46 protein-coding genes and 3 pseudogenes are annotated in these 57671 nt (G+C 72.9%); 21 read left to right on the top strand and 28 right to left on the bottom strand.

The annotated features are described in order from the left end of the window. Positions 1–21 precede the first annotated feature (21 nt). The gene (locus tag AC07BS_RS23460) at positions 22–1488 is read left to right on the top strand and encodes a flavin-containing monooxygenase (RefSeq protein WP_478643667.1); all 1467 of its coding nucleotides are present in this window, start codon (positions 22–24) and stop codon (positions 1486–1488) included. 76 nt (positions 1489–1564) lie between these two features. On the opposite strand, the gene AC07BS_RS23455 is transcribed toward AC07BS_RS23460, so the two are convergent. The 3 genes from AC07BS_RS23455 to AC07BS_RS23445 form a co-directional block, all read right to left on the bottom strand. Beyond that, positions 1565–3136, bottom strand: a complete 1572-nt coding sequence (locus tag AC07BS_RS23455) for a long-chain-fatty-acid--CoA ligase (RefSeq protein WP_478934226.1) — start codon at positions 3134–3136, stop codon at positions 1565–1567. A 45-nt stretch (positions 3137–3181) separates the two neighbouring features. Continuing rightward, on the bottom strand, positions 3182–7822 hold the full coding sequence (locus AC07BS_RS23450; RefSeq protein ID WP_478934224.1) for a type I polyketide synthase: 4641 nt from the start codon (positions 7820–7822) through the stop codon (positions 3182–3184). Positions 7823–7886: 64 nt separating this feature from the next. Then, positions 7887–8177 (bottom strand): acyl carrier protein, encoded by a 291-nt coding sequence (locus tag AC07BS_RS23445; RefSeq protein ID WP_478934222.1) that lies wholly within the window; start codon positions 8175–8177, stop codon positions 7887–7889. 146 nt (positions 8178–8323) lie between these two features. Between AC07BS_RS23445 and AC07BS_RS23440 the strand changes: the two genes are divergently transcribed. Next, entirely contained in the window at positions 8324–9778 is a 1455-nt protein-coding gene (locus AC07BS_RS23440; protein ID WP_478934220.1) for a CoA transferase, read from the top strand. 85 nt (positions 9779–9863) lie between these two features. Further along, positions 9864–10424: a carboxymuconolactone decarboxylase family protein gene (locus tag AC07BS_RS23435; protein WP_478934218.1), complete on the top strand. Its 561-nt coding sequence runs from the start codon at positions 9864–9866 to the stop codon at positions 10422–10424. 83 nt (positions 10425–10507) lie between these two features. On the opposite strand, the gene AC07BS_RS23430 is transcribed toward AC07BS_RS23435, so the two are convergent. From AC07BS_RS23430 to AC07BS_RS23410, 5 genes are all read right to left on the bottom strand, one after another. Next, entirely contained in the window at positions 10508–11293 is a 786-nt protein-coding gene (locus AC07BS_RS23430) for a thioesterase II family protein (protein WP_478643679.1), read from the bottom strand. Between the two features lie 166 nt (positions 11294–11459). Next, entirely contained in the window at positions 11460–12386 is a 927-nt protein-coding gene (locus AC07BS_RS23425; protein WP_478934215.1) for an NAD-dependent epimerase/dehydratase family protein, read from the bottom strand. Then, positions 12383–13693 carry a radical SAM/SPASM domain-containing protein gene (locus AC07BS_RS23420; RefSeq protein WP_478934213.1) on the bottom strand — a complete coding sequence of 437 codons (1311 nt, stop codon included), beginning with the start codon at positions 13691–13693 and terminating at the stop codon, positions 12383–12385. The genes AC07BS_RS23425 and AC07BS_RS23420 overlap by 4 nt, the downstream gene beginning before the upstream one ends. 81 nt (positions 13694–13774) lie before the next feature. Further along, positions 13775–14968 carry a glycosyltransferase family 2 protein gene (locus tag AC07BS_RS23415; protein WP_478934211.1) on the bottom strand — a complete coding sequence of 398 codons (1194 nt, stop codon included), beginning with the start codon at positions 14966–14968 and terminating at the stop codon, positions 13775–13777. Positions 14969–15204: 236 nt separating this feature from the next. Beyond that, positions 15205–16056 (bottom strand): class I SAM-dependent methyltransferase, encoded by an 852-nt coding sequence (locus tag AC07BS_RS23410; RefSeq protein ID WP_478643687.1) that lies wholly within the window; start codon positions 16054–16056, stop codon positions 15205–15207. 235 nt (positions 16057–16291) lie between these two features. On the opposite strand from AC07BS_RS23410, the gene AC07BS_RS23405 reads away from it, so the two are divergent. Next, positions 16292–16618: a hypothetical protein gene (locus AC07BS_RS23405; RefSeq protein ID WP_478934209.1), complete on the top strand. Its 327-nt coding sequence runs from the start codon at positions 16292–16294 to the stop codon at positions 16616–16618. A gap of 8 nt (positions 16619–16626) precedes the next feature. Beyond that, positions 16627–17481, top strand: coding sequence for a hypothetical protein (locus AC07BS_RS23400; RefSeq protein WP_478643689.1), 855 nt, complete (start codon positions 16627–16629; stop codon positions 17479–17481). Between the two features lie 94 nt (positions 17482–17575). On the opposite strand, the gene AC07BS_RS23395 is transcribed toward AC07BS_RS23400, so the two are convergent. Together AC07BS_RS23395 and AC07BS_RS23390 are read right to left on the bottom strand one after the other, a co-directional pair. Continuing rightward, positions 17576–18145 carry a peptide deformylase gene (locus AC07BS_RS23395; protein ID WP_478934207.1) on the bottom strand — a complete coding sequence of 190 codons (570 nt, stop codon included), beginning with the start codon at positions 18143–18145 and terminating at the stop codon, positions 17576–17578. Then, on the bottom strand, positions 18142–19101 hold the full coding sequence (locus AC07BS_RS23390; protein WP_478934205.1) for a helix-turn-helix domain-containing protein: 960 nt from the start codon (positions 19099–19101) through the stop codon (positions 18142–18144). Before AC07BS_RS23390 ends, AC07BS_RS23395 begins: the two co-directional genes overlap by 4 nt. 167 nt (positions 19102–19268) lie before the next feature. Between AC07BS_RS23390 and AC07BS_RS23385 the strand changes: the two genes are divergently transcribed. The 5 genes from AC07BS_RS23385 to AC07BS_RS23365 are packed head-to-tail and all read left to right on the top strand — an operon-like array spanning position 19269 to position 23797. Continuing rightward, positions 19269–20423 (top strand): glycosyltransferase, encoded by a 1155-nt coding sequence (locus AC07BS_RS23385; protein ID WP_478934203.1) that lies wholly within the window; start codon positions 19269–19271, stop codon positions 20421–20423. Beyond that, the gene (locus AC07BS_RS23380) at positions 20420–21127 is read left to right on the top strand and encodes a hypothetical protein (protein ID WP_478934201.1); all 708 of its coding nucleotides are present in this window, start codon (positions 20420–20422) and stop codon (positions 21125–21127) included. The genes AC07BS_RS23385 and AC07BS_RS23380 overlap by 4 nt, the downstream gene beginning before the upstream one ends. Beyond that, positions 21124–22353: a glycosyltransferase family protein gene (locus AC07BS_RS23375; protein WP_478934199.1), complete on the top strand. Its 1230-nt coding sequence runs from the start codon at positions 21124–21126 to the stop codon at positions 22351–22353. The genes AC07BS_RS23380 and AC07BS_RS23375 overlap by 4 nt, the downstream gene beginning before the upstream one ends. Continuing rightward, positions 22350–23279: a glycosyltransferase family 2 protein gene (locus tag AC07BS_RS23370; RefSeq protein ID WP_478934197.1), complete on the top strand. Its 930-nt coding sequence runs from the start codon at positions 22350–22352 to the stop codon at positions 23277–23279. Before AC07BS_RS23375 ends, AC07BS_RS23370 begins: the two co-directional genes overlap by 4 nt. Further along, entirely contained in the window at positions 23276–23797 is a 522-nt protein-coding gene (locus AC07BS_RS23365; RefSeq protein WP_478643704.1) for a P-loop nucleotide/nucleoside kinase family protein, read from the top strand. The genes AC07BS_RS23370 and AC07BS_RS23365 overlap by 4 nt, the downstream gene beginning before the upstream one ends. Before the next feature lie 100 nt (positions 23798–23897). Here the strand turns inward: AC07BS_RS23365 and AC07BS_RS23360 are convergent, their stop codons facing one another. The 8 genes from AC07BS_RS23360 to AC07BS_RS23325 form a co-directional block, all read right to left on the bottom strand. Next, positions 23898–25505 (bottom strand): carbamoyltransferase C-terminal domain-containing protein, encoded by a 1608-nt coding sequence (locus AC07BS_RS23360; RefSeq protein ID WP_478934195.1) that lies wholly within the window; start codon positions 25503–25505, stop codon positions 23898–23900. Beyond that, complete coding sequence (locus AC07BS_RS23355) at positions 25502–26704, bottom strand: hypothetical protein (RefSeq protein ID WP_478934193.1); 1203 nt, start codon at positions 26702–26704, stop codon at positions 25502–25504. The genes AC07BS_RS23360 and AC07BS_RS23355 overlap by 4 nt, the downstream gene beginning before the upstream one ends. Then, positions 26694–28157 (bottom strand): B12-binding domain-containing radical SAM protein, encoded by a 1464-nt coding sequence (locus tag AC07BS_RS23350; protein ID WP_478934191.1) that lies wholly within the window; start codon positions 28155–28157, stop codon positions 26694–26696. Before AC07BS_RS23350 ends, AC07BS_RS23355 begins: the two co-directional genes overlap by 11 nt. A gap of 131 nt (positions 28158–28288) precedes the next feature. Beyond that, positions 28289–29128 (bottom strand): beta/alpha barrel domain-containing protein, encoded by an 840-nt coding sequence (locus tag AC07BS_RS23345; RefSeq protein WP_478643712.1) that lies wholly within the window; start codon positions 29126–29128, stop codon positions 28289–28291. Next, positions 29125–30684 (bottom strand): asparagine synthetase B family protein, encoded by a 1560-nt coding sequence (locus AC07BS_RS23340; protein ID WP_478934189.1) that lies wholly within the window; start codon positions 30682–30684, stop codon positions 29125–29127. The genes AC07BS_RS23345 and AC07BS_RS23340 overlap by 4 nt, the downstream gene beginning before the upstream one ends. After that, positions 30681–31958: a glycosyltransferase family protein gene (locus AC07BS_RS23335; RefSeq protein ID WP_478934187.1), complete on the bottom strand. Its 1278-nt coding sequence runs from the start codon at positions 31956–31958 to the stop codon at positions 30681–30683. The genes AC07BS_RS23340 and AC07BS_RS23335 overlap by 4 nt, the downstream gene beginning before the upstream one ends. Position 31959: 1 nt before the next feature. Continuing rightward, entirely contained in the window at positions 31960–33915 is a 1956-nt protein-coding gene (asnB, locus tag AC07BS_RS23330; protein WP_478934185.1) for an asparagine synthase (glutamine-hydrolyzing), read from the bottom strand. A 305-nt stretch (positions 33916–34220) separates the two neighbouring features. Beyond that, positions 34221–35492 (bottom strand): nucleotide sugar dehydrogenase, encoded by a 1272-nt coding sequence (locus AC07BS_RS23325; RefSeq protein WP_478643722.1) that lies wholly within the window; start codon positions 35490–35492, stop codon positions 34221–34223. Positions 35493–35716: 224 nt separating this feature from the next. Here AC07BS_RS23325 and AC07BS_RS23320 point away from each other — a divergent pair, with 224 nt between their 5' ends. Both AC07BS_RS23320 and AC07BS_RS23315 read left to right on the top strand, forming a co-directional pair. Then, on the top strand, positions 35717–36667 hold the full coding sequence (locus AC07BS_RS23320) for an ABC transporter ATP-binding protein (RefSeq protein WP_478934183.1): 951 nt from the start codon (positions 35717–35719) through the stop codon (positions 36665–36667). Further along, positions 36668–37369: a hypothetical protein gene (locus AC07BS_RS23315; protein WP_478934181.1), complete on the top strand. Its 702-nt coding sequence runs from the start codon at positions 36668–36670 to the stop codon at positions 37367–37369. 23 nt (positions 37370–37392) lie between these two features. On the opposite strand, the gene AC07BS_RS23310 is transcribed toward AC07BS_RS23315, so the two are convergent. Next, positions 37393–38421, bottom strand: coding sequence for an NAD-dependent epimerase/dehydratase family protein (locus AC07BS_RS23310; protein WP_478643729.1), 1029 nt, complete (start codon positions 38419–38421; stop codon positions 37393–37395). Positions 38422–38645: 224 nt separating this feature from the next. On the opposite strand from AC07BS_RS23310, the gene AC07BS_RS23305 reads away from it, so the two are divergent. Together AC07BS_RS23305 and AC07BS_RS23300 are read left to right on the top strand one after the other, a co-directional pair. After that, on the top strand, positions 38646–40400 hold the full coding sequence (locus AC07BS_RS23305; protein WP_478643732.1) for an ABC transporter ATP-binding protein: 1755 nt from the start codon (positions 38646–38648) through the stop codon (positions 40398–40400). Continuing rightward, on the top strand, positions 40397–42190 hold the full coding sequence (locus AC07BS_RS23300; protein ID WP_478934178.1) for an ATP-binding cassette domain-containing protein: 1794 nt from the start codon (positions 40397–40399) through the stop codon (positions 42188–42190). The genes AC07BS_RS23305 and AC07BS_RS23300 overlap by 4 nt, the downstream gene beginning before the upstream one ends. A 27-nt stretch (positions 42191–42217) precedes the next feature. On the opposite strand, the gene AC07BS_RS23295 is transcribed toward AC07BS_RS23300, so the two are convergent. Beyond that, positions 42218–43423, bottom strand: a complete 1206-nt coding sequence (locus AC07BS_RS23295; RefSeq protein ID WP_478643736.1) for a cytochrome P450 — start codon at positions 43421–43423, stop codon at positions 42218–42220. 290 nt (positions 43424–43713) lie between these two features. Here AC07BS_RS23295 and AC07BS_RS23290 point away from each other — a divergent pair, with 290 nt between their 5' ends. From AC07BS_RS23290 to AC07BS_RS23280, 3 genes are read left to right on the top strand one after another with little or no spacing between them, the layout of a single operon-like run. Continuing rightward, positions 43714–44877 (top strand): hypothetical protein, encoded by a 1164-nt coding sequence (locus AC07BS_RS23290; RefSeq protein ID WP_478934176.1) that lies wholly within the window; start codon positions 43714–43716, stop codon positions 44875–44877. Positions 44878–44913: 36 nt separating this feature from the next. After that, positions 44914–45942, top strand: coding sequence for a prenyltransferase/squalene oxidase repeat-containing protein (locus AC07BS_RS23285; RefSeq protein WP_478643741.1), 1029 nt, complete (start codon positions 44914–44916; stop codon positions 45940–45942). Then, positions 45939–46778, top strand: a complete 840-nt coding sequence (locus AC07BS_RS23280) for a Moenomycin biosynthesis protein MoeN5 (RefSeq protein WP_478643743.1) — start codon at positions 45939–45941, stop codon at positions 46776–46778. Before AC07BS_RS23285 ends, AC07BS_RS23280 begins: the two co-directional genes overlap by 4 nt. A 4-nt stretch (positions 46779–46782) precedes the next feature. On the opposite strand, the gene AC07BS_RS23275 is transcribed toward AC07BS_RS23280, so the two are convergent. Both AC07BS_RS23275 and AC07BS_RS23270 read right to left on the bottom strand, forming a co-directional pair. Continuing rightward, positions 46783–47175, bottom strand: coding sequence for a hypothetical protein (locus AC07BS_RS23275; protein ID WP_478643746.1), 393 nt, complete (start codon positions 47173–47175; stop codon positions 46783–46785). Positions 47176–47360: 185 nt separating this feature from the next. Continuing rightward, entirely contained in the window at positions 47361–48890 is a 1530-nt protein-coding gene (locus tag AC07BS_RS23270) for a HEAT repeat domain-containing protein (protein WP_478934173.1), read from the bottom strand. Positions 48891–49388: 498 nt separating this feature from the next. On the opposite strand from AC07BS_RS23270, the gene AC07BS_RS23265 reads away from it, so the two are divergent. After that, positions 49389–49961, top strand: coding sequence for a class I SAM-dependent methyltransferase (locus AC07BS_RS23265; protein WP_478934171.1), 573 nt, complete (start codon positions 49389–49391; stop codon positions 49959–49961). A 16-nt stretch (positions 49962–49977) separates the two neighbouring features. On the opposite strand, the gene AC07BS_RS23260 is transcribed toward AC07BS_RS23265, so the two are convergent. From AC07BS_RS23260 to AC07BS_RS23245, 4 genes are all read right to left on the bottom strand, one after another. Continuing rightward, positions 49978–50496 (bottom strand): hypothetical protein, encoded by a 519-nt coding sequence (locus tag AC07BS_RS23260; protein WP_478934169.1) that lies wholly within the window; start codon positions 50494–50496, stop codon positions 49978–49980. Further along, positions 50400–51578, bottom strand: coding sequence for a DUF4158 domain-containing protein (locus tag AC07BS_RS23255; protein ID WP_478934167.1), 1179 nt, complete (start codon positions 51576–51578; stop codon positions 50400–50402). The genes AC07BS_RS23260 and AC07BS_RS23255 overlap by 97 nt, the downstream gene beginning before the upstream one ends. A gap of 257 nt (positions 51579–51835) precedes the next feature. Further along, complete coding sequence (locus AC07BS_RS23250; protein ID WP_478934165.1) at positions 51836–52051, bottom strand: hypothetical protein; 216 nt, start codon at positions 52049–52051, stop codon at positions 51836–51838. A gap of 312 nt (positions 52052–52363) precedes the next feature. Then, a complete protein-coding gene (locus AC07BS_RS23245) occupies positions 52364–52645 on the bottom strand; it encodes a hypothetical protein (RefSeq protein WP_478934164.1) in 282 nt (93 codons plus the stop codon). Positions 52646–52753: 108 nt separating this feature from the next. On the opposite strand from AC07BS_RS23245, the gene AC07BS_RS23240 reads away from it, so the two are divergent. Next, positions 52754–53215, top strand: a complete 462-nt coding sequence (locus AC07BS_RS23240) for a hypothetical protein (protein ID WP_478934162.1) — start codon at positions 52754–52756, stop codon at positions 53213–53215. Between the two features lie 83 nt (positions 53216–53298). After that, positions 53299–54966, top strand: a pseudogene (locus AC07BS_RS23235) (ISAzo13 family transposase). Positions 54967–54977: 11 nt separating this feature from the next. Here AC07BS_RS23235 and AC07BS_RS23230 read toward each other — a convergent pair. Then, a pseudogene (locus AC07BS_RS23230) lies at positions 54978–55160 on the bottom strand (transposase); the annotation flags it as partial. 119 nt (positions 55161–55279) lie between these two features. Between AC07BS_RS23230 and AC07BS_RS23225 the strand changes: the two are divergent. Further along, positions 55280–56066, top strand: a pseudogene (locus tag AC07BS_RS23225) (replicative DNA helicase); the annotation flags it as partial. Between the two features lie 380 nt (positions 56067–56446). Here AC07BS_RS23225 and AC07BS_RS23220 read toward each other — a convergent pair. Next, positions 56447–57004, bottom strand: a complete 558-nt coding sequence (locus tag AC07BS_RS23220; protein ID WP_478934160.1) for a hypothetical protein — start codon at positions 57002–57004, stop codon at positions 56447–56449. Positions 57005–57671: the final 667 nt, after the last annotated feature.

Genomic DNA, 57671 nt, shown 5'->3' with positions numbered 1-57671 from the left:
ATCGAAGGCAAGGGGAGTTCATTGCACACCGAGTACAAAATCGCGATCATCGGCGCCGGCATGGCGGGCCTGGCCACCGCCGCACGCCTGAAGTCGGCCGGTGAGACCTCGTTCGTCGTCCTGGAGAAGGCCGACGCCATCGGGGGCACCTGGCGCGACAACACCTACCCCGGGGCGGCCTGCGACGTGCAGTCGCACCTGTACTGGTTCTCGTTCGGCGAGCAGCCCGACTGGAGCCGGCTCTACGCGGCCCAGCCGGAGATCCTGCGCAACCTCGAGCTCTTCGCCGGGCACTTCGCCCTGCACGAGTCGATCCGCTTCGGCACCGAGGTCACCACGGCCGCCTGGTCCGAGGCGGACCACCGGTGGGTGCTGCGCACCGCCGCGGGCGACGAGATCCGGGCCGAGGCGCTGGTGACCGCCTGGGGACAGCTCAACCAGCCTTCGTACGCGAACATACCGGGCCGGGAGACCTTCACGGGGCTGTCCGCGCACACCGCCCGCTGGCCCGAGGACCTGGACGTCACCGGCAAGCGCGTCGCGGTCGTCGGCAGCGGCGCCAGCGCCGTGCAGCTCGTCCCGGCGATCGCCGAGCGGACCGCGCACCTCACCGTCTTCCAGCGCTCGCCCAACTATCTGCTGCCCCGCATGGACCGTGCCCTCGACGACGAGGAGCGGCGCGGCCTGCTGGAGCGGCCGGGGGACTACGCCGCGCTGCGCGAATCGCTCTACCAGGAGCGCGACCGCCTGGCGGACGGGCTGGTCATGGACGGCAACGCCGTCCGCGAGGAGTGCATCAAGATCGCCTCGGACCATCTGGAGCAGCAGGTGACCGACCCGGAGCTGCGGGAGCGCCTGCGTCCCTCCTACGAGTTCGGCTGCAAACGGGTCCTCATCGCCGACGACTACTACCCCGCCCTGATGCGCGACGACGTCGACCTGGTGGACGACCCCGTCGAGCGGATCGAGGCGGACGGCGTGCGCACCCGGGACGGGCGGCTGCACGAGGTGGACGTGATCGTCTACGCCACCGGCTTCAGCTCCCTGGTGATGGCCGGCGGGGTGGAGATCACCGGGCGCGGGGGCCGTACGCTGCGCGACGCCTGGCAGGACGGGCCGCAGGCCTACCTGGGCACGACGGTCAGCGGCTTCCCCAACATGTTCATGCTCTACGGGCCCAACACCAACCTCGGCCACCACTCCATCCTCTTCATGGTCGAGGCCCAGCTCGACTACGCGCTCCGGGCGATCGAGGCGCTGCGGGAGCACTCCGCCGCGGCCTTCGACGTCCGCCCGGAGGTGATGGCCGAGTACAACGACCGGCTGCAGGAACGGCTGGCGCTGAGCGCGTTCGCCGGTGACTGCACCAGCTGGTACAAGACGGCCACGGGCAAGGTCGTCAACAACTGGGCCGGCAACATCGAGGACTTCCGGCAGGTGACCAAGGAGTTCACACCGGAGGACTACGAGGTGCTGCGCGCCCCGTAACCCCCGTACGGCCGAAGGCCCGGCCGCACCTCTCGGTGCGGCCGGGCCTTCGGGTGTGCGACGGGCCGGGAGGCCGTCAGGCGTTGGCGGCCGGCTGGGGGACGAGCTCCGCCCGGACGCCGCGGCGCAGGATCTTGCCGCTGGGGTTGCGCGGCAGCGCGTCGGCGAAGTCGAAGGTCGTCGGGATCTTGAAGTCCGCGATCTGGCCCCGGAGGAAGAGGAGCAGCTCCCGGACGGTCACCCGCTCCCCGGGCGCGACCACCAGCCGCGCGTGCACCGACTCGCCCCAGCGCTCGTGGGGCAGGCCGACCACGGCGGCCTCGGTGACGGCCGGATGGCGGGTGAGGGCGTTCTCGATCTCGGTCGGGTAGACGTTCTCCCCGGCCACGATGATCATGTCGTTGACGCGGTCGTTGACGTAGACGTAGCCGTCCTCGTCGAGGTGGCCGGCGTCGCCCATGTGGATCCAGCCGTCCACCACGGTCCGGGCCGTGGCCTCGGGCAGGCCCCAGTAGTCGACCATCCGGGCGGGCGTCCTGACACAGATCTCCCCGGTCTCGCCGACCGGCAGCCGCTTCCCGTCCCGGTCGACGATCTTCACCTCGATGCCGGGGTACGGCTTGCCCGCCGCCTTGAGCCGGGGGCTGCCCGGGACGTGGTCCTCCGGCGGCAGGCAGACCGCGAAGTTGCCCGTCTCGCTGCTGCCGTAGATCTGCAGGAAGTCGCAGTCCATCCGCTCCAGGCAGCGCGCGAGCAGGGTCTCGGTGATCGGCGAGCCGCCGTAGACCACCTTGCGCAGGGAGCCGAGCGCGCCGCGCGCCGAGGCCTGTTCGGCGAGCATCATCTGCAGCATGGCCGGGGCCACGATGGCGGTGGTGATGCCCAGACCCTCGATCAGGCGGACCGCGTCCGAGCTGATGAACATGGGCATCGAGACGATCGTGACACCGGCGTTGAGGGCCTGCATGCCGTAGGACAGCCCGCCGATGTGGAAGCCCGGCAGACCGATGAGGCTCTTGTCGCCCTCCTTCCAGTCGAGCCAGTCGAGGCCGTGGGAGTCCATGGCCTCGGCGACGTTGAAGAAGCTGCGGTGCGGCAGCACGACGCCCTTGGGCAGGCCGCTGGTACCGCTGGTGTAGATCTGGGCGACGGGGGTGTCGTCGCCGGACCCGGAGGGCCGGAGGTCGTCGTCGGGGAACTCCGCCTTGCGCGCCGTCAGCCCGCCGGGGGCGGTGCCGGCCGGGCCGACGGGCACCACGGCCTTCAGCCGGGGCAGCCGGTCGCGGACCTTCTCGGCGACCGGCAGGTGCTCCTCGTCGACCAGCAGGAGCTCGGTGGCCGAGTCGCGCAGGATGTGGTCGACCTCGTCGGGGGTGAGCCGCCAGTTGACGGGCACCATGACGGCGCCGGTCTTGGCGCAGGCGAAGACCGCCTCCCAGTACTCCTCGGACTCCTTGCCGAGGAACGCCACGCGCGAACCGTAGCCGACGCCGGCGGCGTTCAGGACGCGGGCCGTGCGGTTGCTCTCGCGGTGCAGCTGGTCGTAGGTGACGGTGCGGCCCTCGCAGACGACGGCCGGCTGTCCGGGCCGCGCCTTCGCCTGGTGGGCGATGATGCCGTCCAGGGTGTGCGGACGGGCTGGATCCATGGGCATGTCCTGTGTCCGTTCTGATTCGGTGGGGGTCCGGTCCCGTCAGGCCGCCTGCTCGGCTCCGGCGCCGAGCAGCCGGTCGATGAAGTCGGCCAGCAGGTTGACGCTGGGCTGGTCGAACGCGATCGACACGGGCAGGGTGACGCGGAAGCTGGCCTCCAGGGCGTTCCTCAGTTCCACCGCGTTGAGGGAGTCCAGGCCGAGGGCGGCGAGCTCGGAGTCGGGCTCCAGGTCCTCGGCGTCGAAGCGCAGCACGTCCGCGATGCGGGCGCGCACGATCCGGTTGATGGCGCCCAGCCGCTCCTGGTCCGGGGCGGTCAGCAGGGTGGCCAGGTCGGGCAGGGCCCCGCCGGCGGTCCCGGCGACGTCCGCCCGGAGTTCGGTGTAGAGGGCGTTCTCGGGGCGGCGGGCGATGAAGCGCTCCCAGTCGCAGGAGCCGGCCACGATGTGCGAGCCGGCGCGCTCCAGGAGGAGGGGCAGCGCGGCCATGGCCTCGGAGGGCTCCAGGAACCGGATGCCCTGGCCCTCCCAGCTCTTGATCAGCGAGGTGCTGAGCTTGCGCCGCGGGTCGGTGGCGGCCCAGGGACCCCAGCCGATGCTCACCGAGGGCAGGCCCCGGGCGTCGCGCCAGGCCATGAGGTGGTCGAGGAAGGCGTTGCCGGCGCAGGAGTTGGTCTGGGCCGTGGCACCCAGGACGGAGGCCGCGGTGGAGTAGCCGGCGTAGAACTCCAGCTCCGGCAGCGAGGCGGTGGCCTCGTGCAGCAGCCAGGTGCCGAAGACCTTGGTCCGGAAGACGGTCTCGACGCTCTCCCAGGTCTGGTCGGCGACGGGGATGTCGGCCACGGTGCCGGCGGCGTGGACGATGCCGGCCACGGGCTGGGGCAGCCCGGCCAGGTCGGCGGTGAGGCGGGCGACGTCCTCGGGCGAGCCGATGTCGCAGCGGGGCGCCGTCACCCGCACGTCCTCCCCCAGTTCCAGGGCGGCCAGTTCGGCGGCCGTGGCCCCGGTGCGGGTGGGGAGCACGAGGTGGCGGGCGCCGAGGGCGACGAGCCGCCGGGCCGTGGTCAGGCCGAGGGCGCCGAGGCCGCCGACCACCACGTAGGTGCGGTCGGGGCGGATCGTGACCGGCTTCTCGCGCCGCGGCCCGTCGGCCGGTCCGCAGCGGCGCAGCCGGCGGACCCAGCGCTCCCCACCGCGGTGGGCGAGCTGGCCCTCGGCGTCCTCGGCCGCCAGCCATTCCCCGGTGAGCTCGTCGTGGCCGGTGCCGTCGGCCGGCAGGTCGACGAGGGTGACCTGGTAGCCGGGGCATTCGACGGCGAGCGCCCGGCCGAAGCCCCAGAGGCTGGACGCGGCGGGCATCCGGTCGCCGGGCTCGTCGCCCGGCAGCGGCTGGGCGCCCTCGGTGACCAGCCACAGCCGCTGGTTGCGGCCGAAGCCCGTGTCGCTGAGCGTGCCGAGCGCCTCCAGCAGGTCGCGGTAGTTGGCCTCGCTCTCGGCCCGCAGCCGGTCGGCCGCCGTACCGTCCGGCCCGGTGGCGTCGCCGCGCCAGAACCAGCACAGGTCGGTGGGCGGCTCGTCCTCGAGGAGGGCGGGGAGTTCGGCGGCGGAGGCGGCGAAGGTCAGCTGGACGTCGCGGGCCGTGGCGCTCCGCAGGAGCGACGCCTGCCGCTCGGGCGGTACGCCCAGCACCAGCACGCGGCGCCCGGTGCGCCGGTCGTCCGGCAGCGGCTGCCGCTCCCAGTGGGCCTCGTAGAAGAGGTGCCGGTCCTGCTCGCGCGCGGCCTCCGGGGTGCGCTCGGCGCGCCATGCCTCCTCGGCCTCGCGCCGCTGGGGCGTCGGCAGCCAGTAGGGCTTGCGGTCGAAGGCGTACGTGGGCAGGTCGGCGCGCGCCGCGGCGGGCCGGCCGCCCTCGGTGCCGCCGCCGTGGTAGCCGGCCCAGGAGACGGGCAGGCCGGCGGTGTACACCTGGGCGAGCGAGCGGCGGACGCGCTCGGCGTCCTGGTCGCCCTTGTAGGTGCTGCTGAGCCATACGTGGCCCGGGTCCGCGGCGCAGTTCCGGGCGAGCGACGTGAGCGCGCCGGACGGGCCGACCTCGACGAAGACGTGGCGGCCGCGCCGTTCGACGGCGGCGACGCCGGCCTGGAAGTCGACCGGGGAGACGAGGTGGTTCACCCAGTAGTCGGGCGTGCCGATCTCGGCGGGCCGGGCGACCTGGCCGGTGACGTTGGAGACCAGCGTCATGGTGGGGGCGCGGAACTCGATGGTCTCCAGGACGGCCCGGAAGTCGTCGAGGACCTCGTTCAGGAGCGGCGAGTGGTAGGGCACGGCCGACGGCAGGACGGTGTACTTGACGCCCTTGCCGGCGAGCACCTCGCCGAGCGCCTCCAGGGCGGCACGGCCGCCGGAGACCAGGCACTGGGTGGGGCCGTTCCGCGCGCCGATGCCCAGGTCGGGGTAGTCCTCCAGGAGCGGGGCGATCTCGTCGGCCGGTGCGCCCACGGCCGCCATGCCGCCGGGGACGGACACGGACTGGCTCAGCCGGCCGCGTTCGGCCACGAGCCGGACGGCGTCCTCCAGGGAGAACAGCCCGGCGACGGTCGCCGCGGCGATCTCGCCGAGGCTGTGGCCGATGAGCACGGAGGGCCGCAGGCCCCACGAGAGCCACAGCCGGGACAGCGCGTACTCCAGGCTGAAGACCGCGGGCTGGGCGTAGCGGGCCTGGTCGATGAGGGTCGGACCGGTGGTGCCGTCGGCGGCGTCCTGATCGGTGCGCGCCCCGGCTCCCTCGCCGAGCATGAGGTCCTTGACGGAGAGACCGAGGAGCGGCGCGAAGAGCCGGTCGCACGTGTCGAGGGCGTCGCGGAAGACGGGGTACTGGCGGTACAGGGCGGCGCCCATGCCCGTGTACTGGGACCCCATGCCGGTGAACAGCAGGGCCACCTTGGGGACGCCCGTGGTGGGCGCGGTGTCCCCGCCCTCCGGCGCGCCGAGGTGCTTGTCGAGCAGGCGGAGGATGTCCTGGTGCTCGCGGACGGGTGCGGCGAGGCGGTACTTGAAGTGGGCGCGGCCGGTGTTGGCCGTACGGCACAGCTCGGCGACGGACCGGTCCCCCGGGGTGTTCTCCAGGTGCTCCTTGTAGCGTGCGGCCTGGGCGCGCAGCGACTTGCGGCTCTTGGCGGAGAGGGTGAAGACGCTGCCGTCGGGCCGCTGTCCGGCGGTCGCCGGGCCGGTGGTGGCGGACGGCTCCTCGGCGGCCGGCTCCTCGGCGGCCGGGGCGGGCTCGGGGGCCTGCTCGACGACGACGCTGGCCAGGGTGCCGGTCACTCCGAAGCCGTTGACCAGGGCGCGCCGGGTCGGTCCGGCGGGCCAGGGCCGGGCCTCGGTCGGGACGGTGACGGGCGAGCTGTTCCAGGCGATGCGCCGTGAGGGGGTGACGAAGTTGAGGTGGGGGAAGATCGTGCCCTCGCGGATCTGGAGGACGGCCTTGATGATCCCGCCGACGCCGGCGGCGCCCTCCATGTGACCGATGTTGGTCTTGAGCGAGCCGACGACGACGGGGTCGGCGGGGCTGTGCGAGCCGGCGAAGACGTCGCTGATGGCACCCATCTCGGTCGGGTCACCCAGGGCGGTGCCGGTGCCGTGGGCCTCGACGTACTGGATGTCCCCCGAGGTGAGGCGGGCGGCGGCCAGCGCGGCGCGCAGCACGGCCTCCTGGGCCTCGCCGTTGGGCGCGGCGAGGCCGGCGCTCTCGCCGTCCTGACCGATCGCCGAACCGGTGAGGACCGCGTGGACGGTGTCGCCGTCGCGCCGGGCGTCGGACAGCCGCTTGAGGACGAGCACGCCACAGCCCTCGGCACGGCCGTAGCCGTCCGCGCTGTCGTCGAAGGACTTGCACTGGCCGTCGGGGGCGAGCATGTTGCCCGCCTGGAGGACGCTGTGGCCCAGGGCGTTGTGGATGACGTTGACGCCGCCGCACAGGGCCAGGCCGCACTCGCCGTTGCGCAGCGCGCGGACGGCCAGGTGGGCGGCCGCCAGGGACGAGGAGCAGGTGGTGTCGACGGTGAGGCTGGGGCCGCGCAGGCCGAGGAAGTACGACAGCCGGCCGGAGACGCCGCTGTGGCTCAGGCCGGGCGCGAGGTAGCCGTCGACGTCGGCGGACTCGAGGTCGGTGGCCTCGAAGATGTAGTCGAGCGTGGTCACGCCCATGAACACGCCGCTGGTGCCGTGCCGCAGGGTGGCCGGGTCGATGCCGGCGTGTTCGAGGGCCTGCCAGGCCGTCTCCAGCGTCAGCCGCTGGTGGGGGTCGATGTAGGCGGCTTCCTTGGGGGAGATGTTGAAGAAGGCGGCGTCGAACCGGTCGATGCCGTCGAGGAATCCGCCGACGGGCCGGTCGTGGTCCTGGCCCGGGGCGGCACCGGGCCGCGGGTCGAGGTGGCGCCGGTCGTCGGGCAGCGGGCGGATGCCGGATTTCCCGGCGCGCAGGAATTCCGTGAAGCCGGCGACATCGGTGTTGCCGCCGGGAAAGCGCAAGCCCATCCCCACGACGGCGATGGGCTCGCACTTCTCCCGCATGAGCCGTTCGATGAGCTCGTCTTTCCTGCGCATCTCCTCGGCGACGTCCCCGAGCCTGTCCCCGAGCTCCTCACGGATCGCGCCGCTGGTCGGATCATTGGTGCTTGACACTATTGTTCTCCAGTCCTCGGACATTCTTCGCCGACGCTCCCGACGACTCGGTGCGGTCGTGGTATCAGGGGGTCTCGGCGAGGTACTCGATCAGCTGCGCGACGGTGGGCCGGCGGAAGAGGACGGCGATGTCGATCTCGCGTCCGAGCCGCGTCTCCAGGACCTGCTTGATGTCGCTCAGCCGCAGCGAGGTGAGACCCAGGTCGAAGAAGCCCACGTCGACCGGGAGCTCCTCGTCCTCGGCCAGGTACAGCGCGGACCTGAACTCGGCGGACACCCAGGCCTCGACGACCTTCCGGAATTCATGGTGGGGCATTTCCTTCAGTTCTTCGAGGGATACCTCGAGGTGCTCCATAAAAAACCGCCTCCACAAACAGAGATGAATCATTGGCCGGTAAATTCAATCACTCGTCACTGACAGCCGACTGACGGCTGACTGACGCCTCATCAATGATCATTCGCGGCATTTCAAGGTCATCGTTCGGGTGCTACCGTTGCCCCATGAATGAAGTTGACTTCAATCCTGTCGACGAACTCGACAGGACTCTGAAATTAATGGGACTTTCCCGCGATCCCGCGGTGAGCGAGCTGACCGTCACGGGCCGTGATCCGCTGCTTCCTTCGACGATCCGCATGGGATCCGCGATAGGAATCTCCCTGCTGTCGGTCGGCGTCGGCGCCGCGCAGATCTGGCACGAGCGGACCGGCCGCAGCCAGCGCGTCGGCATCGACCTGGGCCAGGCGCTGCACCAGATCACGCCCTACCTCGGCGGCGGCAACCGGCTGGGCGGTTACGGCTCCAACATGGGCTCGATCCTGGGCGGCGACGGACAGACCGGGCCCCTCGTCTGGGACTTCTACCGGACCGCGGACGACCGCTGGGTCATCATCATCGCCTGTTACCCCCGCACCCGCGACGAGATGCTGGACCTCCTCGGCACCCCGCACACCCGGGAGCGCATCGCCGAGGCCGTGGCGACCTGGAACTCCTGGGAACTGGAGGAGGCCGCGGCCGCCCGGGGCGTCCCGCTCGCCGTGGTGCGCACCCGCGAGGAGTTCCTCGCCCACCCGCAGGGCAAGGCGATCCTGTCCGAGCCCGTGGTGTCCGTCGAGCGCGTCGGCGACGCCCCGCCGCGGCCGCTGCCGTCCGGCCCCCGGCCGCTGTCCGGGCTGCGCTGTCTGCAGTTCACCCATATCTTCGCGGGCACCGCGGCGGGCCGGGCGCTCGCCGAGTACGGCGCCGACGCCCTCCATGTGTGCGAGCCCAACGCCTTCGACCACGACCTGTGCTGGAACGAGTGCGGCGTCGGCCTGCGCTCGGCCCGCCTCGACCTGAAGGACAGGGACGGGGGCCGGCGGGTCTTCGACGACCTGCTGCGCACCGCCGATGTCTTCCTGCACAACCACAGGGCGTCGAAGATGGCCCGGCTCGGCCTCACTCCCGAGGAGTGCATCGAGATGGCGCCGGGCCTCATCCACCTGTCCGTCAGCGCGTACGGGGAGAACGGGCCCTGGAGCGACCGGGGCGGGTTCGACCACCAGGGCCAGGCGCTGGTGGGCATCAACTGGAACGAGCGCGAGGGCGACGAGCCGAGGATGCCGCCCGGGCGGATGCTCAACGACTACCTCGCCGCCAACTTCGCGGCGGCCGGCGTCATGGCCGCGGCCGTCCGCCGGGCCCGCGAGGGCGGCAGCTACCGGGTGCGCGTCTCGCTGGCCGGAGTCGCCAACTGGGCCTGGGAACTGGGCGTGCTGTCCCGCGAGTCCATCGCGCACCTGGGCGCCGACACCCTCCCGCCCGAGCCCGAGTGGCTCGTCCACGACACCCCGATGGGCGAGTTCCGGCACGTCGCCCCGGCCGTACGGCTGAGCGAGACCCCCGCCGGCTGGGACGACACCGTCCTGGTGCCGCGCGGCTCCTCCCGGCCCGAGTGGCGGACCCCCCGCGCGGCCTGAGCCGCCCCGCACGCGTACGCCGTACCCACGCACCACGCACCACGCACCGCGATCCCGAACACCTCACCGTTTCCAAGGAGTCACGATGCCTCGCATGCCCTACAAGGACGCCGACGCCCTGCCCGAGTCGATGCGCGCCCTGAGCCAAGGCAGGATCATCAACGTCTACCGGATGCTGCTGCACTCCCCGCAGACCGTGGAGCAGGTGGCCCGGCTCGGTTCCGCCCTCTTCGCCACCGGCGCCTCGCTGAGCGCCGTCGACCGCGAGCTGCTCATCCTCAACTACGGCCTCCACTACGAGGCCGAGTACGAGTGGGCCCAGCACGTGTCCATCTCGGCGGCCGTCGGGGTCACCGACGAGCAGCGCGTCGCCCTGCGGCAGGGCGAGACCGACGCCGGCGTCTTCACCGGGGCGCAGCGGGCCCTGCTCGCCTTCGCGAGCGCGGCCGCGGACGGCCCCACGGTCAAGGACGACGTCTACGCCGCCGTGCGCGAGCACTACACCGAGGAGCAGATCGTCGAGACGCTGGTGCTGGCCGGCTTCTACTTCCTCCTCGGCCGCGTCTGCACGGTGCTGGACGTGGACATCGACGCGTCGGACGGCGCCGAGGTCGTCCAGCAGGCGCTGCGGCTCCAGGGGAAGTAGCCCGCGGCGCCACGCACCGCACCCCCGGGGGCCGGGAGGCGTTTCCGGCCTCCCGGCCCCCGGGTACGTACGCGCGCCGCCGCTCAGACCGCGCGGGCGGCGAGCCGCCGGCGCAGATGGCGCTCCAGGCTGTTCTGCACGGCCAGGGCGTGCTCGAACAGGTAGAAGTGGTCGCCCGGGAACTCGGTGGCGCCCAGGAACTCCGGCGCCACGGCCGCCCACGCGTCCAGGGCGCCGGGACCGCCCAGCGTGGGGTCGGACGTCCCGCCGTAGGCGGCCACGGGGCAGGACACGGTGGCGCCGTCCTCGACGTGGTCCGCCGCGACGAGGAAGTCGCCGCGCAGCGACGGCATCACCGTCGCCATCATCTCCCGGCTGGCCGGGACGTCGTCCGGGATCAGCCCGAACTCGGCGACCCGGGCGAGGATCTCCCGGTCCGACATCTCCGCGACACCGTCGAGCTCCCTGGAGGCCGCGAGCCCCGGTGCCCAGCCGGAGACGCCCAGCAGCTCCGGGCCCTGCCCGCCGCTCCGCTCGATCTCCACCGTCAGCCGGTAGGCGAGCAGCGCGCCGAAGCTGTGCCCGAACAGGACGTACGGCCGGCCGTCGAGCTCGGCCTCCAGCTCCTCCTGGAGCCGGGCGAGGAGCGGCTCCATCCGGGTGAACGGCGGTTCGTCCAACCGGTCCTGCCGACCGGGCAGCTGCAGCGCCCGGCACTCCAGCGCCGAGGACACGGTGGCCGCCCACGTCCGGTAGGTGAGGGCGGTGCCGCCCGCGTGCGGGAGGAGGAAAAGCTGCGCGTCGGCGTTCAGCGAGGGGTCGGGATACGAGAACCAGGGGGCCCGCCGCGGCCCCGTGCCCGTGGTCATGTGCTCTCCGTTCGGTCGATGGCGCGGCTCGCGGCGTGGCGCCCCGTGACCCGGTGCGACCGCGGCTGCCGCGGCCCCGCCGAGGGGGGCCGGCTCCCCGTGCCGCGCGCCTCCGGCCGATTCAAACAGCCCCCGCTGACGCGCCGCTGATCGCGGCGGCCCCCGGTCAGGGGTCCGGCAGCCCCGCCGCCAGGGTGTCGGCCAGGATGCGGCGGATGTCCGAGCGGCGCGGGTGCCAGCCGAGGTGGTCGCGGGCGCGCCGGATGTCGGCCCGGAGGACCGCCGGTTCCGTGCCCTCGCGGTGGACGAGCTGGACGGTGCGGCCCGTCAGTTCCTCGGCGGCCGCCACCACCTCGCGTATCGCGACGCCGGTGCCGCCGCTCACGTTGAACACCGCGTGCTCGCCGTCGCGGCAGGCGTCCAGCGCGGCCACGCACGCCCGTGCCACGTCGTCGACGTGCACGAACTCGCGGACCGCCGATCCGTCCCCGGTCACCGTCAGGGCCGGGACGCGCCCGGTGGCCGCCAGGAGCGTGCGGGGCACCAGCCGGGTGGGGTCCGGGTCGGGGCGGCCGTCCGCGCCCGCGACGTTCCCGCAGCGCAGGGTGACCGCGCCCAGCCCGCCCGCCGCCGCCCGGAAGCCGATGACCTCCTCGGCCGCCCGCTTCGACGCGGCGTACGGCGTGTCCGGGCCCAGCGGGTCGTCCTCGCGCGCCGGGCGGCCGTCGCCCGGCGCGTACACCGCGCACGTGGAGAGGAACACCAGCCGCCCCGGCGCGGGCAGGGCGGCCAGGACGTTCACCGTGCCCTGGACGTTGGTGGCGAAGTAGCCCAGCGGGTCGCGGCGGGACGCGGCCGGGCGGGTGAGCGCCGCGAGGTGGCAGACCGCGTCGACGCGCGCGGCGCGCACCACGGCCGCCAGCCCCTCGGCGTCCCGGACGTCACCGCGTACCGCGTGCACTCCGCCGGCCGGGCGGCGGGTCAGGCCCAGCACCTCGTGCCCCGCCTCGCGCAGTCGCCGGACGACGGACGTGCCGACGTAGCCGCCGGCCCCGGTGACGAGCACGCGCGAGGGCCGAGGCGTGCCGGTCACCGTCCGCCGTCGGCGGCGGGCCGGCCGTGCCGCGGGTCGTAGGCCCCGGCGGCGACCAGGTCCGTCACATCGCGTTCGAGGTGGTCCAGGCCGTGCTCGCGGACGATGCCGCGGGCGACCTGGAGCAGGGCGTTGGCGCGGTTCTTGAACGGGTCGCACACCTTGGGGCAGATGGCGGGCAGCTGGGACCGCAGCGCCATCCGCCGCTCGCCCTCCCAGACCTCCTGGAAGGAGGTCTCGACGGCGCTGCCGTACGACGCGCCGTTCGGCCGGGGGTGGTAGTTGCAGGGGTACAGGTGCCCGTCCGAGCCGATCGCGGCCATCATGTCGGTGATCGAGCAGTGCGAGAACCGCCGGGCGGACTCGCCGTGTTCGTCGAGCCGGTGCACCTCCACCAGCTGGAACGTTTCGTCTACCAGGTCGTCGCGGATGCCCGCGATGAGCCGGTTGGCGTGCTCGCGCTGGGCCGCGTCGAGCAGCCGGTCGCCGGAGATGTCGCGCTTGAGCCGCAGCCGGTCGGCCCCGATCTCCTTCACCAGCTCGGCCGCCTCGCGCACCTCGTGGTAGTTCTCGGGATAGAGGATGAAGGAGACGCTGATCTCGATGCCGGTGCCCAGCGCGCGGCGGCGCTCGACCAGCTTGCGCAGGTTCTCCACCGCCCGCTCGAACTTCACGGCCCCCGAGCGGTGTCCCTTGAACTTCAGCGCGCCGTAGGTCTCGGCCTTCCCCGCGTCGAGGCTGAGGTGGATGTAGGCGGTGTGCACCAGGACGTCGATCGCCCGGTCGTCCATCAGGACGCCGTTGGTGAACATGCCGACGCGTACGTCGTGGTCGGTCAGGTGCCGGATGGCGGGTATCAGTGCCGCGCGGGCGACGAGCGGTTCGCCGATGAGGCCGGAGAAGGAGACGTTGCGCACCCGGAACTCCGCCGTGTGCCGGGTGCCGCCCGACCGGTAGGACGCGGTCTTGCGGTAGCCGACGAGCTCCCGCGCGAGCTTCATCATCGCCTCGGGGTCGGCCAGTACGTCCGGCAGCCGGTCCGGCGCCTCCTTGGACGCGTCCAGCATCACCAGCCGCTCGCGGTCGTCGTCCCAGACCTCGACGGGCACGTGGTCGCCGATGCACCACTGGCAGCGCAGGTTGCAGCCGCTGGAGGGGTGGATCAGCACCTCGTACGGGGGCAGCACCTCGCCCTCGGTGTTGGCGGCGAACAGGGCCCACTGCCGGCGCAGGACGTCGAGTTCGTTGAACCTCCCGGACAGGTCGGTGCGGAAGTGCCCGTTCAGACTGGTGGGTTGTCGTGCCATGCTCTTCACCCCTCGGGTCGCTGCCATGGGGAACACGGGGAACCCGCGCGCACGGGGAGCCCGGGGCGCGGAGGAACTGGGCTATCTCACGGGTGCGGGCGGCCGCTCGGGGCTCAGGTAGTCGTTGGCGTCCGCCCACGGGGCCCGGCGGAGCGGCCGGCCCGCGCAGCCGCGGACCAGCAGCGCCGTCCCGGCGGCCGCGAACCAGGCGAAGTGTGTCGCCTTCACCGCCCACCGCACCGCGCCGGCGGCCGGCCCCCGGCGGCCGTCCCACGGGGCCAGCGGCCACAGCCCGTGGAAGAGCGTCTCGCGGAAGTACACCCGCGCCGTCGCCCAGGGGTAGTCGGCCATGTGCAGGAGGTGGCTGAAGAGGGTGGAGCGCAGCCGCCGTACGGTGGACCGGGGCGTCCCGCCGAGGACGAGCCGGCAGCGCGCGTCCGGCAGCACCTCCAGGGCGTGGAAGGGGTCGGGCGCCGCCGGGTCGAGCAGTTCGAAGAGGACGTACGCGTCGTCCGAGCCGGTGCGGTCGGGGATACCGCCGGCCACCACGCGGGCGTCGACGAGCATGCAGCAGCCGTGCGGGTACGTCCCGCGGGGCGCGGTGGCGCGGCCCAGCCGGCGCAGCAACCGGGAGGTACGGTCCGGGCCGGCCAGCGCGACCTTGGCCGCCCCCACCGCGCCGGTCCGCCCGCGTTCCTCGAAGCGGGCGACCAGCCGCTCGGCGCAACCGGGCTCCAGCCGGATGTCGTCGTCGAGCCAGAGCCAGGCCGCGGGCCGCAGCGGCGCGGCCGCCCGGATCGCCGCGTTCGTCGTACGCGTCTTGCCGGGCCCCGGCAGCGCCAGCCCCACGTACGCCAGGCCGGGCACCCGCCGCGCGGCCAGGTCGCCGACCAGGGTGAGCCGGCGTACGGCCTCCTCCTCTTCCGCGGCCCCGCGCGGTCCCGTACGCCACTGCATGCCCCACCAGAGGACGACCGGCAGGCCGGGGCGGGCGTGGCGCAGCTCCGCGAGCCGTTCGAGGACGTGGGCGGCGGTCGCGAGGTGCTCCCGTTCGTCGCAGCGGGCGACGTAGCTGGGGCAGAGCACGGCCAGGCCGTGCGGCGGTACGGCGGGCAGGGCGTGCGGCAGTTCGTGCGCGGAGAGCCGCTTCCACGGGCCGCCCGTGCCGTGCCGCACCAGGGCCGTGACGGGTGGGACCGGCTCGGGCGGGGGAGCGTATCCACGGGCCACCAGCCGTTGCGGCCAGCGCCGGAGGGTCTCGCCGCCGGGCGTCACCGGTCCTGGGGCCGGTCCGGGCCGGCCGCGGGCGTCACGAGTCGTGCGGGTCGAGTCATATCGCGCACCATGCTCTGCTCCCCGACGCGAGGATGGAGTCCGGCATCACGGAATTACTTGTACATGACCAGCATCGCTCCGCAGGACTCTACCCCAGCGGTCCGCACCGGGGAAGACGCCGAAGTCCGGTGAATTCCATAGGGGTTACGGTCCGGGCGGTACGGGGGCGCGTCGTCTCAGCGGGCCCGGCGCAGCGTCCACAGCAGGACGGCCGGCAGCCCGGTGAACGCGGCGCGTACGGCCTCCGGCACGAGCGCCGCGGCCGACGGGCTCACCCCGCACTCCTCGGTGAGGACCGGCTCGGCGCTGTCCACGACCTCCAGCCCGTGCGCGGCGAACGCCCGCAGATAGGCCGAGTGCGGATGGTGGTGGTTGCGGACGACGGCCTTGCGCCCGGGCCCGAGCGGTACGAAGGCGTGCCCGCCGAGCAGCACGAGCGTGGGGTGGATGTCGCACAGCACCGCGTGGCCGCCCGGCCGGAGCACCCGCCCCAGCTCGCCGACGGCCCGCCCCAGGCCGGCCTGGTGCGTCAGGCCCAGACAGCACGTCACCAGATCGAAGCCGCCGTCCGCGAACGGCAGCGCCGCCATGTCCGCGAGCGCGAAGCCGACGCCGGGCAGCCGGTGCCGGGCCCGCGCCAGCATGGCGGGCGAGGAGTCGGCGCCCACGACGCGGTGGCCCAGCGCCGCGAGCCGCTCGGTCTGCCGTCCCGTGCCGCAGGCCACGTCGAGCGCGCGCCCGGCCGGAAGACCGGACAGGGCGTCCGCGAGGGCCCGGTCGGCGAGGGCCGTGATCGCGTTGGGGGATTCGTCGTACGAGGCCGACCAGGCCGCGTAGCCGTCCCCGACGGGCCGCTCCTCGACGGTCACGCCGTCGGGCGCGTCCCGCGCGGACCACCGCCGGCACAGTTCGGCGGACTCCGCGATCCGCGCGGCGGAACTCTCCGCGTCACCGGTCAGCCAGGACCGCAGCAGCGCCAGACCCTCGACGCCGAGCAGATAGTGGACGAACGGGAAGGTCGTGGGCACCGCTGCCTCCCGAAAGGTCGAAGCGTCCGGCGCCGGGCGGAGCGGGCCGCGTCCGCCCGTGGCACCGGGGGCATGATGCCGCAGCGCCCCGCCCGGCGGCCACGGTGCCGCTCCCGCGGACAGTTCAGCCGAACGGCCCGCACGCTCCGCGCGGCACCGGGGGGATGGTCTTGAGAGGGCGCCGTCCGTCCGCACCCGGACGGCGCCGGTGTCCCGGCGTGCCGAGGAGGGCTCCATGGGAAGGACGGCAGGGCGTGCGGCGATCGCTGTGTGCGTGTGCGCCGCCGTGTGCCTGGGGCTCGCCTCCGGCTGCTCCTCCGACGAGGGACCGGAACCGGAGCACAGCACCGCCACGCCCACCGGGGCCTCCCCGTCCGTGTCGCCGTCGCCGGCCGCCCCGCACCGGGAGCCCGGCGACGGGACCCCCGCACCGCCCGGGAACGTGCCTCCGCCGCCACCCCCGCCGCCGCCCCCGGCGACCGGCCGCACCACCGGGCCGGGGGTCGTGCCCCCGGCACCGACCCTGACGCCGCCCGGCCCGCCCGAGCCCCGCGTCTCGTAGGAGCTCCGGTGGACGACGGGAGCGCCGCACCGGCCGGGACGCCGCCGCCGGCCGGCCCGGCGGCGCTCGCGAGGACACTGCTCGCCCAGGCGTCGTTCGTCGCGGCCCTGATGTTCTATCTGGGGGCGCTCTACTCCGTCGCCTACTACGGCTGGTTCCACGTGGCCCTGTCCGCCCTCGGGATGGGGTTCAGCGACCTCGTGCTGCGCAGCCTCGTCGTGCTGCGGACCCCGGTGATGGTGGTCCTCATCGTGGTCGTGCTCCTGGCCGGCCTGCCGCGCCTCACCGGGAGCCGGCTCCTGCCCGATCGTGTCACCCGGCCCCTGGACGCGGCGGTCCGCGCGCTGGCCCGCCACCACCTGGTGGTCGTCGCGGCCGGGCTGGTCCTGCTGATCGGCTACCGGTGGACGGGACGCCGCGTCTGGATCGTGCCCCTCGTGATCGCGGCCGGCCTCCTGCTCGGGCAGGTCCCGGACGCGGCGGGCCGCCGCCCGCACGGCACGCGCCGCAGGACGCTGCCCGTCCTCGCCGCGGGGATCTGCCTGTTCTGGGCCCTCACCCTCGTCACCGTGCAGCTCGGCGAACGGGACGCCGAACGCCACGCCGCCCGGCTCCCCGAGTGGACGGGCGTGCTGATCCTCAGCGGCCGCCGGCTGAGCCTGCCCCGGCCGGTACGGGAGGAGGACCTCGGCCCGGGCCTGCGCCACCGCTACCGCTACACCGACCTCCGGCTCCTGGTGGAGGGCCGCGACGGCTACTACGTCGTCCCCCTCGGCTGGCACCGGGAGACCGACCCCGTCTACGTGGTCCCGCGCGGCGAGGACACCTGGATCGGGCTGACCGCGGGGGTCCGGCCGGCGTGAACGGCCGAACCCGGCGCGGCACCCATGGGGCGCCCTCGACCCGGCGCCCAAACGATCGGGGTCAGGCTGTCGCCGTATGCCTCCTGGCTCATGGCTACTGGTCGTAAGCCCACGCACGGCCGGTCTGCCGGTATTCCTCCACCGGAATGGGTTCGACGCCGGGCCGCATGCGAGCGGTGTACAGCAATCCGCCGAGATGGTCGATCTCGTGGGCGACAAGGCGGGCCAGACCCCGCTCGTACGTCGTGGTGATCAGGGCGCCGTCCAGGGTGGTGGTCGACACCGTGATCGCCAAGGGCCGGGGCACCATGCCACGGACGTCGAAGAACGACAGGCACCCCTCGAACTGCTCGTCCATCTGGTCCGAGTGGGCGATAACGCGGGGGTTGAGCAGGACGATCGGCGCCGCACCGGGGTCGGCCGGCTGGACGACGGCCGCCGCTCGGCCGATGCCGATCTGCGGGGCCGCGATTCCCATCCCCTTGGCAAAGGGGTGCACGCGTGAGATGCGTTCCACCGAGGCGAACAGCGTCTCGACGGTCTGCTCGGTGGTGTCCTTCTCGGCGGGCAGGTCGAAGGGCCGGGCGACTTCGGCGAGGACGGGAGCGCCGTACTGCACGACACCGAGATCACGCATCTGCTTGCTGGGCCGCACCGTCGTCACGTCAGCTCCCTGTCGCTCGTCGTGGGTTCGGATCTGGCCCGGAACCGCCATTCGAGACGGTACCGGGCATGCAGGGCTGGTTGGGCGGTCGTCCAGGAGAACAGCCTGGTTCCGTCCTCGTCCCGCTGTACGGGGGCGGTCCGTAGTGGGGACGCCTCGGCGGTCATCGACGTCTCGGTACCCCACACCACCAGGTCGAGCGCAGCCGGGAAGGCGAGCTGGACCTCCAGGCGCTCGGTGGGAAGCCGTACGGCCCGCTGAAACCATCGGCCCCACTTTTCGTCCCCCACCGAGTAAGCGTATTCGATCCAGACCGACTCCCCGGGGTAGAGGGGGAAGCGGCCCTGTTCGTTCTCGAACAGCACCCAGACCTCCTTGAAGGCATCGCGGTCGTGCTTGGCCTCCCAGCGCATCGCTTCCCCGCGGCACGTCGCGCTCAGCTCCAGTTCGTCCCAGGTCAGCGGGTGCTGTCTGTAGTGCGCATTGGACCGCTCCGGCTCGCCCGGATACCGGTCGACGGAGATCCGGATCAGGTAACGGGTGACCGGCTCCGTACCGCTGTTCCGCAAGCGCCGGCGCATCGTCAACCGATACAGGCGGCCGTCGTAGTCGAGGCGGGCGGCATCGTGCTCGACGACGAGCGCGGAGCCGGTCGCATACGGCTGCTCGGTGACCGGCCGCGGAGCGGATAGGGGCACCGTCAATGTCCGCCCGGTGCGGGCCTTGGCCGTTTCGTAGTCGCACCACCGCTTCCAGATTGCCTTGCCTGCGCCCAGAGCTTCGTCAGCGCGGCGGGTGAAGTCCTCGGTGGGCTTGTGCCGCCCGGATTCCACGTGGCTGACGTACGACGGGTCGAAGCCCATCGCCGCCGCCAGTGCGCGCTTCGACAAGCCTCGCACCTCGCGCCAGTAGGCAGTCTCGGCCGCGAACGCCTCAGCCGCCTGCTCCGCGGTCACCGCGTCGTGTTGCTCTCCCATCAAGCCCCCGCCCCGGCCGCCTGGTTGATGACGAGGGTGAGTGAACCGTGAGTGAGGCCGATTCACCATCCCGTCACCGCTGTTGACCCCGGTTTCCTTCCCATGACCGGCCCGGACCGATCCGGGCCGGCGGAGGGAAAAACGCCATGCGACTGCTATACCTGCTGAACGTCTCCAACCCCGGACGGCTCTCGGCCGACTCCGGCTTCACCTTCGCCGACCTCCTCACCCCAGCCCTGGCCGATGCGGGCGTGGCCGTGATCGTGGCCGCCCCCACCCCTGCCGGGGACACCCGGGTGGGATTCGCGCCCGTCCTCTCACCGTCCACGAAGTACCGGGCCCGCCTCGACCCCGGCCTCGACGCCCTCGTGGCCCTGATCCGGCGGACAAAGCCCGAAGTGGTGGTGGCCAACCAGATCGAGGCCGCTCCCGCGATCCGCGCCGCCCTGCTCGAAGCCGGGAGCGACGCGCGGATCGCCGGGTATTGCCACTACCTCCCTTTCTCCTTCACCGACGACGGCGGCCTCGAGCTCGATCCGTCCCTGGACGACGGCGGACTCGGCCAGCCGGTGCTGCTGGCCTTCTCTGCCGGGCTCGCCGCTTGCGACCGCGTGCTCGTCCACTCCGCCACCGCCGCGGCCTGGACCACGGCGGCCGCCCACCGCGCCGACGTGGACCTCGCGCAAAAGCTGCACGTCGTACCGGCACCGCGCGACGAACGCCTGGTTCGCGACCCCGCCGAGGTCATGCCACCCGAAGGCCGCGCCGTAGCGGCTTACAACCACCGCCTGTACGCGCATTACGGCACCGCCCGCTTCACCGCCCTCGCCCGGCGCTTGGTGGCCGACGCTCCGGTGGATCTGACAGTGATGGACCTGTTCGGCACCCGCAGCCCCGAGCGCGTCCGTCTCGACCCCAGCCCCGAGCTGCACCGCGACGAGCTCGCCGCGCTCGACAGCGTCACCATCGCCTCCGACCGCGGCGACCGTGTTCGCTACCGCGGCCTGCTGGCCGGCGCCCACTTCGGCATCGCCCCGTTCCGCCCCGGGTGTCCGTGGTCCATGAGCGTGGTGGACTGCCAGGGCATGGGTCTGCCGGTCATCGCCCCGCGCACCGGATGGCTGGCCGAGCACATCGACGACGACCTCCTTTTCGACACCGACGACGAAGCCGTCCACATCGCCACCCGGCTGGCCACCGATGGCGAGTTCTACCGGGTGCACGCCAAGCGCGCCCACGCCTCCACCACCGAGTTCACACCGAAGGCCGTGGCCGTCCGCTACCTGGAGGCGATCACATGACCAGCGGCTTCGATGCCGTCCTACTCTCGTACGACGAGCCTATGGCCAACGCACTACATCGACGTCTGGGCCGGGTGCTGGGCGGCACGGTCAAGCGCTTGCACGGGGTGCGCGGGATGCGCCGCGCTTACCGGCTGTGTGCCGAGCTGGCGGACACCGAGCAGTTCTTCCTCGCGGACGGCGACTTCTCCATCGACACCCGGTTCCCGGCCGCCGACGTCCAGCCGCTGGCCGACCGGATCTCGATGCGGGTGTGGCGGGCCGTCAACCCGGTGAACGGGCTGGCCTACGGTTACGGGGGGCTGAAGCTGATCCGCCGCGACGCACTGCGGGAGATGGGCCAGGCCGTCGATGTCCTCGCCGCACTGCCCGGCCAGGTCGAATTCTACCTGGCCACGGCCGGGACAACCCGCTTCAACCAGAGCCCTTACCACGCTTGGAAGGCTGCTTTCCGCGAGTGCGCGATGCTCACGCGCGGCAGCGAGTACGGCATGCGGGACGCCGACACCCGGGCCCGGATCACTGCCTGGACAGCCAGCAGCACCGGCGACTTCGCCGCCTTCGCGGCGGCCGGTGCCCGCGACGGCATCGCCTTCGCCCGCGGTGCCGCTCACGACCCGCACCAGTTCGACCTGCTCAACGACCCGGCATGGCTGCGCGACCACTTCATGGCCGCACACGGCGAGCAGGCGGTCGCCGGATGACCGACGAACTGCCTCTGGTGCTGATCGAGCCCTACGCGCACCGTCTCGGTGGGCACCACCCACGCGCCCTAGCCGCTCTCGCAACCGCCCGGCCAGGCAGCCTGGTCATCGCCCCGTACGGCGCTGCCGACGCCGCACCGCTCCACCAGACCGGTACCCGGATCGTCACCGGTACCCGTGGGCCGGTCAGAGCCGTGCTGTTGGCCGCCGCCCACTGGGCCAGGGCCGTCTCGGTCGCCGGGCAGAAGGGGTTCGCTTCCCACCGGTGGCCGCTCGCGCTACGGCGGGCCCCGCACCAGGTGACACTGATCGCCCGGTGCCTGACAGAGGCCGCATGTTTGCGAACCGCCCGGCATCTGATCCGGGAGCCCGCGGTGACGGTGGTACTCAGCGCGAGCGAGGCACTGCACGGAGCCGCCGCCTTCCTTGGCGGTCAGGCGCACCTACGGTTCATCCACGAAGCGGTAACTACCGAGGACGCACCGGTGCGGCTGCTCGGGCGGCTCGCCCGGCGGAGCGAGCGGCGCGTGAGTGCGCTGTACCCGACGGCCGCCGTACGGGAGCAGCTCGCCGAAGCCTTCCCGTGCCTGGCGGGGATCGTGCGGGCGTTCGCGGTCGACGACGCCCGACGACTCACCGATATCGAGCGAAATGGCGCCCGCACTGCTTTCGAGATCCCCGCCGACGCGACGGCGGTGTGCCTGGTAGGCGGCTGGTGGCCCTACAAGGACATCGCCACCATCGGCACCGCCCTCGCCCGGCTCACTCGGCCACTGCACCTGATGGTCACCGGCACCCCGCTCGACGACGCAGTGCTGGCCCGGTGGCACGAGCTTCCGCAGGTCAGCCTTCACACCCTGCCGGGCCCGGTCGGCGAGCAAGCCCTCCGCCTCGTCTACGGCACCGCCGACGCGGCCCTCGTCGCCCGATGTCCGGGGGTGGGCAAGGAATCCGGGCTGGTCATGGACGCCGCCCGCCTCGGCGTCCCACTGCTCGTCTCCGACCACGATCCTGCCCTGACCGGCACTATCGCCGGACAGCCCTGGTCCCGGCTCTTCGCTGCCGGGGACCCGGGCGCCCTTGCGAAGGCCCTGGATGCTCTCTCATCCGCCCCGTTGGAGCGTCCCGGTCCCGGGGCACCGGCTGTGCTGGGCATGGTCACGGCGGCAGAGCAGGCCGCCTTCCTCACCACCACCTACACCCGCCTGGTCAAGGAGTGCGGATGACGCCCGTACCGCCCGTGCTGGTCGCGGTGATCGGCCCCGTGGAACCGGCCCTGCTGACCGCCTGGACCACCCACTATCGCGCACTCGGCATAGAGGACTTCCACCTGGCCTTCCACTTCCCCGACCACGTCCCCAGCCCATGGCAGCAGGAGCTGCTGACCACCGCCCACGAGCTCGGCATCGGCCCGGCTGCAGTCAGCACCGGGGCATGGCACGAGCACACCAACTCCGATCTCCGCGACGCCCTGCGGAAGCGGACTGGGCACGGCTGGCACCTGCTCGCCGACTCCGACGAACTCCACACCTACCCCGCTCCGCTGTCGGAGGTGATCGCCGCGGCAGAGGAGACAGGACAGGAGGTGGTGGGCGGGCTGATGCTCGACCGCGTCACCCCCGACGGCCGGTTCGCCCACTGGCGGCCGGAGACCGGGCTGGACCGCGCGTTCCCGCTCGGCGGCCACCTCACCCACCGCCTCCTCCGTGGCGACCCCCGCAAGATCGTCCTTGCACGGTCCGGGGTCGCCGTGGCCTCGGGCAATCACCGTGCCCCCGGGCACAAACCAGATCCCCGCGCCCTCGTCTGCGTGCACCACTTCAAGTGGCGCTCGGGCGTCCTGCAAGACCTGCGGCGCCGCGTGGAACGGTTCACCTCCGGCGCTTGGTCCGAGAGGACACCGGCTGTACGGGACGAGGCCCGTCGACTACTGGATCATATCGACCGGCACCACGGGCGGATCAACGTCGGCGATCCCCGCCTCGGCTTCCGCCGCGTCACCCTGGACAGCCTGCCGACGGACTGGGCGGCCGAGGCCCACGACATCGTCACCCGGTGGCGCCCGCCTGCCGCGGACGGCCACCGGTATCCGGGTCGGATCGGCGAGAATGGAGCCTCTGGGACCAGTCACCATGAGAGGGAGCGGACATGACCGAGCGCGCGCCGACCGCGGTGTTGCTGGTGGGCATCACCGGCTCCGGCAAGACCACCCTGGCTCAGCGCCTCGCCGACCGCGGCATGATCCGTCTTTCGGTCGATGAAGAAGTACACCGTCGTCATGGCCGCTACGGCGTCGACTACCCCGAGCACACCTATTTCGAGCGCGAACGCCCCGCCGTCGATGCCGTCCGCCGCCAGCTCGCCGAACACCTGGCGGCCGGCCACGACGTGGTTCTCGACCACGGTCTGTGGCTCCGCGAAGACCGTGACAGCTGGAAGAAACTGATCGAGACGGCGGGCGGCAGGTGGCGGCTGGTCTACCTGCCTGTCGAGAAGGACGAGCTGCTGCGGCGCCTGGCCGAACGCAACGAGCGCGAGGACGCCAACGCCCTCGTAGTCAGCCCTCAGGCCCTCGACGACTTCTACGCCCGCTTCGAGGCCCCGGACGAAGACGAGGAGGCCGTCGTCTACACCGGCGATCTCGGCATCGTGCTCATGCCCGCCGACTGACAGGGCCACGGGTGTCCCGGGCGGGGCATGGCGGTTCCCACCCGGGACACCGGCGTCAGCCGGCCCTCTCGTGCGTGTCCTCCCTCGGCCGGGCCCCCGACTACCGCCGCGGTCGCGCCCGTCCCCCGTTCCACGCCATCAGGTTCCCCAGGACGAACAGGTCGACGTCGCGTTCGCGGAAGTCGAGGAGGGCGTCGTGGGCGCGGTGGGCTATGGCTCTGCCGCGGGCGTTGAGGGAGGTGTTGATGAGGGCCGGGGTGCCGGTGGCGCGTTCGAAGCCTTCCAGGAGGTGGTGGAGGCGGGGGTTCTGGTCGCGGGTGACCGTCTGGAGCCGGCAGGTGCCGTCCACGTGGCGGGCCTCGGGGATCACGCCCTCGGGTACGTCGTAGTTGAAGAGCATGTACGGCGAGGGGTACGCGCCGGGGAACCGTTCCTCGAAGACCTCGGCGCGCATCACCGCTCCGAGCGGGCGGAACCACTCGCGTTCCTTGAGCCGTTCGCTGAGCCGCTCGCGCATGCCGGGGACGTCGGGGCTGCCCAGCAGGGAGCGGTTGCCGAGGGCCCGGGGGCCGCTCTCCGCCACGCCCTGCACCATCGCCACGACCCCGCCCCGGGCCAGTACGCCCACGACCGCGTCCGGGTCGTAGGGCAGCGGGTTGAGCGCGGCGGCCAGGATCGTCTCGCGGGTCTCGTCCTCGCTCTCCGCCTCGCCGTTGAGGTACACCCCGAACGGCTCGACGGGTATGTCGTGGAGGACCCGCTGCGCGTAGACGCCGGCGCCCAGTGAGTGGCCGGCGTCGCCGCAGGCCGGGGGGATGGCGATGTCCCGGGCGAAGCGGGTGCGCAGCTGGGCGTTGGCCACGACGTTCAGGGCGCAGCCGCCGCCCAGGGCGAGGGGGACGTCGTCCCGGCCGGCGGCGTCGATGTGCTTGGCCAGCAGCCCGTACACGCTCTCCGTGAACATCTGCTGGAGCGTGGCCACGCAGTCGGCCCGCTGGTCGAAGTCCTCGGTGAATCCGGGCCGGGCCAGCAGGTCGGCGCCGACGCGTTCGGCCAGGGCCCGGTCGGAGAGGATGCGGTCGTCGATGTCCTCCAGGAGGTCGCGGACGGCGGCGGACGGCTGTCCGTAGCCGCCCAGTGCCATCACCTTGCCGGCCACGCTGGGGCCCTTGCCGAAGTTGTAGAGGTAGCCGAAGGCGCTCCAGCCGAAGCCGGTGCCGTACCAGGGCAGCGGGTCGGTCTCGACCCATTCGAGCCGCCCGTCCGCGTACTGGAAGAGGGAGCTGTGCGAGATCTGCCCGCGGCCTTCGTTGGTCAGCACCAGGCAGCCGTCGGGGAAACCGGCGTACTGCAGCGCCAGCGCCGCGTGGGACACCTCGTGGGTGACGATGACGCAGTCGACGGTCCTGCCGAGCAGGTCGCAGGTGGTGCGGTGGTGCGGGGCGCCGCGGCCTACGACGGCCATGGCCCGGTCCAGGTCGGGTATGCGCAGGACGGAGTTGCGCACGGGCGAGCTGACGGCGACGAGGTCGATGGCGTCGGCGTCGATCCGTGCCCGCTCCAGGACGTGCCGGACGGCCAGGGCGATCCGGTGGTCGTGCTTCCAGCGGGTCAGCCGCTCGGTCTCGATCGAGTACACGAGGCGTCCGTCCTCGAAGTAGCTGACGCCGCTGTCGTGCCCGAGGGAGTGGAGGGACAACACCTTCATGGACCGGGTTTCCTCTCGTCGGCGGGGTGGGGCCGCGGCCGGCCGGCGGGCCGGGCGGCGACGGGGCCGGGGACGCTCGCGGTCCGGTAGCCGCTCCACGCGACCTCGCGCAGCGGCCGGCCGCACAGTCCGCGCACGTACAGTTCCGCCCCGACGGCCGCGAACCACAGGAAGTACGGCCATTTGACGGCCGCCTTCCGGCAGGCGGCGGCCGGGCCGTTCGACGGGTCCCAGGGGGCCAGCGGCCACAGCCCGAGGAAGAGGATCTCCCGGAAGTAGTGGCGCGCCGTCGGATAGGCCCAGTCGGCGAGGTAGATGTGGTGGTTGAGGAGGATCCTGCGGATCCTCCGGCGGGTGGTGCCGGCCGGTCCGGCCACCTGGTAGTGCACCCGGGCGCCGGGGATCAGGCGCAGGTCGTGCAGGGGGTCGGGGTGCGCGGGGTCGAGCAGCCGGAAGCACACGTAGCCGTCGTCGGAGACGTAGCGGTCGGGGATGCCGCCGGCCACGACGGAGGTGGCGACGAGGATGCAGCAGCCGTGCGGGTAGTTGGTCGCCGGGGCGGCGACGGCCTTGGCCCGGTGGAGCAGCCGGGAGGTGAGGTGCGCGCTCGCGTACGGGACCTTGGTGGCCCCGACGGCTCCCCGGCGGCCTCCGGCGCGGAAGGCGGTGACCAGCCGGGCCAGGCAGTCCTCCTCCATGCGTACGTCGTCGTCGATCCAGCCGATGCCGTCGAGCTCCAGCCGTTCGGCGACGCGGATGGCCGCGTTGAGCGTGCGGACCTTGAGCGGGCCGCGCAGCAGCAGGCCGGCGACGTCCGGGCCGCCGCCGGCCAGTCCGACCAGAGCCTCCAGCCGGCGGCGCGCCTCGGGCAGCTCGTCCGGGGTCTCCCACTGCATGCCGATCATCAGCAGCAGGCGTACGTCCGGGTGGGCGCGGCGGGCGGCGTCGACCTGCGCCAGCAGGGCGCGGAACATCGCGCGCTGGTCCTCGGGCGTGGCGCGGGCGGGCCGGGTGGGCACCACCAGGCCGATCCCGCCGGGCCGGGGGCCGGGCGGCGGGAAGCCGCCGGGCGCCACGTACTCCACCGGGGTGTCCCAGGTGGTGACCGGCCGGTACCCGCGGGCGACGCGGCGGCGGACGTGGGCGAGCAGCGCGGGCTCCCGTACGCGGGTGTGCCCGGCCGGCGGTTCAGAAGTCACGGACGGTGTTGGAGTCGGACCGCGCCAGGCTCAGCAGGCCGGAGGCGGTGTTGCGCCACTGCCCGGTGACGGCCATGTGGGTGACCAGGGGCCGGACCATCTCGCGGCGCAGGAAGAAGGAGCGGTACGCCTCGCGGGCCCGGGCCTCGGCGTCCCGGACGAGGTAGCCGATGCGGCGGGTGAACTCGCCCCGCACGAAGGAGTCCCAGTAGTCGCCGGGGATGGCGCCGTCCTCGACGCACTCGGTGTGCAGCGGGGTGCCGGGCAGCGGCGTGGCCGTGTAGAAGCTGGCGTAGTCCAGCGGGAGCCGGCAGGCGAGGTCGACGGTGCGCCGGTACTGCTCGCGGCTCTCGCGCAGCCAGCCCACGATGAAGTAGCCGAAGCCCTTGATGCCGGCGCGGTGGGCGGAGGTGACCGCCTTCTCGATCTTCTCCAGGTCGCTCTCCTTGCGCATGCGGCGCAGGATCTCGGGGTCGCCGTGCTCGATGCCGAAGCGCAGGCGTACGCAGCCGGCGCCGGCCATCGCGGTCAGCAGTTTGTCGGGCACCAGGTCGACGCGGGTGGGCGCCTCCCAGCGCACCTTCAGGCCCTTGTCGTGGATCTGCTCGCAGATCTCGAAGACCCGGCCGCGGTGGAGGGTGAAGACGTCGTCGTAGAACATGATCTCCTTCACCCCCCACCGCTCCTTCAGATAGGTCATCTCGCCGACCACGTCGTCGGGGCTGCGGTACATCGACCGCCGGTCGACGGCCTGTTTGAAGCAGAAGCTGCATTTGAAGGGGCAGCCGCGGCTGGAGATCATCGTGGCGAAGGGGCGCGGGGCCATGATGGAGAAGAAACGGTCCATCGGCACGCCCTCGCGCTCCGGCCAGCCCACGTCCTCCAGGTTCACCATGGGGGCCGCGCCGCCGTCGTAGGTGCGGGAGATCAGCCCCGGGATGTCCTCCGGCTCGTCGCCGTGCTCCAGGGCCTCGGCCAGCGCCGGCATGATGGTGACGCCCTCGCCGACGCCGACGTAGTCGACGCAGGAGTGGTGGAGGTTCTCCCGGTCGTAGACCTCGGTGTGCGGGCCGCCGAGGATGACGCGGGCGCCGGTGCTCTTCGCGGCCCGGCAGGCCTCGATGGCCCCGGGCAGGCCGGGGGTGGTGGTGGTCACGCCGACCAGGTCCGGCCGCCAGTCGGCCAGCAGCCGGCGCAGGCCCTCGCCGTCGAGCCCCATGGCGGGGGTGTCGATCTGTACGACGTTGGCGAAGCCGGCCTTCTTCAGGGCCGTGTGGATGTAGCCCAGGCCGAGGTGCGGGAGGACGCCCGCGCGGCGCTGGACGGCGTTGATCTGGCGGGTGTTGAGGCACAGGTCGTGGTGGCGGACGAGCGCGATGCGCAGCGTGCGCGAGCCGGCGGGCCGGGTGCGCAGCGGCGCGCTGCGGGGCGCGGGCGGTCCGAGGGCGTTCACGATCGGCAGCGTGGTGCGCGGCCTCGTCGTGCCCTTGCCCCGGTTCTGTGCCTGTGTCTGCCCCTGTGTCTGCCCCTGTGCCTGTCCCTGTGGCTGTCCCCGGCCCTGTCCCTGGGGCGGTGCCGTTCCGGTCATCGCGGTCCCCCTCCTGCTGCGTCGGTACGGCCGGCGGTGGCCGTGGAGGCGTCGCCGGCCGGGTCCGGCCGGCCGCACAGCCGCTCCAGCTCGGCCCGCCAGTCGGGCGTCTCCAGGGCCCCGGCGAACACGACGTAGTCCGCGCCCGCGCGGAGGTAGGCGTCGATGTGCCGGCGGGTCCGGATGCCGCCGCCGATGAAGATGAGCTGGTCGGGTCGCAGCCGCTGCCGGAAGTAGCGGCAGACCTCCTGCGACACGTCCTCGTAGCGCGAGTACAGGTACACCACGTCGAAGCCCAGCAGCCGGATCACCTGGAGGTGGAAGTCCAGGGCCCGCGGCGTACGGCCGACGGGGACGGTGCCCATGGCGTCGAACGACACGTCGTCCTCGCCGAAGGTGAGCGCCGCCTCCAGGAGCATCTCCGGCAGCCGGCGGGCGGGCCCCGGCCCGTCACCCCGCGCACGGCCGGGGCCGGCGGCCGTCTCCAGGATGCTCTTCCAGACGAAATAGTCGTCGCGGGAGCCGAGCAGCGCCGGGCAGAGCATCGCGTCGGCGCCGGGGGCCACCGGCAGCCCGGCGCCGGGCCGGGCCGGGAAGTGGGTGATGACGGGGATGTCCACCGCCGCCTTCACCCGGGCCACGTAGCCGGGCATCCGGGCGTCGAAGTCCTCGTAGTCGGTGCTGGCCAGGATGAGGAACGGCAGTCCCAGGCGCTCGACGGCGACGGCCTTCTCCACCGCCTCCTCGACCGCCACCTTGAACGGGTCCACGACGTGCACCGGGCCGGGCCTGCGGGCCCGGAGCAGGTCGAGCACCCCTCGTCCGGTACCGGTCATCCGTCCCCCTCCCGCCGGCCGCCCGTGCCGGCCGGGGTCCGCGCCAGGTCGTCGAGTTGCAGCAGGTGGACGGCGAAGGGCAGCAGCCGGTTCACGGCCCGGCCGCCGTATCCGTCGCCGTGGTGGCCCAGCAGCCGCGGCAGCATGCCGTCGCGGGCCTGCCACCAGTGCGGGGCGTGGCGCGCCACATGGGCGAGCGTGTCGGCCACGTACCGCACCCGGCCCCAGACGAACCGCGGCCCGTGCGGGGTCGGTTCGTCCGCGTACGGCAGGTGGGCCTGGCCCGGAAAGGCCCGCCGCAGGACGTCGGTGTGGAAGTCGCCGTCGAGCAGGACCTCCGGTGGCAGGGAGGCCAGCAGGTCGAAGAGGTCGGGGTCCAGGAAGGGCGTGTGCACCGGGAGCCGACCACCGCGGCCGAGCAGGGTGGTGGTGTGGGCGGCGACGGCGCGGCGGGTGCGGTTCCAGAAGACGAAGGACATCAGCGGGAAGGCGGCGTCCTGGTGCCGGCGGAGCTCGGCGGTGAGCCGCGCCGCCGCGCGGTCCACGCCCAGCCGGGCCAGCGCGGCCCCGTCGAGCAGGGCGGGCAGGTAGCGGTCCCGGCGCCCGGCGGTGAGCAGCCAGCGGGCCAGGTCGCGGGGGTCGTCGCCGGTGGCGGGGCGCTGCCGGGCCAGCCGCAGGAACGGGCCGTGGGACAGTCCGGCCGCGCCGAGGCCGTCGTAGGTGAGCGGGGTGCGGCCGGCGAGGAAGCGGGCGAGGGGCAGCACCCAGGCGCCTTCGGTGGTGCACAGCTGCTGGGCGCGGTTGGCGACGAGTTCGGCGCGCAGCTGCGACCGGGGCCGGGCGACGGTCCGGTGGGGCGTGCCGGTGGCCGCGGCGACGAGCCGGGCGACGCGGGCGTCGGCGTCGTGCTCGACGAACTCGGAGGTGGTGACGGCCAGCCGGGGCGGCGCCCCCTGCCGGATGAGCTCCAGCAGGAGGTGGCGCGAGGCCCGGTCGCCGCGCAGCGGCAGGTCGTACGCCCCGCCGGGCGCCCTGCGGGCGACCGCCTGCCGGAACAGCTCGACGCACGCGTCCACGGCCCGCGCCCGGTCGACGGTGCGCCGGTCCGCGGCGATCGGCGCGGACGTCAGCCGGAGCCGGCCGGGCGACCAGCGCAGGCGGGCGCCGGGCGGCAGCGCCCGGACGGCGGCGAAGGGCGTGTCCTCCCCGACGAGGAAGCCCATGCGCAGGAAGACCGCGAGGGCGGTGTCGTCGAGGTCGGCGGGGGCGCCGAGGGCGAGCAGGTCCGCGAGCCGGGTCGCGACGGCGATCCGGTCCCGCTCGGCCCAGTGGAACAACGGGACCATGCCGTAACGGTCGTTGGTCACGGTCAGGGCGTGGCCGTCCCACTCCCAGCCGGCCGTCGGGCCGGGCCCGCCCAGGCGGGCCGAGGGCGTGCCGAGGACGGTCACGCCGTCCCGGCCGGCGGTCAGCAGGAGGCGGGGGGCCGGGGGTGTGCCGGGGCCGGCCGCGCCGGTGGGGGCCGGTGCGGTCACGGGCTCCGCCGGCCGCGTCATGCCCGCTCCAGCAGGTCCCGCACGGCCTCGGCGATGCGGCGTCCGGCGGCGGCCTGGTCCAGGGCGCGGTCGGCGTAGGCGGTGGTGTGGGCCTTGCAGGCGGCGATGGCGGAGGGGTCGTCGAGCCAGGCGTCCAGTCCTTCGAGGAGGCCGTCGGCGGTACGGTGGCACTGGCCCAGCCGTTCACCGCGGATGAGGTGGGGGACCCAGGACTCCATGGGCAGCCCGGACTCCAGCATGAGCACCGGGATACCGAACCAGGCCGCCTCCAGGGTGGTGGCCGGGCCCGCCTTGGACACCAGGAAGGCGTGCGGGGCCTTGGCGGCGCGGGCGACGTACTCGAAGTACTCGGGCTGGGTGAGCCGTTGGTGGAACCGCCAGCGCAGGGCGTTGCCGCGGCGGGCGAGGTCGGCGGCCCGGCGGGTGGTGCGCGCGTCGCCGTAGCCGACGAAGACGAGATCGACGTCGGCGTCCCGCTCGGCGAGGTGCGCGACGATGCGCAGGTAGTCCTCGCCGCCCCGGTTGCAGAAGACGATCACCTTGGGGCGCTCGGGCGCGGCCGGGTCGCCCCATTCCACGGCGGCCCGCCCGGCGTCGGGTCCGGGGGCGTCCGGGCCGGCCGCGGCGGGTCCAGCGGCCACGGCGGGTTCGGCGGGTTCGGTGAGGAAGCCCTTCAGCTCGTGCTGGGCCACGAGGGGGCCGACGGTCCTGACCCGTCGGGGGTCGGCGCCCTCCTCCTCGATCAGCCGGTTCCTGGCCCACGCGAAGCCGACCAGGGTGAGGTCGGGGTGGCGGCTGCGGTGGACGGGCAGGTCCAGCAGCCCGGGGTTGGTGACGTGGTGGACGACGGGCGGGACGCGCCCGCCGGCGGCCCGGGCCGCCGCCAGGCACAGCCGGCTGATGAATCCCTTGGTGCCCACGACCAGGTCGGGGGAGGTCGAGCGGAAGTGGCCGACCAGGCCGTCGAGCATGTGCTCCCACGGGGCGCCGGCGGGCGGGGCCACCTCGAAGTCGCGCGGCCAGGCGGCCGCCAGCTCGCCCATCAGCGCCAGGTAGCGCCGGGTGCGCACGGCGGTGGCCGGGCTGGTGAGGGTGATGTCGCGGATGCGGGCGCCGATGTCGCCGACCCAGGGCAGAAACGATTCCGCCTCCCAGAGCGAGACCTCGGCGTCCAGGTGGTCCCGCAGCACCCGCGTGAAACGGGTCGCGGCCAGGTAGTTCCCGAACTCCCCCCAGGTGCGGGGCGAGACGACATGGATACGGGGCACAGGCATCTCAGACTCCCGACGACGGCGCCGCCGCCACCGGCGGGGCGGTGTGGACAGGCCGCAGGACCGCGTCGTGCCAGACCTGGAAGCACAGCAGCGCCCACAGCCGCGCCGCGTGGTCGCGGCGCTCGGCCAGGTGGTCGTCCACCAGGCACCGCACCGCGGCCGCGTCGAACAGACCGTGCCGGTCCAGGCGTTCCGGCGCCAGCGCCTCCAGCAGTACGGGCCGCAGCCGGCCGCCGAGCAGCGCCGCGACGGGGGCGCGGAAGCCCAGCTTGCGCCGCCGGACCGTGCCGGCCGGCAGGTGCCCGGCCGCCACGCGGCGCAGCAGGTGCTTGGCGGTGAGGCCGCGCAGCTTCAGCTCCGGCGGCAGCGACGCGCAGTAGGCCGCCAGGTCGCGGTCGAGGAAGGGCGCCCGCGCCTCCAGCGCGCTGCGCATGCTCCCCCGGTCGGTCTTGGCGAGGACGACGTCCCGCAGGAAGTGGGTGACGATGCCCAGCTGGCAGCGTTCCAGCGGCGGCAGGCCGGGGCCGGCGGCGGCCAGCACCCGGTCGAGCTCGTCGAACGGCCGGTGGGCGACGAGCTCCCGCCGCGCGGCGCCGGACAGCACTCCGGCCAGCTCGTGCGGGCGGAACGGCGCCGCCGCGGCGTAGAAGCGCCGCTCCGGTGGGGCACCGGCGCCCCGGCCGAGCCGGTGGAGGGCGGCCCGCCAGGGCAGGTTGCCCCGGACGGCCCCGCCCTGGTGCGCGGCGAGCCGGGCCAGCGCCGCCGGCAGCGGCGGTGGCAGGGCGCCGATCAGGCCGAGCACCTTCTCCGCCTGGAAGAAGCGGTAGCCGAGCAGCATCTCGTCGGCGCCGTCGCCGGTGAGCACGGAGCGCACCTCGCGGCGCGCGGCGCGGCAGACGAGCAGCGTGGGCAGCAGGGACGGGTCGGCCAGCGGCTCGTCGATGCCGGGGTAGTCCGTGGTGAACGCCTCGGCCAGGTCGTCCTCGGTGACACGCAGGACGTGGTGGTCCAGACCCAGGTGGCGGGCGACGGTGGTGGCGGCGGACGTCTCGTCGAAGGCGGGGTCGGCGAAGCCCGCCGTGAACGCGGGCACCGGCCGGTCCGCGGCCTCCTGGGCCAGCGCCGCGACGGTGCTCGAGTCCAGGCCGCCGCTCAGCAGCACCCCCAGCCGCCGCGGTGTGCTGCCGACCCGCCGCCCGACGGCCGCCCGGAGCAGGCCCTCGAACTCGGCGGCGGCCGTGCGCGGCGGGACGTCGCGCCGGACGGCCGGGAGCGCGGGCGTGAAGTACACCGTCTCGCGGAAGCCGTCCGGTCCGGCCCCCGGCCCCGCCTCGACGTAGGAGCCGGCCCGGACCTTGGCGACGCCGCGGACGGCGGACCGCGGCGCCGGGCAGGCCCGCAGGACGAGGTAGTCGGCCAGCGCCCGCACATCGGGTTCGCCGGTGCAGTCCGGGTGGCGCAGCAGCGGCGTCAGTTCGGAGGCGAAGGCCACGCCGGCCGGGGTGCGCAGGTAGTACAGGGGCTTCTCGCCGAACGGGTCCCGGGCGAGCACCAGGGTGCGGCGCGCCCTGTCGTACAGCGCGAACGCGAACATCCCGTCGACGCGGCGGAGGAAGTCCATGCCCTCGCGCTCGTAGAGTTCGGCGAGGAGCTCGGTGTCCCCCGCGGTGCGCAGCCGGGCCCCGTCGCGCAGCAGGCCGCGGCGCAGCTCGGCGTGGTTGTAGACCTCGCCGTTGAAGACGACGACGGTGCGGCCGCTCACCGAGCGCAGGGGCTGGCCGGGGCCGTGGACGTCGACGAAGCGCAGCGCGCGGTGGGCGAGGGTCAGCCCGGGTTCGTGCAGCGTGCCGGTGCCGTCGGGGCCGCGGTGGGCGACGCCGGCGAGCATGCGGGAGGCCAGGCGCAGGGCGGCGTCCCGGCCCCCGGCCGGGTCGGTGAAGCCAACGAAGCCGCACATGCCCTCTCCCTCGGGAGCGCTGGTGGGTCGGTGGTGCCGGGGCGCCGCGCGCGGGCCGCTCGTCGCGCGCTAGCGCCGGGCCGTGCCGTTCCGTCTGCGGGCGTCCGCCTCACCGGATCCGGCGGACCGCTCGTGCGCGCGGTGCATGGGCCCACTCCCGCATGCCTGGTCGACGTGGTGTCACAGAGCAACGTGCCAAGAGCATTGGCCAAGGCCAATCGTCGACTGTAGCCAGCACTCATCTCGGGCGCAATGGCCCCACAGCGGGCCGAGGGGTGGCGGGGGCGGCCGTCCGGAGGTGCCGGTCACAGCACCTCGACGGCGGGGCCGCGCAGCCGGCGCCGGCAGTCCAGGACGTAGCGCGCGTGCCGGAGCACCGCGTCGTAGTCGAACTCCGCGTGGTCGACGAGGAGTATCACGGCGTCGGCCGCGCGCAGTTCCTCCTCGGTGGGCTCCACGCGCACGACGCCCCGGGCCCCGGCGTCGTCGCTGCCCAGGTCCGGCGCGGCCACCTTGGGGTCGGCGGCCCGGACCCGGGCGCCCAGGCGCAGCAGCCGTTCGGCGACGCGTGCCGAGGGGGATTCGCGGTCGTCACCGGTGCCGGCCTTGTAGGCCAGCCCGAGCAGCAGCACCCGGGAGCCGTTCACCGCGCGGCCGCGCGCGTTGAGGCCCTCGGCCAGCCGCCGGACGACGTAGTCGGGCATGTGGCCGTTGATGTCGCGGGCCAGTTCCACGAAGCGGAAGCTCTGGCCGAGGGTGCGTTCGACCCGCCAGGAGAGGTACGAGGGGTCGATGGGCAGGCAGTGCCCGCCCACGCCGGGACCCGGGGTGAAGCGCTGGAAGCCGAAGGGCTTCGTCGCGGCGAGGTCGATGGCGTTCCACACGTCGATGCCCAGCTCGTGGGCGAACATGGCCAGTTCGTTGACCAGCGCGATGTTGACGTGCCGGAAGGTGTTCTCCAGCAGCTTGGCCAGCTCCGCCTCCTTGCAGCTGGCGGCCGGCACGACGGTGTCCACCAGCGAGGCGTAGAAGGCGTGGACGGCCTCCAGGGAGGCGGTGTCGATGCCGGACACGACCTTCGGGGTGTTCTCCAGGCGCCAGACGGGGTTGCCCGGGTCGATGCGCTCGGGGCTGTAGCCGAGGTGGAAGTCCCGGCCGGCGCTCAGCCCGGAGCCCTCCTCCAGCAGCGGCCCGAGCAGTTCCTCGGTGCTGCCCGGGTAGGTGGTCGACTCCAGGACGACCAGCGCGCCCGGGCGCAGCCGGCCGGCGAGCATCCGCCCGGACGCCTCGATGAAGGACAGGTCCGGCACCCCCTCGCGCAGCGGGGTGGGCACGCAGATGACGGCGACGCCGAAGCCGGCACAGTCCCCGGGGTCCATGGTGGGCCGGTAGGCGTCCGACGCGAGGACCCGGCGTAATCGCCCGGCGGGGACGTCCTCGACGTAGGACTCCCCCGCCACCAGTTGTTTGACGCGGTGTTCGTCGACGTCGTAGCCGACGACCCGGTGTCCGGCCTCCGCCGCCCGCACCGCCAGCGGCAACCCCGCGTATCCCTGCCCGATGACCACGACCCGCACGGCCCACCCACCCTTCTCGTGACCGCCGTCGGAACCGGCGGGACGCCGGGGGCGTCCTGAACCACCGGTGGCGTCATGGACGAGACGCCAGTGGCGCTATTGACATGTATCAGGCATTTGTCCCGCGTGCTAGGGTGTCCGGGCATTCGAGCGGCGCGGACACCACGGGCGCCGGGGGCGGCCCGGGGGGAGCCGACGAGATCCGGGAAGGAGCGGGACGCGTCGTGGCAGCGATCGAGGTCCGCGGCCTCAGCAAGCACTACGGGGACACGGCCGCGGTCGACGGCCTGTCGTTCACCGTCGAGTCCGGCTCGGTCGTCGGGTTCCTGGGGCCGAACGGCGCCGGGAAGACCACGACGCTGCGGATGCTCCTCGGTCTGGTGACCCCGACGTCCGGCACGGCCCTCATCCGCGGCCGCCCCTACCGCCGGCTCCCCCGCCCCGGCCGCCTCATCGGCGCCTCCCTGGACACCGGCGCGGCCCATCCGCGCCGCACCGCCCGCAACCACCTGCGCATGCTGGGCACGCCGCTGAGGACGCCCGACTCCCACATCCAGCACCTGCTGCGCACCGTCGGCCTGGAGCACGCGGGCGACCGTCACGTGGGCGACTTCTCGCTCGGCATGCGGCAGCGCCTCGCCCTGGCCGGCGCGCTCCTCGGCGATCCGGAGATCCTCGTCGTCGACGAACCGGCCAACGGCCTCGACCCGGAGGGCATCCTCTGGCTGCGCGGACTGCTGCGCGGACTGGCCGCCGAGGGCCGTGCCGTGCTCGTCTCCAGTCATCTGCTCGGCGAGATGCAGCAGACCGTCGACCGCGTGGTGGTCATCGACCACGGGCGACTCGTCACCGAGGGCACCGTCGCGGACCTCACCGCGCTGGGCCGGCGGACCGTCAGCGTCCAGTCCCCGCAGAGCGTCCGGCTGGGCGAGTTACTCCGCGCCGCCGGCGAACACGTCCTCGTCACCGGCCCGGACACCCTGGAGTTACCGGACGGCTGGGCGCGGACCGTGGGCGAGCTGGCGGCGCACCACGGCATCCCGCTGTACGAGCTGCACACGGCCGCCCCCACCCTCGAAGAGATCTTCTTCAGCCTGACCGGCGCCGGAGCCGCGAACGGGGCCCCCGGGTCCGGCGGCCACCGCCGGAGGACACACCGCCGGGGAGGCAGCTGAGTGACCGCGCTCGTCCGTACCGAACTGTTCAAACTCCGCAGTACCAGGGGCCCCTGGATCGCCTCGGCCGGCGTGGTCGCGGCCCAGCTCCTCCTCTCGCTCGTCATCGGCATGCAGGCCGAGCCGAAGCTCGTGCGCGACGGCCTCGGGCCCCGCGCGGGCCTGTGCGCCGGCTATCCGGTGCTGCTCCTCGGGATCACCGCGATCACCCAGGAATACCGCTACCGCACCATCGTCCCCGCCTTCCTCACCACCCCCGCCCGCTGGCGGGTCCTGACCGCCAAGGCCGCGGCCGTGGCCGCCCTGGGCGCCGTGCTGGCCGTCGTGAGCCAGTCGGTCTGGGTGGCCGCCGGGTTCGTCCGGCACGGCGCGCCCCTGATGCACCTGGACCGGCCCGCCGAGGCGGCCCGGCTCTACGGGGTCACGGTCCTCGGCGTGGCACTGCTCGGGGTGCTGGGCGTGGCCCTGGGGGCGATCCTGCGGAACTCCACGGCGGCCCTCGCCGCGCTGGTCGTCGGCACGGTCGTCGAGGGGGCGCTGGAGCAGTTCCGCTACAAGGGTCCCTTCACCAGCGGGCTCGGGCTCCTGACGGACCGTACGGACCAGGGTGTGCCGCCGGGGCTGGCCGCGCTGTGTCTGTGGCTCGCCCTGGCGCTGGGCGTCGCCGTCCTGGTCATGCGGCGCGACGAGACGGATTCCTGACCCTCCGGTCGCGGGCACGGCGGTCATCCCGCCCGGGGTGCGGAGGCGGTCGCCGAGGCGTCGGGGGCGGCGAGGGCCGCGAGCGAGCGCGCCTGCGCGGCCAGGCCGTCGGGGAGCGTCGTCGCGGGGCGGTAGCCCAGGGCGTCCGCCGCCGTCGTGAGGTCCGCGAGGGTCTGTGTCGCGTCGCCGGGGTGGGGGCTGCCGTACTCCACGCGCGGGAAGCTCCCCGTCACGTCCGCCACGAGCGCCAGCAGTTCGTTGATGCCGGTGTTCCGTCCGGTGCCGACGTTGTACGTGCCGCTGGGCACGCGCCGGGCGGCGGCCGCGAGGGTGGCCCCGACGACGTCGCCGACGAACGTGAAGTCCCGGCGCGCCGAGCCGTCGCCGAGCACCCGCAGCACCCGCCCCTCGCGTGCCGACCGCAGGGCCCGGGAGATGAGCATGTCGGGCCGCTGGCGCGGTCCGTAGACGGTGAAGTAGCGCAGCGCCACCACGTCCGGGGCGCCGGCGTCGCGCCGCGCGTACGCCATCCCCAGCCGCTCGGCGGCCAGTTTGGTCACCGCGTACGGGGAGGCGGGGCAGGGCGCGCGGTCCTCGCGCATCGGGGTGCCGTCCCCGTCGCCGTACACGCTGGAGGACGAGGCCATGACCACGCGCGGCACGCCGAGCCGGGCGCAGGCCGCCAGGAGGCGCTCGGTGACGAGGACGTTGTCGCGGAGGTAGTCCGGGAAGGAGTCCCAGGAGGGCCGCACCCCCGGGCGGCCCGCGAGGTGGAACACGACACGGGCGCCGCGCAGCAGCGGGTCCAGGTCGAGCGTGGCGAGGTCCCCGCCGGCACCCCAGGACGGTGGACGCGCCGCGGCGTCCCCGTTCCCGCCGCCCCACCGGCGGTCGACGCCCAGGACCGGGACCCCGTACCGCAGCAGGGCCCGCGCGAGGTGACCTCCGATGAAGCCGGCGGCGCCGGTCACGACCGCGGTGCCGCCGCGCAGTTCCTCGCGCACCCCGGGGTACGCGCCTTCCGGTAACCCTGACAACCCTGATCCGCTCATCCGGTCGACTCCTCGGGCAGGGAGCGGTGCGACGGTCGGAGCGCCCGACTCTAATCAGTGGCCATGACAACAAACAAGAGAGCCTGCCGGCACCGGCCGTCGCACGGATGATCGACCACGGGGACCGTTGTCCGAGCGGACCGGCGTTCCTATCCTGGGTGGGTTTTCCGCAGCGGGGCCGACGGCGGCCGTACGCCGGCCGGCCCGGAGGGGAGCGCGAGCCGGTGACGTCCGAGGGAGTCCGCGCCGCCGATCTCAAGGCCTATCTGCTGATCCTTCGGGAGCAACTCGCCCCCCAGCGCCGCAGGTTCACGCTCCTCGCCGTGCTGCTGCTGACCGAGATCATGCTCCAGGTCTCCCAGCCCCAGTTCCTGCGCCACTTCATCAACGGCGCCCTCGGCAGCGCCGCCGAGGGCACCCTGCTGGTGCTGGGCGGCTGCTACCTGGCCACCGCGCTCGCCGGGCAGGCCGCCGCCACGGCGGCGCAGCACTGCGGGGTGACGGTGGCGTGGCACAGCGGCGACCGGCTGCGCGCCCGCCTCGTGGACCAGTGCCTGCGGCTGGACGCCGACTACCACCGCCGCCACCCGCCCGGCGAACTCCTCGACCGCGTCGACGGCGACGTGACGAAGCTGGCCGACTTCCTGTCCCGGATGGTGCTCGACGTGCTGGCCCAGCTCCTGCTCATGGTCTGCGTGCTGGCCGCGCTGTGCGCCCTCGACTGGCGGCTGGGCCTGCTCTACGTCCCGCTGTGGGGGGCGAGCCTGCCCCTGCTGGCCCGCGGCTTCGGCCGCGCGACACCGGACCTGGAGGCCGGGCGGCAGGCCAACACCGCCCTGCTGGGGTGGCTGGAGGAACGCCTCTCGGCGACCGAGGACATCCGGGCGAACGGCGCGGTGCCGCACGTCCTGCGGGACCTCGGCGAACGGCTCGCCGCGTACTCCGCCGCCGCGACCCGCGCGGCGCGCGCCGCGGTCCGCTGGCCCATGTCCGTCCAGGCCCTGTCCCAGCTCAGCTTCGCCTCCGCCCTGTTCCTGGGCACCTGGCTGCACCAGCGCGGGGACCTCTCGGCCGGGGACGTGCTGGCGTCCCTGTCCTACGTCATGCTGCTGCGCCAGCCGCTGGTGCGCATCACCCAGCAGCTCGGCGCCTTCGAGGAGGCCGTGGTGAGCCTGCGCAGGGTCCGGCGGCTGCTGGAGCGGCGGCCCCGGCTGCCCGACGGCACCCGCGAACTGCCGGCCGGCCCGCCGCCGGTCGCGTTCGACCACGTGACGTTCGCCTACCCCGGCGGCGGCACCGTCCTGTCCGACCTGTCGTTCCACTTACCTCCCGGCCACCAGCTCGGCGTGGTGGGCCGCACCGGGTGCGGCAAGTCGACGCTCATACGCCTGCTGTTCCGCTTCCACGACCCGGACAAGGGCGCGGTGCTGCTGGCCGGCCACGACACCCGCGCGCTGCGCCTGGCCTCGCTGCGCGGCCGGGTCGCGCTGGTCACCCAGGAGGTCCACATCCTCGCCGGAACCCTGCGCGACAACCTGGTCCTCTTCGACTCCTCGGTCGGCGACGAGCGGGTGCTGCGCGCCCTGGACGAGGTCGGCCTGACGCCCTGGTTCGCGACGCTCCCGGAGGGCCTGGACACCCCGCTGGGCGGTACGGGCCTCGGGCTGTCGGCGGGCCAGGCCCAGCTGGTGGCGCTCGTCCGGGCCTGGGTGCGCGACCCCGGGCTGGTGCTGCTCGACGAGTTCTCCTCCCGCCTGGACCCGCACAGCGAACAGCTGTTGCAGTCGGCGCTGCGGCGGTTCCTGGCCGGCCGCACGGCCGTCATGGTGGCGCACCGGTTGCAGACCCTGCGGGAGGTCGACCAGGTGCTCGTCCTCGGCGAGGACGGACCGCTGGAGTACGGCCCCCGCGAGGAGCTGATGGCGGACCCAGCGTCGGAGCTCGGCAGACTGCTGCGGGCCGGCGAGGTGATCTGGTGAGCCCCGCCGGCAAGACGCCGGGCATCGGGAGCCCCGTCCGGCTGATGCTCCGGCTGATACGCCGGCAGGCGCCGCTCTACGGCGCGGTGACCGCCCTGTGGCTGCTGTGGCGTGTGGGCACCTTCGAGGTGGGGCTGCTGCTGCGCGACGTCTTCGACCTGCTCTCCTCCGGTTCCAGGGGATCGGCGGCGTGGGGCCTGGTGGCGGCCGTCGCGGCCATCGAGGCCGCGCGCATGACGCTGCAGTTCGGCGTGGTCCTCGGCCGGCTCGAACCCCGGCTGCTGAACAGCGCCTCGGCGTCCCTGCGGGCCGCCCTGATGCGCGGCGTCCTGGCCCGCCCCGGGGCGCGGGGACCGCGCGGCGGCACCGGCGAGGCCCTGACGACCCTGTCCGCCGACGTGGAGGACGTCGCCTCGTTCGTCTCCTGGTCGCCGGTGAACATCGGCCGCTGGGTCTTCGCGGTCGCGGCGGTCGCGCTGATGCTGCGCACGGACGCGCTCATCACCGTGGGCATGGTGGTGCCGCTGGTCCTGGCCACGGCCTGCGGACGGCTGGTGAACGCCCGCTTCCTCGCGTACCGCAAGGCGAGCCGGGAGGCCACGGCGGCGGCGGGCGGCGCGCTGCGCGACACCCTCGCCGCCGTCCAGACCGTCCAGGCCGCCCGCGCCGAGCGGGGCGTCGGCGACCATCTGTCCCGCCTCTACCGGCACCGCGGCGCCCTCGCCGCCCGCGAGGAGCTCTTCGGGAGCCTGCGCACCATGCTGATGACCAACGGCGGGGCGCTGAGCACCGGCCTGGTGCTGATCCTGGGCGCCGGGCGGATACGCGAGGGGTCCTTCGGCGTCGGCGACCTGGCGATGTTCACGTACTACCTCCAGTTCCTCAACGAGGCGGTGAGCACCTTCGGGATGTTCAGCGCCAAATACCACCGCGCCGTCGTGGCGGCGGAGCACATGGCGCCGGCGCTGGAGGACGCGCGGGGAACGGACACGGCCCCGACGGAGACCGCCCGGCCCGACCCGCCGGGGGCGGCCGCTCCCCCGGACGACTCCCTGCGCCGGCTCGCCGCCACCGGCCTGACCTACCGGTACCCGGGCAGCGGCCGCGGCGTCATCGGCGTGGACCTGTCGCTGGAACGCGGCACCCTGACGGTGGTCACCGGCCGGGTCGGCTCGGGCAAGACGACCCTCCTGCGGCTGCTGCTCGGACTGCTGCCCACCGACGACGGCGTGCTGTACTGGAACGGCCGGCCCGTACCGGACCCCGCGGCCTTCATGGTGCCGCCGCGCTGCGCCTACACCCCGCAGAACCCCCGGCTCTTCAGCGGCCCGATCCGGGACAACGTCCTGCTCGGCGCCGACGCGGACCCCGCCGCGCTCGCCGCGGCCGTCGAGGCCGCCGTCCTGGGCCCCGACCTCAAGGCCCTGCCCGGCGGCCGGGACACCGTCCTCGGCGCCGTCGGGGCCGGCCTCTCGGGCGGCCAGGTGCACCGGGTGGCCGCGGCTCGGATGCTCGTACGCCGGCCGGACCTGCTGGTGTGCGACGACCTGTCCAGCGCCCTCGACACCGACACCGAGCACCTGCTGTGGGAGCGCGTCCTCGGCGCCCCCGGCGGCCGGGACCGCACGGCCCTGGTCGTCACCCACCGCCCGGCGCTGCTGCGCCGCGCCGACCGCGTCCTGGTGCTGCGCGACGGCGCCGTCGTCGGCCAGGGGCCGCTGCCCGAACTGCTGGAGGGCTGCCCGGAGATGCGGCGGCTGTGGCACCGCGGGGATCCGCCGGAGAGCTGAACGCGGGGCATTCTCACGGCCACCGCGTCACCACGTCACCGGCAGCTCCTCCAGTTGCCGCACCAGCAGGCCGTCCGTCCACGGCAGGTCCTCGGGGGCGGCGGCCAGGGCGAGGCCGGGGAAGCGCTCGACGAGCATGCCGATCGCCGTGCGCAGCTCGATGCGGGCCAGGCTGGCGCCCAGGCAGTAGTGGGCGCCGTGCCCGAACGACAGATGGGCGTTGTCGGTACGGCCGACGTCGAAGCGGTCCGCGTCGGGGAATCGGCCCTCGTCGCGGTTGGCGGACACCGGCGGGGCCAGCACCACCTCCCCCTCGCGGACCGTGCCCGTGCTCAGGGGCACGTCCTCGTACGCCACGCGCGGCACTCCCGTGTCACCGGGCATGTGGTAGCGCAGGATCTCCTCGACGGCGCCGTCGATCAGTCCGGGATCCCGGCGCAGGCGGTCGAGCTCGCCGGGGTGGCGCAGGAGCAGCAGCACACCGCGGGCGATCATGTTGCTGCTGGCCTGGTGGCCCGCGGTGATCAGGCCGCGCACCATGCGCCGCAGGTCGTAGTCGGTCAGCCGCTCGTCGTCGTCCCGCACCCGGATCAGCGCGTCCAGCAGCCGGTCCTCCGGGGCGCGCCGGCGCCGCTCGATGAGCTCGGCCACGTACTCCTCGTAGGCGCGGTGGGCCGCGGCCACCTCGTCCTCGGAGTAGGCCGTGACCGACAGCCGGACGTTGGCCCAGCGGTGGAAGAGCTCCCGGTCGCTCTCGGGCACGCCGAGGAGTTCGCACACGACGGAGACGGGCACCGGGAAGGCGTACCGGCGCACCAGGTCGGCCGGCGGCCCGGCGGCCTCGATGGCGTCGAGGCAGCCCTCCACCGACCGCCGCACATGCTCCTCCCACAGCCGCGCCCGGCGGGGGCGCAGTGCCTCCTGCACGACCTCGCGCAGGCGCAGCCGGCCCGCGGAGCGCCCGTTCGCTTCTTCTCCCTCGGCGCCCCGGGCGTCGTGGGGGCCTGGGTCCTCGGCGGGGATCGGCATGAACAGGTAGCGGTCGTCGCGGGCGAAGCGCGCGTCCGAGGTGACGGTGACGACGTCGTCGTAGCGGGTGGCCAGCCACACCTCGTGGCCGGTGGGGAGGCGGACGCGGGTGAGCGGGTCCTCGGCGCGCAGCCGCGCGTACTCGGGCGGCGGGTCGCCCAACGGGCCCGGCGGGTAGGGCAGATCGGCCGGCGATGTACTCATGGTCCCCCCATCGATGCGGGTGGGTACGGGGCGGCGGGCCCGGTCGGGGCCGCCCCCAAGAGTGGGCCCGCGCCGGACGCGGCGACAAGGGGAGGGGCGGGCCCCCCTCCGGCTCGGATCCGCGACCTGTGGCCGGATCTGTCGCCCCGTCCGCCGTCGCGCCCGTGCCAGAATGGGCGCCCTCCGGCGGAGGCGACCCGCCGGACCTCGACTCCCCGATCGGTGATCAGCGCCACGCCCGCTCCGACAACAGCCGCGCCACCCCGGCGCACTGAGAGGAGTGCCTACGGATGCGCAGGCCAGAACTCCCCCCGCGGGCGGCGGACACGCCCGGCTCCCCGCCTGCCGTGCCCCGCCCCGGTGCGGCCGAGACCGAGCTGCTGGTCCGGGCCGTCGTCACCGCCACCGCGCCGCCCGAGGGGCCGGGCGACCTCCAGGACGTCCTGCTGCGCGCCCTGTGCCCTGTCATGACCGGACACCCATATCCCGCGAACCCCGGGGAACCGGTCACCCTCGCCGAGCTGAACCGCTCGCTCGACGCCCACGGCCGGGACACCGAGTTCCGCACCTGGGTCGCCCTGATGCTGATCGTCGACGAGGTCATCCTCGCGCCGCTCACCGACGACGTCGCCGCGCGGGTCGCCACCTGGGTCGAGGGCGTGGGCGCTCCCCCGGGCCTGGTGGAGCTGGCGCGCAGCCTCGCGGGCGGGGACCCCTGGAGGGCCCTGACGGACTTCGAACGCGCCCACGGCCACCGGCCGCTGCGCCGCGACCACGAGGGCCGCCCGCTGGACACCGCGGAGGCCCTCGCCGCCGCCTGGCGTCCCTCCTTCGACGACCCGGGGCTCGCGGCGCGCTGGGAGGCGCTCGCCGACTGCCCGCCCGGTTCGCTGGGCCGCGCCGTCCACCGCTACTTCCTGGCCCGCGGCTTCCCGTTCCCCGGCCGGCCCGGCAGCACGCCCGCGTACCTCACACAGCACGACTGGGTGCACGTCGTCACCGACTACGGCACCACCCTCACCACGGAGCTGGAGGTCTTCACCCTCGTCACCCGGGCTCTGCTCGACCGCCGCGGCTTCGAGCTCCTCGCCTGGGTCGTCGGGCTCCATCTCATCGGCTACACGGGCCTGGCCGCCGCCCAGTTCGCGGCGCGGGGCGGCACGGTGTCCCGGGACGCCATGGCCGTCCGGGTGCGCGACGCGCTGCGGCGCGGCGCGCTGGTGCGCACCGACCTGCTCAGCGTCGACTGGTTCGCGCTGGCGGACCAGCCGCTCGGCAAGGTCCGGGCCGAGCTGGGCGTGGTGCCGAAGTCGGCGGCGGCGCTGGCCGCCGGGGCGGCCGGGCCGTTCGATCCCGGCGGCATCGACGTGTACCAGGTGGCCGCCGGGCGGCGTACGGCGGAGGCCGCCGGGCGCCCCTACGACGCGTACGGGGCCGAGCCCGAGCCGGAGTGACGCGACGGCCGTACCGGACCGACTCAGGGAGAGCACATGGCGCAGTCCAGCGGAGTTCCCCCACGCGAGGGCACCGGCGCCCGGGAACGGGCGTGCGCCTTCCTGCTCCGCTCGCGCGGGGAGGACGGCTGGTGGCGGGACTTCGACGTCAACGGCCCCAGCAGCACCTGGCTCACCGCCTACGTGGGCGCCGCCCTCGCCGGCACCGGCCTGCCGCACGCGGAGGAGGCCGCCCACGACGCCTGGGCCCTGCTCTCCGCACCCGGCACGGCCGACGGCGGATGGGGCTACGGCCCCGGCGCTCCCCCGGACGCCGACACCACGGCCTGGGTGCTGCGCCTGGCCGAGGCCGTCGGCCGCCACGACGAGCCCGCCGCCGCGCGCGGCTACGCCTTCCTCGCCCGGCACATCGGGCCCGACGGCGGGGTCGCCACCTACTCCCGGGAGGAGGCGGGGTACTTCTTCGACCGCCACCCCGTACCGGGCGGCTGGGACGGCTGGTACGCCTCGCACCCCTGCGTCACGGCCGCGGCGGCCGGCCTGCGCGCCCTGCCCGAGCGGGCGGCGCTGCTGCGGTACCTCGTCGCGCGCCGGCGGCCCGACGGCAGCTGGCAGTCCTACTGGTGGACCGACCCGGAGTACGCCACCGCGTTCGCGTCCGAGGCCCTCGACGGCACGGGCCCGACGGCGGACGCGGCACGCGCCTGGGCGGCCGGGCGGATCGACCGCGACGGGGCGGTGCGCACGGCGCGGTACGACGGCGGCTCGGCCTTCGCCACGGCCCTCGCCGCCCGTACGCTGGGCCTGTCCCGCGCAGCCGCCGACACGGCGGCCGACCGGGCCCGGCGCTGGTTGCTGTGGAACCAGCTGCCGTCCGGGGGCTGGGCGGGTTCCGCCTGGGTCCGGCTGCCGCCGCCCGCCCTGACCGACCCCGACGCCCCGTACGCGTGGCGGTACGAGGGGCGCGGCGCACGGGTGGTGGGCACGATGACACGGGACGGGGCGGGCCTGTTCACGACGGCGACCGCGCTGCTCGCGCTGCGCACCCACCGGGACCGGCCGTGAACGGCCCGGCGCTCGCCCACCGTTCCGTCCCCGCGCCCGGGCTGCTCGCCGAGTGGGACGAGGTCCACGCCTGCGTACGGGAGCGCCTGGGACACCTGCTGGCGGGCTGGGACGCCTCCCGCGCCCTCACCGACTACCTCCTCGGCCTGCGCGGCTATCTGCGCTCCCCCTACCTGCTCACCGTCTGGGTCCCCGGGTATGCCGAGCGCCGCGAGCTCTCCTGGGAACTGACCCTCCACGGCCTGGGGATGAAGCTCTTCGACGACCTGCTCGACCTCGACACCGAGCAGGACCGCTACGAGCTGGGCTACTGCCTGCTGATGTGGCAGACCGCCACCCGGCGCCTGGCGCGCCGCGCCCCCGACGCGCTGCGCCTCCTGGAAGTGATCGAGGAGGACTTCGTCCGCATCGGCACCGGCCAGGTCCGGGCCAAACGGCGGCCGGCGACCGACCTGGACCGGTGGTGGGCCGACGCCGAGCGCTACAGCGGCTCGTTCCAGGGCTGCTACGCGCGGCTGGCCGCCCTGGCCGGCGACGTACCGCACGCGGCCGAACCCGCCCGGGCGTTCGCGCACGCCTTCGGCATGATCACCATGGTGGCGGACGACCTCCAGGACTACCGCCTCAAGGACGAGCGCGAGGGCAACCTCGGCCATCTGCTGCTCACCGGCCGGGCCGCGCCCCGGGAGCTAGCGGCCCGGCTGGAGGACGCCCGGGCCCGGGCGGTCACCGCCGCGGGCCGGGGCCGCCCGGCGCACGACCTGGCGCCGGTCGTCGAGCAGTACACGCGCGATGTCCTGGACCGGATGCTGCCGCGCTACAGCACCCCGGCGTGAGCGGTCACGGCCGGTCGAGGGTGATCGAGTTGATCGGACCGAGATCCGCCCAGACGCCGTTCTGGGGCGCCATGTCGTAATTGCAGCCCGCACCGTTGTATCCGGTGCACAGGCGGGCGTGGGCGCCGCCGTACTGGTTGTTCAGGACCCAGTGCCATCCGTACTGGTTGCTCAGGTTGTGGGCCCCGTAGCTGTAGAAGATCAGCGACGGCGACGAAGCCGGGTTCTGGTTCTGCGGATAGACGCAGACCGCGCCGTACGGACAGCCGGCCCACGGCCCGTCGGCGGGTTTGGCGTCGGCCGTACCGACGGCCATGACGCCCGCCATGGCCGTGGCGACGGACAACGCCGCCACGCGGCGCACCGCCTTCTTCTTGATGGTCTCACGCAGTGTCATGCGGGATTCCCCCTCACACGTCACGAATGCCGAACCGTCGGTCACCCACCGCCCGTTGGCGATGGACACATCCGCCAGTCTCCTCAGCCCCGGCACCGCGTCCCAGCCCCTTCGCCGCTCCTCGAAACCGCGAGGTGAACACGGCCCCGCGGGTACGGGAGCGGGACGGGCGCGGCGGGGGCGCGCTATGCCGTGAAGGGCAGCGGGCCCAGCTCGAGCAGCCTCGCCCGCACCGCCGCGTCGGACGCCCATCCCTTGCGCAGCCTGCTGACGGCGCCGGCACGCACGTCCCGGTTCGTGTCCGTGCACGCGCGGTCGAGCAGCACCGCCCGCACGCGGTCGTCGCCGGCCCATCCGTCGCCCAGTCCGCACACCGCGCCGTAGCGCTCGAAGTCGGCATCACTGCGGGCCTGCTCGAGCAGCACGTCCCGCGCTTCCTCGTCGCCCGGCCATCCTTCGCCCAGCCCCATCGCCGCGTCGCCCCGCATGTATTCGTCCACGTCCTCGCGGGCCAGCTCGAGCAGGAGGGTCCGGACCGCCTCGTCGCCCGCCCAGCCCTTGCCCAACGCGGCCACCGCGGCGCTCCGCATCTCGAAATCCTCGTCCGATCGGGCGACCTCCAGCAGCAGAGCCCTCACCTCGTCATCCCCGGGCCAGCCGTCGCCCAGGGCCTTGACCGAGTCGTAGCGCAGGTCCATGTCCGTACCCGTCCTGGCCATGTTCAGGAGGGCGGTACGTGACGTGGGGTGCCGCGACCGGCTCTCGAGGAGGCTCCTGACAGCGGCTGCCCGCAGGTCGGCGTTGGAATGCGTCGCGGCGCGGGCGAGGAAGTCCACCTCGGGATCGTCGGCGACGCGATGACCGAGGTCGAGCGCGGCCCGCTGCTCGTCGCGGTCGTTGACCGCGGTGACCTTGGCGAGGGCCGCGGCGATGTCGTCGAGCCGCGACGGGGAAAGGAGGTCCTGCTGGAGCAGGACAGGCGGAGGGTGAGGGCCGGAGACAGCGTGGCCGGAGAGGCGCCGAAGCTCCGCTCCGGCGTGTTGCCAGAGGGCATCGAGACCACGACGTCGCTGATCGACGCGATCGAACTCTTTCTCCGCAGTGTGCTTGCAGGCGATGGCTTCGTCCCTCTCACGCTCACGGACATCGAGATCTCCGATGATGTCCCGGAGCGCGCTGATGATCTGCAAGAGCGTGTTCAGCAGCAGATGGGCATCGCTCAACGCCCAGCGCAGCCGCACTTCGGTGTGCTGGGCGCGCTCCAGCCGAAGCTGGAGCTGGAGGGTCGCCACGGTGGGCTCGCTCGGCGGGTTCGGTGACGGCGCGGCGGCCGGGACCCGGTCACGGTGCCGGCTGCGAGCGGCTTGGATCAAGGCCTCCGCCCTGCGGCACACCTCGCGGTGCCTACTGGGGTGAAGTCCGGCGGCATGGCTGGTGATCTCCAGGAAGACCCTCACGAAGTGGGGGGAGGGCACCCCCGCTTGTCCCCTGTAGAGCCGGTCGAGGTGGGATTTGGAGAAGTGCATCCGCCCGACCGGGTCGGGAGGAGGTGGACCACCGCCCGCGATCTCCCGAGCCTCCCGGTCCGCGCGTTGGCGAAAGCGCTGCTGGATGTCCCGCGTGTTCAGCCCCGCGTCCTGCGCTTGTGCGCGCAGCAGATGACCCAGCGCCACTCGGGGCTCGTCGTGCTCGTCGCGACGTTGCGGTGCCGTCATGTCCGGTTCCCCTGTTCCATGCCCCTGAGGTGTCCCCGAGGTGTCCCGGGACGGCTCGGGAACGTCCCGGAGCCGAGTGCGTCACCCGCGCGGACCCGGCGCTGTCCCTGCCCGTCCCGGTCACGGTTGGGGACACACGTGGTCGAGGACCATTCTTGCGGCAGCGGTCCCAGGGAAGACCAGTTTTCATCCACCGCACCCATGAGGGAGTCCTGTTGGCGCCGATCGCGTCCCCCGTCCCCGCGCTGTTGGAGGCGGCCGTCCCCGAATTCATCGGCGCCCTCGCCGCGACTCTCGTCACGAGCGCCGGAGCGTGGCTCGTCCGCAAGGTACGCGGACCCGCCACGGAAGCGGCAACCGAAGAGGACCCATCCGCCTGAAGGCGCATGGGGCACCGAGCTTGTCAGTGGGTGCCCGTAGCGTGGCCTCATGGTCGGTACAGGTGAGAACGCTCCCCGTCGAGGTGCTCCGCCCACCGCGGCAGTCCAGCCGTACTACGTGCACAACGCCGTAGGTCTCGGGCAGCGCTACGGCAGTGTCGCGTTCGAGGAGGTGCACGGTGGTGTGCTGGATCTCCTGCCCCCGGCCCCGGCGCGGGTGGTGGACGTGGGGGCCGGTACGGGGCGGGATGCCGCGGCCCTGGCACGGCGTGGCTATCGGGTGGTGGCGGTCGAGCCGGTGCGTGCGATGCGGGAGGTGGGGCAGCGCCTGTATCCGGGTGAGGGGGTGTGCTGGGTGGAGGATTGCCTGCCCGATCTGTCGCGGTTGGAGGGGGCCTTCGATCTGGCGTTGTTGTCGGCGGTGTGGATGCATCTGCCGGCGAGTGTGAGGGGGCGGGCGATGGGGCGGCTGGCGGGGTTGCTGGCTCCTGCCGGGTTGCTGGTGGTCTCGCTGCGGCGTGGTGCGCCTCCGGTGGACCGGGTGATGTTCGATGTGCCTGCGGAGGAGGTGGTGCGGGACGGGCAGCGGGCGGGGCTGGGGGTGGTGCGGCTGGTGGATGAGGGCTCGGACCGTCTGGGCCGTGCTGGAGTGTGGTGGCAGACAGTGGTTTTGCGTAAGGGGGAAGGGTGAGCGGCGTGCGGGAGTTCTACGCGCGGGATGCCTCGGCGCGGGCGTCGTGGCGGTTGGCGGTGTTGATGGGGGCCAATTCGCGTACGTACGACTCCGACCCCAGGACCGCCACCTCCCCGCTGCGGACCTCCTGGACCAGATAGAACAGGGTGCACACCTCGAAGTGCCGCCGGTTGATCTTCCCCGCGCGGGCCTTGTCGAACAGGATGCGCTGCCACACCTGGGAGGCGAACTCCGCCGAGACTGTCTTCGTCTCCTTGGTCCCGTCCTCCTTCTCCACGGTGTACGTCATGAGCGCCCACTGGCTGGTGCGGTGGGGCATCGCCAGGCAGAACTCCACCGCCTCCAGGACCGTGCCCTCGGCCGAGACCGACTCCATCTCAAGGACCTCAGCCAGGTCGAACAGGACGTTGCGGTGGCTCTTGAAGTGCCGCCACATCAGCGGGAAGTAGTTGTCGCCGTGGTGCGCGGAGACCAGCTCGTGGTCCTCCGACAGCGTCGCAAGGCCCCCGGCCCCCTCCAGCTTCTCCAGCACCGCCTTCCCGCACGCGGCATGCACCGCGTTCTTCTTGCGGGGGCTGGTAGGCAGGGTGACCGAGCCGCTGTCGAAACCGACCGGGCCCTTCGCGGCCTCCAGTACCTCACCGAGCACCGCGAGCAACCGCTCGGACTCGGCCCGGTGCCGCTGACGGATTTCTCCAGTTCCTCCTTGGCCTTCTTGGTAATCCGCGCCATACGCTTGCACGGCATCGTCACCAGCTCGTCCCGCGCCTGCACCTTCGCCATGTGCAGCATGCACACCAGCAACGCCGTCCGCTTCACCACACCGACCTTGCCCAGCTCAACCGCATCCAGCACCCGCGCCTGCCCGGCGAAGTGCTCCACCTTCCCCGGCGGCACCCCCTCAAGCCAGTCCGCCGTTGGCCCCAACAGCTCCAGCTTGTCCAGGTAGGCCAGGTGCTCGCGCAGATGGGACACCGACGGCGCCTTCGCCGGCCGCTTCAGCTCATCGAACCGGCTCCGCGACCCCGACACCACCCGCAGCAGCCCCAGCACCCGGGCAGTGCCCGCCTCATCGACCCGCCCGGCGATCGTCTCGAAGAACCCCGTGTTCACCTCGGTACGGATCGCCGAGGCCAACGCATCCAGCAGCGTATAGCCCAGCAACTCCAACCGCCTCCGCACCAGCGTCTCCAACGCCACATTGATCAAATCCGGCGGATTGTCCTTCGTCTGCACCGCCTCATAAACCGCCGCCGAGGCAATCCCTCGGGCCTTCTCCTTGTCGCACTCCACGTCAAGCCGCTCACGGATGATCGTGCGGTGATACCACAGCGTACGGTCCGCGTCATGCCGAGGCTGCACCTCCTCCCCCAGCCCCAGCAGCCCCCGTACGTGCCCGACCACCAGCTCCGGCACCTCATCCAGACCGGGGAAGTATCCCAGCCTCTGGAAACTCTTCAGCAGCACCACCAGCGCCAGCAGATGCTCCGGCGACCGCGCCTTGCCCCGCGCCCACGCCACCTCGGACGGGCCCGGGGTGAACGAGTCATGCAGCTCACGGGAGGTGATCGTGCGCTTAAAGCGCGGATACGCGGTACGTTGCACCGAAGCCATGCGCCGCATGGTCCACGCCGCTCGCCCGCACGGAGAACGCACAGCAGCCACCGGTAACCACGCCCCGGGCCTTGCGACCAGCAAAGAGACCGTCCAGAAGCCCCGTCGCGACGCATATGAACACCATCCGACAGGGTGATCAGTCGACGGGCCTCCAAGCGTCAGATCGCGCACACCGCAGCCCTATTGCCTGTTTCTGCCGTACTCCGGCTGCCCTCCGGAAAGAGCCAGACGCGAGCGTCCCATGCTCCAGCCGGCTACGCCCAGGTCCGTGAGGACGGGCGCATTCTGCGGGTCTTCCCGTTCGTGGCCACCGACGCCGACCTCGATGCGAACGCCGGCAGCGCTTCCTCGAGCGGTTGGCCCGGCGGTGGGCAGAACGACAGGCCGAGGAAGACGAGGGAGCCGCAGCCGAAGCGGATCAGGAAGGCGACGAGGAGGCCGAGGAGTGGTGCCTGGGCTGCATCCGGCATCACAATCATCCATGGTCTATCCGTGGCAGCACTCGCTGAAGTGCGACGGATAGAGCGTGAGAAGAAGTACCTGTGGCCGGCTCAAATCGGGTCGGCCATGGTGTGCTGGCAAAGCTTCGTCCACCAGCCGAACCGTCGCTTGTGGGACTACGAGAGCAGTGGCTGCGCGGAATGGGCCAGCTGAGGAGACCCCTGGCAGGCGCGTGAGCACCTCGAAGCGGTGATGCTGTTGATGTCCCGCGACGGGCGCGTGAGCTCCGCAGCCTGGTTGAGGCCCTCGACAGACGTTACTGATGCGAAGCAGCACCACTGTCACAGCTCGGGATCAAGACGTCCGGCACTCCTGCGGAAGTCGGGCATGCCGAGCTGGACTGCGGTGTGGCGGGCCGCGAGGTCGCGCATGATGGCAAGTTTCTGCTCGGCGGTGGCGAGGTCGGCCCCGATCGCGGCGACCTCACCGCGCCAGCCTTGTCCTACCTTTTTAGCGGGCGCGAGCCAGTCATTCGTAAGATCGGTAAGGCCCAGGAGGGCTGGCTCGGCGAGGTCGAGGGACTCCGGGTCAGCCTGGCTGGCGCGGAAGACAAGCTGGCTCAAATAGACAGACGAACTCCCAGCGGCACGGCGATCAACCTCGGCATGCCAGCATGGCCGCAGCTCAACCTACCCAGGAGGAGAGAACGGCTTCGCTGAGACAATCACGAGATGATCAGTAATGAGATTCGGTTCGACTGCCGGCACCGTGGCGACGGCGGCGCACTCGTGATCGTCCCCCGCATCGACGGAACACCACTCACCGAGCTGATCGACGGGTTCGAGATCGCGGCCGGGATGCAGCCCGCAGGCGACACCTACGGTGGTCTGATCCCGGCCTTCTTCCGGTTCGGCCCGGTGCAGGACCACTTCCTCGGAGGGTCTACCAACGCGATGGGGCCGAAGACGCCCGTTCTCGGTTGTGAATGCGGCGAGTGGGGGTGCTGGCCGCTCATGGCCCGCATCACCGCGACGGCCGACTTCGTGACCTGGGACGCCTTCGAGCAACCGCATCGCAAGACCCGCGACTATGTGGCATTCGGTCCGTTCCAGTTCGACCGTCACCAATACGATGACGCTTTGCGGGGCCTGAGCGCGGTGATCGGCTCCGACGCCGACGACACGCGCGCATGAGCACTACTGGGCGCGGCCTGCTGGGCTTAGGGCTTGCCGGGAAACAAGTCGTGGCTTCCATCTGTGGGGCTCGTTGTTCTGGTATGTGGAGACCGGAGGGGATCGAGGCCGGTCTGGCCGCGAAGTTCCAGGTGCTGTTGCCGCATCTGGACGAGCGTCAGCGTCGGCTGGCCATAGGGGCGGAAGCGCTGTCGCTGGGTGGGATCAGGCTCGTCGCTGCCGCAGCCGGAGTACGGGAGGGCACAGTCTCTCGCGGAGCGGCTGAACTGCATTCCGGTCAAGCTCTGTTGGGGCGGTCCGTCGTCCTGGTGGAGGCCGGAAGAAGCCTGTGGACCTTGATCCAGGGCTGCGGCCGGCGCTACTCACGCTGGTCGAGCCCGACGAGCGCGGCGACCCGATGTCGCCGCTGCGGTGGACGACGAAGTCGACCCGGAGGCTGGCAGCGGAGCTGACCCGGCAGGGTCACCGGGTCTCCGCCGACACGGTCGCCGGCCTGCTGCGGGAGGAGGGCTTCAGCCTGCAGGCCAACGCCAAGACCATCGAAGGCACTCAGCATCCCGACAGGGATGCCCAGTTCCGCGACCTCAACGAGCAGGCACGAGAGCACCGGGACGCCGGTGACCCAGTGATCAGCGTGGACAGCAAGAAGAAGGAGCTGATCGGCGACTACAAGAACGCCGGGCAGGAATGGCGGCCCGCAGGGCAGCCCGTGAAGGTCAAGACACACGTCTTTCCCGGCCAGGCCGAGAAAGCGATTCCGTACGGAATCTACGACATGGCCGCGAACGCCGGCTGGGTCAGCATCGGAACCGATCACGACACCGCAGCGTTCGCCGTCGCCTCGATCCGCCGCTGGTGGCAGGCCCGCGGCCGACACGACTACCCCCGCGCCCGCCGACTGCTGATCACCGCCGACGGCGGAGGCTCCAACGGCTACCGCACTCGCGGCTGGAAGACCCAGCTCGCTGGCCTCGCTGCCGGGACCGGCCTTGAGATCACCGTGTGCCACCTGCCGCCCGGCACATCGAAGTGGAACAAGATCGAGCACCGGCTGTTCTCCCACATCACCATGAACTGGCGCAGCAGACCCCTGACCAGCCATGAAGTCATGCTCCAGACCATCGCCGCGACCACCAGCCGCACCGTCCATGCCGAACTCGACAGGGGTGAGTACCCCACCGGCATCCGCGACAGCGACGACGAGATCGCCGCCCTACCCATCACCCGCCATCGCTTCCACGGCGACTGGAACTACACCCTCCACCCCCAGCATCCGATGGACGCGGCGACCACCGGCAGCACACCAGGCAAGGCCATGGCGGACAGACCGACTCGCCTCACGCGGCGTTCGCTCCAGGCCCCAGAAGTGACCGGGATGACCCGCCGACAGCTCAGCGAACTCATCGACTCGTTGACTCCAGCGATGGAGGTTCAACGCGAGCAAGTGCTCCGCACACGCCGAGGCCACGAGCGCCTGGTGGCCCCCCGTGCAGGCGCCACAGCCAAGCTCACCTCAGCCGACCGGGCCCTGGTCACCGTGCTCCACCTACGAAGACTCGCGACCATATGGACCTCCTGGGCCAGCTCTTCAACGCCACCGCCATGCCATCAGCCGCGCAGCGAAAGACGTCCGCCCCCTCCCGGAAGCCCACGGCGTTCACATCCCCGCCTCGACCGCCCGTTTCCGCACGCCAGCTGACATCGTCCGGTACCTCGACCCCGACAAAACCAAGATCAAACCGACGCGTTGATTCCCGGCCCCCTAACAGGAGCTACACAATGAGTTGATTTGCCTGAGGGTGATCAGGCAGCAGGCGAGTTTGAGGAGGGCTTCGTGGATGTCGGCGCGTCGTTCCCAGCGGATGCGTAGGCGTCTGAAGCCGTGGAGCCAGGCGAATGTGCGCTCTACCACCCAGCGGTAGACGCCCAGTCCGCTGCCATGGAAGACCGGCGAGCTGGCCAAAATCGGCGGCGCGGGCCTACCTGCACACGCTGGTCCAGCAGGTGCCCACTGCGGCGAACGTCGAGTACTACTCCGAGATCGTCTACGAAGCGGCCGTAGCCCGGAACCTCGTCGTGGCCGGTACAGCCATCGCCGCCAGCGGCTACACCCGTGACGGCGACGCCGAGGAGCTCGTCGAGCGGGCGCAGGAGCGGCTTTACGGGGTCGTCCGCCAGCGCGGTGACGACTCGCTGCTGCCCGCCAACCACGGCATGGACGAGACGTTCGACGACATTGAGGCCGCCGGGAAACGGAAGAAGGGTGAGCTCACCGGTGTGCCGACCGGCTTCACCGACCTGGACAGCCTCACCCTGGACCTGCAGCCCGATCAGTTCGTCCTCATCGCCGGACGCCCGGCCATGGGCAAGAGCACCCTCGGACTCGACATCGCCCGGGCGGCAAGCATCAAGCACCAGCTCTCCAGCGCCTTCTTCTCCCTCGAGATGGGCCGCAAGGAGCTCCACATGCGGCTGTTGTCCGCCGAGGGCTCCGTCGCCCTGCACCACATCCGCTCCGGTCAGCTGGACGACGCCGAGTGGGCTCGCCTGGGCAAGGCCAAGGCCAAGGAGCTCGAGGTTCCGGTCATCGCGCTCTCGCAGCTCAACCGCGGGCCCGAGCAGTGCACCGACAAGCGCCCGCAGGTCTCCGACCTCCGCGAGTCTGGCTCGCTGGAACAGGACGCGGACGTGGTGATCCTTCTGCCCCGCGAGGATGCGTACGAGAAGGAGTCCCCGCGCGCGGGTGAGGCGAACCTGATCGCCGGTAAGCACCGCAACGGGCCGACCGCGATCGTCACGACTGCTTTCCAGGGCACACTACAGCCATTTCGTGGACATGGCCCAGAGCTGAGCGAGCCCGTGACCCGCTGAGCCCGCGACACTGGCCGCTGCGGGTGACAGGCTGCCGCTCGTCTAGTCACACAGACCACGGCCTGGCTGCTCCCGCTGCGGGGCGGCCAGGCCGTTCGCTACAGATTCTAGGAGGGCTCGCCCCCAGTCGCTCAGCGCGCTCGTTTGCCGTACAGCCGCCGGTCCGGTCCGCTTGTGACCGGCTTTGCATCGTCGGGGAGCCCGACTGCACGTCGTTGCTGAACGGGATCCTGGCGGACGATGTGCTGGTTCGGCCGCTGCTTGCTCTGCGATTTGCGATCCAAGGCGCTCTTCAGGCGCTGCTCCTTATTGTGAAGCTTTTCGCCTTGTCGGGCCTGGGTTTTGCTGGTCGCTTGCGATTTACCGAGAAGGCGCCACGCCTGGCGGACTACTTCGCCCGCACTCGCGAGGAGGGCAGCTTGGGGCTTCTTGCTGGTGTTGCTTTTCGTGTCGCCGCTCATGAGCTGCCTCTTTCCCGATTGCGGCCCCGACCCCATACACGGCAAGCGCGCCGGCTAGCAGCATGACCGCAAAGTCGATAGTACGTCTCTTCGGGATGAGAATGTGGTTGTCATTTCGCTCGTACAGGTCGCGTTCGCTCTCGACCAGCATCCCGACGGTCTGTTCAGAAGGCTGCCCCTCGTAGAGGACCCGGAGAGGCTGGATGGTCAGCCTCTCGGCCTGCCTGATCTTGAACGATTCTTTTGTCCATCGCCATGGCCGCCACTGGGTGATGAAGCCTGTGCGGTCGAGCAAACAGGAGAACAGCAGGGCCAGGCTGAGAATCAGCATGACGATGCTGGCCACGAGGCAGATCGTGTTCACGTCACCGCCGACAAGGGCGATTAGAACGGCTTCGAAACCCAAAAGGGCTGCTGCCACCACGTTGAGTGAGTCGGTGACCTTGTACTGGTCCATCCGCTGGGCATGCGCCTGATTCAGCACAAGCCGCAGAGAGGATTCACCTGCTGCCGGAGGCGGGGAGCCTCCGTGGTGCGGATGAGTCATGGTGATTCGTCCTTCACACCTCTACGGCGCCGGGCTTCCGGCTCCCTCCAGCACCTTCCGGCTCGTCGGCTAGCGGCGCCACCCGGAGCGGAGCTGGCTGCGGCAGTCCGGGGCCAGCTGCATGAGCGGCAGCTGGTTCGCGCCGTGCCCACCGGCGGGAATCTCGCCCTGGTGGCGATCACTACCCAAAGAGCGCGGCATCCTCGTCAACTAACAGGCCCTTGCTCCGCAGCCCCAGGTGGTGCCCACGGCCCGCGCCGTGGGCACACCCCTGCTGTTCAGAGCCCCTCTCAACACGATTCGAGCTCAGTTGGTCTTGCCCCCGGCGCGCTGCTGGCCAGGGTTGTAGGGCTCGCTTGCACCGTGGGTTGGTCGGGGAACTACTGGTCATGAGCCGGACAGGACCGGGTGTGGCATCACGCAAAGGCCTGTTAGTTTCGCGGCCGAGAAGGCGCGGGGGGGGGGGGGGGGGGGGGGGGGGGGGGGGGGGGGGGGGGGGGGGGGGGGGGGGGGGGGGGGGGGGGGGGGAGAGGGGGAGGGGGGGGGGGGTGGGTTTCCCAATGGGCAAGGGCCTCGT

It is taken from the genome of Streptomyces sp. NPDC044063 (assembly GCF_056434285.1).
The sequence above is the reverse complement of the archived record's forward strand: the minus strand, read 5'-3'. Positions and strand labels throughout refer to the sequence as shown.

Bases quoted from the DNA above. Each gene is read 5' to 3' on its own strand.
- AC07BS_RS23455 (WP_478934226.1), bottom strand. From the start codon at position 3,136: ATGGATCCAGCCCGTCCGCACACCCTGGACGGCATCATCGCCCACCAG.
- AC07BS_RS23445 (WP_478934222.1), bottom strand. From the start codon at position 8,177: ATGGAGCACCTCGAGGTATCCCTCGAAGAACTGAAGGAAATGCCCCAC.
- AC07BS_RS23440 (WP_478934220.1), top strand. From the start codon at position 8,324: ATGAATGAAGTTGACTTCAATCCTGTCGACGAACTCGACAGGACTCTG.
- AC07BS_RS23435 (WP_478934218.1), top strand. From the start codon at position 9,864: ATGCCTCGCATGCCCTACAAGGACGCCGACGCCCTGCCCGAGTCGATG.
- AC07BS_RS23430 (WP_478643679.1), bottom strand. From the start codon at position 11,293: ATGACCACGGGCACGGGGCCGCGGCGGGCCCCCTGGTTCTCGTATCCC.
- AC07BS_RS23420 (WP_478934213.1), bottom strand. From the start codon at position 13,693: ATGGCACGACAACCCACCAGTCTGAACGGGCACTTCCGCACCGACCTG.
- AC07BS_RS23405 (WP_478934209.1), top strand. From the start codon at position 16,292: ATGGGAAGGACGGCAGGGCGTGCGGCGATCGCTGTGTGCGTGTGCGCC.
- AC07BS_RS23385 (WP_478934203.1), top strand. From the start codon at position 19,269: ATGCGACTGCTATACCTGCTGAACGTCTCCAACCCCGGACGGCTCTCG.
- AC07BS_RS23380 (WP_478934201.1), top strand. From the start codon at position 20,420: ATGACCAGCGGCTTCGATGCCGTCCTACTCTCGTACGACGAGCCTATG.
- AC07BS_RS23375 (WP_478934199.1), top strand. From the start codon at position 21,124: ATGACCGACGAACTGCCTCTGGTGCTGATCGAGCCCTACGCGCACCGT.
- AC07BS_RS23370 (WP_478934197.1), top strand. From the start codon at position 22,350: ATGACGCCCGTACCGCCCGTGCTGGTCGCGGTGATCGGCCCCGTGGAA.
- AC07BS_RS23365 (WP_478643704.1), top strand. From the start codon at position 23,276: ATGACCGAGCGCGCGCCGACCGCGGTGTTGCTGGTGGGCATCACCGGC.
- AC07BS_RS23360 (WP_478934195.1), bottom strand. From the start codon at position 25,505: ATGAAGGTGTTGTCCCTCCACTCCCTCGGGCACGACAGCGGCGTCAGC.
- AC07BS_RS23345 (WP_478643712.1), bottom strand. From the start codon at position 29,128: ATGACCGGTACCGGACGAGGGGTGCTCGACCTGCTCCGGGCCCGCAGG.
- AC07BS_RS23340 (WP_478934189.1), bottom strand. From the start codon at position 30,684: ATGACGCGGCCGGCGGAGCCCGTGACCGCACCGGCCCCCACCGGCGCG.
- AC07BS_RS23335 (WP_478934187.1), bottom strand. From the start codon at position 31,958: ATGCCTGTGCCCCGTATCCATGTCGTCTCGCCCCGCACCTGGGGGGAG.
- asnB (WP_478934185.1), bottom strand. From the start codon at position 33,915: ATGTGCGGCTTCGTTGGCTTCACCGACCCGGCCGGGGGCCGGGACGCC.
- AC07BS_RS23310 (WP_478643729.1), bottom strand. From the start codon at position 38,421: ATGAGCGGATCAGGGTTGTCAGGGTTACCGGAAGGCGCGTACCCCGGG.
- AC07BS_RS23295 (WP_478643736.1), bottom strand. From the start codon at position 43,423: ATGAGTACATCGCCGGCCGATCTGCCCTACCCGCCGGGCCCGTTGGGC.
- AC07BS_RS23290 (WP_478934176.1), top strand. From the start codon at position 43,714: ATGCGCAGGCCAGAACTCCCCCCGCGGGCGGCGGACACGCCCGGCTCC.
- AC07BS_RS23285 (WP_478643741.1), top strand. From the start codon at position 44,914: ATGGCGCAGTCCAGCGGAGTTCCCCCACGCGAGGGCACCGGCGCCCGG.
- AC07BS_RS23275 (WP_478643746.1), bottom strand. From the start codon at position 47,175: ATGACACTGCGTGAGACCATCAAGAAGAAGGCGGTGCGCCGCGTGGCG.
- AC07BS_RS23270 (WP_478934173.1), bottom strand. From the start codon at position 48,890: ATGACGGCACCGCAACGTCGCGACGAGCACGACGAGCCCCGAGTGGCG.
- AC07BS_RS23255 (WP_478934167.1), bottom strand. From the start codon at position 51,578: ATGGCTTCGGTGCAACGTACCGCGTATCCGCGCTTTAAGCGCACGATC.
- AC07BS_RS23250 (WP_478934165.1), bottom strand. From the start codon at position 52,051: ATGCCGGATGCAGCCCAGGCACCACTCCTCGGCCTCCTCGTCGCCTTC.
- AC07BS_RS23240 (WP_478934162.1), top strand. From the start codon at position 52,754: ATGATCAGTAATGAGATTCGGTTCGACTGCCGGCACCGTGGCGACGGC.
- AC07BS_RS23220 (WP_478934160.1), bottom strand. From the start codon at position 57,004: ATGGACCAGTACAAGGTCACCGACTCACTCAACGTGGTGGCAGCAGCC.